The sequence below is a fragment of the Cyclobacterium sediminis genome (genome assembly GCF_054781075.1).
This window is the reverse complement of sequence record NZ_BAAGVC010000044.1, coordinates 346,029-403,699: the sequence shown is the minus strand read 5'-3', so window position 1 is coordinate 403,699 and position 57,671 is coordinate 346,029. Positions and strand designations below refer to the sequence as shown.

General features: G+C 36.9%; 48 protein-coding genes and 2 tRNA genes (1 of these 50 only partly in view). 34 read left to right on the top strand and 16 right to left on the bottom strand.

Translation table 11 applies throughout. The annotated features are described in order from the left end of the window. The first annotated feature begins 795 nt into the window (after window positions 1-795). Window positions 796-3,807 (top strand): CHAT domain-containing protein, encoded by a 3,012-nt coding sequence (locus tag ACYVHJ_RS23570; RefSeq protein WP_460520106.1) that lies wholly within the window; start codon window positions 796-798, stop codon window positions 3,805-3,807. Here the strand turns inward: ACYVHJ_RS23570 and ACYVHJ_RS23565 are convergent, their stop codons facing one another. Genes ACYVHJ_RS23565 through ACYVHJ_RS23555 form a run of 3 tightly spaced genes read right to left on the bottom strand, consistent with a single transcriptional unit; the run spans window position 3,808 to window position 5,496 of the window. Then, the gene (locus ACYVHJ_RS23565; RefSeq protein WP_460520103.1) at window positions 3,808-4,188 is read right to left on the bottom strand and encodes a hypothetical protein; all 381 of its coding nucleotides are present in this window, start codon (window positions 4,186-4,188) and stop codon (window positions 3,808-3,810) included. It abuts the gene before it with no gap. 11 nt (window positions 4,189-4,199) lie between these two features. Further along, entirely contained in the window at window positions 4,200-4,946 is a 747-nt protein-coding gene (locus ACYVHJ_RS23560) for an anti-sigma factor family protein (protein ID WP_460520100.1), read from the bottom strand. 4 nt (window positions 4,947-4,950) lie between these two features. Next, window positions 4,951-5,496: an RNA polymerase sigma factor gene (locus ACYVHJ_RS23555; protein WP_460520097.1), complete on the bottom strand. Its 546-nt coding sequence runs from the start codon at window positions 5,494-5,496 to the stop codon at window positions 4,951-4,953. Window positions 5,497-5,689: 193 nt separating this feature from the next. On the opposite strand from ACYVHJ_RS23555, the gene ACYVHJ_RS23550 reads away from it, so the two are divergent. The 8 genes from ACYVHJ_RS23550 (at window position 5,690) to ACYVHJ_RS23515 (ending at window position 13,470) form a co-directional block, all read left to right on the top strand. Continuing rightward, window positions 5,690-6,184 (top strand): hypothetical protein, encoded by a 495-nt coding sequence (locus ACYVHJ_RS23550; RefSeq protein WP_460520094.1) that lies wholly within the window; start codon window positions 5,690-5,692, stop codon window positions 6,182-6,184. 28 nt (window positions 6,185-6,212) lie between these two features. Beyond that, window positions 6,213-7,043 (top strand): hypothetical protein, encoded by an 831-nt coding sequence (locus tag ACYVHJ_RS23545; protein WP_460520091.1) that lies wholly within the window; start codon window positions 6,213-6,215, stop codon window positions 7,041-7,043. Between the two features lie 738 nt (window positions 7,044-7,781). Then, the gene (locus tag ACYVHJ_RS23540) at window positions 7,782-10,148 is read left to right on the top strand and encodes a hypothetical protein (RefSeq protein WP_460520088.1); all 2,367 of its coding nucleotides are present in this window, start codon (window positions 7,782-7,784) and stop codon (window positions 10,146-10,148) included. Between the two features lie 7 nt (window positions 10,149-10,155). Next, the gene (locus ACYVHJ_RS23535; RefSeq protein WP_460520085.1) at window positions 10,156-11,169 is read left to right on the top strand and encodes an MSCRAMM family protein; all 1,014 of its coding nucleotides are present in this window, start codon (window positions 10,156-10,158) and stop codon (window positions 11,167-11,169) included. A gap of 8 nt (window positions 11,170-11,177) precedes the next feature. Continuing rightward, window positions 11,178-11,384 carry a DUF3841 domain-containing protein gene (locus ACYVHJ_RS23530; protein WP_460520082.1) on the top strand — a complete coding sequence of 69 codons (207 nt, stop codon included), beginning with the start codon at window positions 11,178-11,180 and terminating at the stop codon, window positions 11,382-11,384. A 93-nt stretch (window positions 11,385-11,477) separates the two neighbouring features. Then, window positions 11,478-11,672, top strand: coding sequence for a hypothetical protein (locus ACYVHJ_RS23525; RefSeq protein WP_460520079.1), 195 nt, complete (start codon window positions 11,478-11,480; stop codon window positions 11,670-11,672). 339 nt (window positions 11,673-12,011) lie between these two features. Further along, the gene (locus ACYVHJ_RS23520; RefSeq protein ID WP_460520076.1) at window positions 12,012-12,731 is read left to right on the top strand and encodes a DUF4288 domain-containing protein; all 720 of its coding nucleotides are present in this window, start codon (window positions 12,012-12,014) and stop codon (window positions 12,729-12,731) included. 175 nt (window positions 12,732-12,906) lie between these two features. After that, window positions 12,907-13,470 (top strand): DUF3841 domain-containing protein, encoded by a 564-nt coding sequence (locus ACYVHJ_RS23515; RefSeq protein WP_460520386.1) that lies wholly within the window; start codon window positions 12,907-12,909, stop codon window positions 13,468-13,470. Window positions 13,471-13,719: 249 nt separating this feature from the next. Here the strand turns inward: ACYVHJ_RS23515 and ACYVHJ_RS23510 are convergent. After that, a tRNA-Ser gene (locus ACYVHJ_RS23510) sits at window positions 13,720-13,808 on the bottom strand. Window positions 13,809-14,154: 346 nt separating this feature from the next. On the opposite strand from ACYVHJ_RS23510, the gene ACYVHJ_RS23505 reads away from it, so the two are divergent. The 6 genes from ACYVHJ_RS23505 (at window position 14,155) to ACYVHJ_RS23480 (ending at window position 20,204) form a co-directional block, all read left to right on the top strand. After that, on the top strand, window positions 14,155-14,766 hold the full coding sequence (locus tag ACYVHJ_RS23505; protein WP_339903792.1) for a fumarylacetoacetate hydrolase family protein: 612 nt from the start codon (window positions 14,155-14,157) through the stop codon (window positions 14,764-14,766). Beyond that, window positions 14,753-16,621 (top strand): M23 family metallopeptidase, encoded by a 1,869-nt coding sequence (locus tag ACYVHJ_RS23500; RefSeq protein ID WP_460520071.1) that lies wholly within the window; start codon window positions 14,753-14,755, stop codon window positions 16,619-16,621. Before ACYVHJ_RS23505 ends, ACYVHJ_RS23500 begins: the two co-directional genes overlap by 14 nt. Window positions 16,622-16,675: 54 nt before the next feature. Beyond that, window positions 16,676-17,125: a peroxiredoxin gene (gene bcp / locus ACYVHJ_RS23495; RefSeq protein WP_460520068.1), complete on the top strand. Its 450-nt coding sequence runs from the start codon at window positions 16,676-16,678 to the stop codon at window positions 17,123-17,125. Window positions 17,126-17,135: 10 nt separating this feature from the next. Further along, entirely contained in the window at window positions 17,136-17,987 is an 852-nt protein-coding gene (locus ACYVHJ_RS23490; protein WP_460520065.1) for a transketolase, read from the top strand. A 33-nt stretch (window positions 17,988-18,020) separates the two neighbouring features. Then, a complete protein-coding gene (locus ACYVHJ_RS23485; RefSeq protein WP_339905384.1) occupies window positions 18,021-18,989 on the top strand; it encodes a transketolase family protein in 969 nt (322 codons plus the stop codon). Window positions 18,990-19,256: 267 nt separating this feature from the next. Next, window positions 19,257-20,204, top strand: coding sequence for a DUF6807 domain-containing protein (locus tag ACYVHJ_RS23480; protein WP_460520062.1), 948 nt, complete (start codon window positions 19,257-19,259; stop codon window positions 20,202-20,204). Between the two features lie 107 nt (window positions 20,205-20,311). Here the strand turns inward: ACYVHJ_RS23480 and ACYVHJ_RS23475 are convergent, their stop codons facing one another. From ACYVHJ_RS23475 to ACYVHJ_RS23465, 3 genes are all read right to left on the bottom strand, one after another. After that, a complete protein-coding gene (locus ACYVHJ_RS23475; protein ID WP_339905388.1) occupies window positions 20,312-20,647 on the bottom strand; it encodes a hypothetical protein in 336 nt (111 codons plus the stop codon). A 557-nt stretch (window positions 20,648-21,204) separates the two neighbouring features. Then, window positions 21,205-21,864 carry a hypothetical protein gene (locus ACYVHJ_RS23470; RefSeq protein ID WP_460520057.1) on the bottom strand — a complete coding sequence of 220 codons (660 nt, stop codon included), beginning with the start codon at window positions 21,862-21,864 and terminating at the stop codon, window positions 21,205-21,207. Next, entirely contained in the window at window positions 21,861-22,466 is a 606-nt protein-coding gene (locus ACYVHJ_RS23465; RefSeq protein ID WP_460520054.1) for an outer membrane beta-barrel protein, read from the bottom strand. The genes ACYVHJ_RS23470 and ACYVHJ_RS23465 overlap by 4 nt, the downstream gene beginning before the upstream one ends. Window positions 22,467-22,899: 433 nt before the next feature. Here ACYVHJ_RS23465 and argS point away from each other — a divergent pair, with 433 nt between their 5' ends. The 10 genes from argS (at window position 22,900) to hisB (ending at window position 34,113) form a co-directional block, all read left to right on the top strand. After that, window positions 22,900-24,690, top strand: coding sequence for an arginine--tRNA ligase (gene argS / locus ACYVHJ_RS23460; protein WP_460520051.1), 1,791 nt, complete (start codon window positions 22,900-22,902; stop codon window positions 24,688-24,690). A gap of 2 nt (window positions 24,691-24,692) precedes the next feature. Beyond that, on the top strand, window positions 24,693-25,298 hold the full coding sequence (locus ACYVHJ_RS23455) for a glutathione peroxidase (protein ID WP_460520048.1): 606 nt from the start codon (window positions 24,693-24,695) through the stop codon (window positions 25,296-25,298). 97 nt (window positions 25,299-25,395) lie between these two features. Then, window positions 25,396-26,307: a 1,4-dihydroxy-2-naphthoate polyprenyltransferase gene (locus ACYVHJ_RS23450; RefSeq protein ID WP_460520383.1), complete on the top strand. Its 912-nt coding sequence runs from the start codon at window positions 25,396-25,398 to the stop codon at window positions 26,305-26,307. A gap of 84 nt (window positions 26,308-26,391) precedes the next feature. Then, on the top strand, window positions 26,392-27,240 hold the full coding sequence (locus ACYVHJ_RS23445; RefSeq protein ID WP_460520045.1) for a universal stress protein: 849 nt from the start codon (window positions 26,392-26,394) through the stop codon (window positions 27,238-27,240). Between the two features lie 14 nt (window positions 27,241-27,254). After that, complete coding sequence (locus ACYVHJ_RS23440; protein ID WP_303612308.1) at window positions 27,255-27,611, top strand: translation initiation factor; 357 nt, start codon at window positions 27,255-27,257, stop codon at window positions 27,609-27,611. Window positions 27,612-27,837: 226 nt separating this feature from the next. After that, a complete protein-coding gene (locus ACYVHJ_RS23435; RefSeq protein WP_339905127.1) occupies window positions 27,838-29,082 on the top strand; it encodes a Rossmann-fold NAD(P)-binding domain-containing protein in 1,245 nt (414 codons plus the stop codon). Window positions 29,083-29,692: 610 nt separating this feature from the next. Beyond that, window positions 29,693-30,553, top strand: a complete 861-nt coding sequence (gene hisG / locus ACYVHJ_RS23430; protein ID WP_460520040.1) for an ATP phosphoribosyltransferase — start codon at window positions 29,693-29,695, stop codon at window positions 30,551-30,553. An 82-nt stretch (window positions 30,554-30,635) separates the two neighbouring features. Continuing rightward, a complete protein-coding gene (hisD, locus tag ACYVHJ_RS23425) occupies window positions 30,636-31,940 on the top strand; it encodes a histidinol dehydrogenase (RefSeq protein WP_460520037.1) in 1,305 nt (434 codons plus the stop codon). Beyond that, window positions 31,930-33,000 (top strand): histidinol-phosphate transaminase, encoded by a 1,071-nt coding sequence (gene hisC, locus ACYVHJ_RS23420; protein WP_460520034.1) that lies wholly within the window; start codon window positions 31,930-31,932, stop codon window positions 32,998-33,000. Before hisD ends, hisC begins: the two co-directional genes overlap by 11 nt. A 12-nt stretch (window positions 33,001-33,012) precedes the next feature. Continuing rightward, window positions 33,013-34,113, top strand: a complete 1,101-nt coding sequence (hisB, locus tag ACYVHJ_RS23415) for a bifunctional histidinol-phosphatase/imidazoleglycerol-phosphate dehydratase HisB (RefSeq protein ID WP_460520030.1) — start codon at window positions 33,013-33,015, stop codon at window positions 34,111-34,113. A 90-nt stretch (window positions 34,114-34,203) separates the two neighbouring features. Here the strand turns inward: hisB and ACYVHJ_RS23410 are convergent, their stop codons facing one another. From ACYVHJ_RS23410 to ACYVHJ_RS23400, 3 genes are all read right to left on the bottom strand, one after another. Further along, entirely contained in the window at window positions 34,204-37,641 is a 3,438-nt protein-coding gene (locus tag ACYVHJ_RS23410; RefSeq protein WP_460520027.1) for a HEAT repeat domain-containing protein, read from the bottom strand. A gap of 49 nt (window positions 37,642-37,690) precedes the next feature. Then, complete coding sequence (locus ACYVHJ_RS23405) at window positions 37,691-41,113, bottom strand: HEAT repeat domain-containing protein (protein WP_460520024.1); 3,423 nt, start codon at window positions 41,111-41,113, stop codon at window positions 37,691-37,693. A gap of 207 nt (window positions 41,114-41,320) precedes the next feature. Further along, a complete protein-coding gene (locus tag ACYVHJ_RS23400; protein ID WP_460520021.1) occupies window positions 41,321-42,703 on the bottom strand; it encodes an AGE family epimerase/isomerase in 1,383 nt (460 codons plus the stop codon). A gap of 218 nt (window positions 42,704-42,921) precedes the next feature. On the opposite strand from ACYVHJ_RS23400, the gene ACYVHJ_RS23395 reads away from it, so the two are divergent. The 6 genes from ACYVHJ_RS23395 to ACYVHJ_RS23370 all read left to right on the top strand — a co-directional run bounded on the left by ACYVHJ_RS23395 (window position 42,922) and on the right by ACYVHJ_RS23370 (window position 48,206). After that, a complete protein-coding gene (locus tag ACYVHJ_RS23395) occupies window positions 42,922-43,278 on the top strand; it encodes a BlaI/MecI/CopY family transcriptional regulator (protein WP_460520018.1) in 357 nt (118 codons plus the stop codon). Between the two features lie 39 nt (window positions 43,279-43,317). Then, window positions 43,318-44,634: a M56 family metallopeptidase gene (locus ACYVHJ_RS23390; RefSeq protein ID WP_460520015.1), complete on the top strand. Its 1,317-nt coding sequence runs from the start codon at window positions 43,318-43,320 to the stop codon at window positions 44,632-44,634. 186 nt (window positions 44,635-44,820) lie between these two features. Next, window positions 44,821-46,110: a tyrosine--tRNA ligase gene (gene tyrS, locus ACYVHJ_RS23385; RefSeq protein ID WP_460520012.1), complete on the top strand. Its 1,290-nt coding sequence runs from the start codon at window positions 44,821-44,823 to the stop codon at window positions 46,108-46,110. A 43-nt stretch (window positions 46,111-46,153) separates the two neighbouring features. Next, a complete protein-coding gene (locus ACYVHJ_RS23380; protein ID WP_339901379.1) occupies window positions 46,154-46,852 on the top strand; it encodes a TetR/AcrR family transcriptional regulator in 699 nt (232 codons plus the stop codon). Window positions 46,853-46,955: 103 nt separating this feature from the next. Beyond that, a complete protein-coding gene (locus ACYVHJ_RS23375; RefSeq protein ID WP_460520008.1) occupies window positions 46,956-47,171 on the top strand; it encodes a hypothetical protein in 216 nt (71 codons plus the stop codon). Window positions 47,172-47,438: 267 nt separating this feature from the next. Beyond that, window positions 47,439-48,206 (top strand): SDR family NAD(P)-dependent oxidoreductase, encoded by a 768-nt coding sequence (locus tag ACYVHJ_RS23370; RefSeq protein WP_339901383.1) that lies wholly within the window; start codon window positions 47,439-47,441, stop codon window positions 48,204-48,206. A gap of 221 nt (window positions 48,207-48,427) precedes the next feature. Here ACYVHJ_RS23370 and ACYVHJ_RS23365 read toward each other — a convergent pair whose 3' ends face one another. The 5 genes from ACYVHJ_RS23365 to ACYVHJ_RS23345 all read right to left on the bottom strand — a co-directional run bounded on the left by ACYVHJ_RS23365 (window position 48,428) and on the right by ACYVHJ_RS23345 (window position 52,759). After that, window positions 48,428-49,363 carry a YihY/virulence factor BrkB family protein gene (locus ACYVHJ_RS23365; RefSeq protein WP_339901384.1) on the bottom strand — a complete coding sequence of 312 codons (936 nt, stop codon included), beginning with the start codon at window positions 49,361-49,363 and terminating at the stop codon, window positions 48,428-48,430. 284 nt (window positions 49,364-49,647) lie between these two features. Next, complete coding sequence (locus ACYVHJ_RS23360) at window positions 49,648-50,205, bottom strand: 1-acyl-sn-glycerol-3-phosphate acyltransferase (protein WP_339901385.1); 558 nt, start codon at window positions 50,203-50,205, stop codon at window positions 49,648-49,650. Between the two features lie 3 nt (window positions 50,206-50,208). Then, window positions 50,209-51,006 (bottom strand): patatin-like phospholipase family protein, encoded by a 798-nt coding sequence (locus ACYVHJ_RS23355; RefSeq protein WP_460520002.1) that lies wholly within the window; start codon window positions 51,004-51,006, stop codon window positions 50,209-50,211. A 63-nt stretch (window positions 51,007-51,069) separates the two neighbouring features. Next, window positions 51,070-52,017 (bottom strand): acetyl-CoA carboxylase carboxyltransferase subunit alpha, encoded by a 948-nt coding sequence (locus ACYVHJ_RS23350; protein ID WP_339901387.1) that lies wholly within the window; start codon window positions 52,015-52,017, stop codon window positions 51,070-51,072. 88 nt (window positions 52,018-52,105) lie between these two features. Then, entirely contained in the window at window positions 52,106-52,759 is a 654-nt protein-coding gene (locus tag ACYVHJ_RS23345) for an ABC transporter ATP-binding protein (protein ID WP_460519999.1), read from the bottom strand. Window positions 52,760-53,009: 250 nt separating this feature from the next. Here ACYVHJ_RS23345 and sucC point away from each other — a divergent pair, with 250 nt between their 5' ends. Together sucC and ACYVHJ_RS23335 are read left to right on the top strand one after the other, a co-directional pair. Beyond that, entirely contained in the window at window positions 53,010-54,224 is a 1,215-nt protein-coding gene (gene sucC, locus ACYVHJ_RS23340) for an ADP-forming succinate--CoA ligase subunit beta (RefSeq protein WP_339901390.1), read from the top strand. A 36-nt stretch (window positions 54,225-54,260) separates the two neighbouring features. Next, a tRNA-Arg gene (locus ACYVHJ_RS23335) sits at window positions 54,261-54,334 on the top strand. Window positions 54,335-54,789: 455 nt separating this feature from the next. On the opposite strand, the gene ACYVHJ_RS23330 is transcribed toward ACYVHJ_RS23335, so the two are convergent. Continuing rightward, entirely contained in the window at window positions 54,790-55,209 is a 420-nt protein-coding gene (locus ACYVHJ_RS23330; protein WP_339901392.1) for a transposase, read from the bottom strand. A 635-nt stretch (window positions 55,210-55,844) separates the two neighbouring features. Here ACYVHJ_RS23330 and ACYVHJ_RS23325 point away from each other — a divergent pair. Further along, on the top strand, window positions 55,845-57,671 hold the 5' portion of the coding sequence (locus tag ACYVHJ_RS23325) for a M56 family metallopeptidase (protein ID WP_460519994.1). 516 nt of this gene lie beyond the right edge of the window; 1,827 of the gene's 2,343 nt are visible here — the first part of the coding sequence; it begins with the start codon at window positions 55,845-55,847; its stop codon lies off the right edge, out of view.

The window sequence follows — 57,671 nt, the reverse complement described above, 5'->3', positions numbered from 1 at the left end:
TGAACGGATTCACCAATGATCCGCGGCTATCAAACCTTCTAATCCAGCATAGTTTCTTGTATTTCCAACATCACTCCCATACCCAACCGATTCCTCCAGGGTACCTTTTCCTCTTTCCTTTCAACACCTTTTAGTTACCAAAACGGCACCGACAAGTGGTTTTCAACCTCCGCTTTCTCAGCAATTGCGGTAGACCTACTACCCTCTTGTATACAACATGTCTTTGATTCACATCAACGACTTCACTGCACACATACACCTAGTAAGGGAGATAAAGGAACTCAAACTCCAAAATGATTAGAAGCTCATAAGGGTCCCTAGATTATTTCGGTCGGTATATTCCTTACGGCTAGGGGTACCACCAGAGCCTGTTTCCGCTTTTACCAGTATTAGTAAACCGCTCACAAGTAGAGTTGAGATCTGGCGTACCAAAACATTAGATCGCGTTTCCGGCCCTCGCTCAGTCAAACGCACCTTGTGACTTTCTTCGTGTTTTCACCTCTTTTACCAGAAACAGATGATACGATCTGGAAGTCATTTTGCTCCTGAGTCCCTAAAACTTTCCCTCCGGTTACTTTCCAACAGTTGTAGGGTCTTTCCAATAAACAGGAACCACAAATAGTTTGGCAAGTTTCGTCTATCAACCCTAAAGGTTGGCCTTCCTTCATATTCTTAATATCATGTATTCCGAAAAGAATACTTTAAGCAACCTTAAGTAATGGAGTATTTTTAAAATACCATAGTTATCATTTTAGAATTATTGTTTATATTTATACTGATAATCAGGCAATTGCCATGAAAAAAAGAAATCGACCCACTTCCTATATTATCTGTTTTCTATTAGGCACTCTTTTATTTTTCCACCAGGGTGAAATTTTTGCTTCTGACAGTTTAAGGCAAAAGAAATTTGAGCATCCGTACTTAGAAGAGGCGGAATTATTAGCAAGTAATGGATTGGTGGCAAAAGCACTAGAAGTCTATAAAGAAGCTTACCGGCTATTTTTTATAGAAAAAAATTATGAAGGACAGGTGATATCGGCTTGTCGATCAGCAGCCATACTTACAGGTCAATGGCAGATAAAGGAAGCAGAGGAATTTATTTTAAAAGCTGAAACATCACTTCAACAATTGCCCCATAACGAGCGATTAGAAGGGCAAATTTTTTATAGGTACGGACTTTTATATGACTACAAAAATATGCCGGATTCAGCATTAATATTCTATAATAAATCTTTAGATATTATGAAAAAATCCTTTGGTATTAAATCAAATCAAGTTGGATATTGTTACAACGCCATAGGAGATGTATACAGATATGGTTATCTAAATTATTTACATGCAGAAAAGTACTACAAGATGGCTATGCATATTAGGGAAAGTGAAATACTTTTGGATCCACAGACTGATGTTGCAGAAATTTATTATAACCTAGCCACAACTTACAGACTAAAAGGAGATACTGAGAAGGCAGAAACTTATGCAACAAAGGCAAACATTGAATATAAAAAAGAAAAAAACTATCTATTTATCTCATTATGTGAAAGTCTATTAGCAAATTTATTTATCGACAAAAATGATCTCAGTAATGCTATAGCGCACTATAAAAGAGCCATTCGATTGATGAAAATGGAGCCTAAATACAGCTCCCAATATCTTCCAGATTACTATATTGGTGCTAGTTTAGCATATCAAAAAATGGGGGAATTAGATGAATCATATAAATATTTAGATTTAGCCAGAAGAATTACAGAAGATGAAACATCAAATAGTTTAAAGTTGGCAGAAGTTTTAATAAATTTTGGCGCTCTGAACCATACAAACAAACCCGATAGAGCTGATGATTATTTTAATACTGGAATACAGATTAACGAAAAAATTCTAGGAAAAGAAAACCCTATTACGGCAAATAGTTATCTGGAATATGGGCGTCATCTTGTGGGAGTTAAAGATTATAGCTTAGGTAAAGTATACATTCAGAAAGCCTTGAAAATAAAAGGTATTACGAATTTAATCAATAAAGATTCGGAAAAATCTTTTTTAGACGGAGAGGTAAAAGGCGTTCTAGAGGGGCTTTCTCTACTTGGGATTTGTGATTTCCAACTTTATACTCAAACATCTGATTTTAAATATCTAGAACAGGCTTGGGAGAGCTATTTATATTTCGATCAGATTCTTACTCTTTTTCGAAACTCTATGCTAAGAGAAAATTCACGATTGGAACTTGCAAGCGCTTATAAATCTGTTTATGAACAGGCTTTGAATTGTGCCATCGAACTGTTTGAAATTATGCCTTCCAATAAAATTTCGAATGAAATATTCAGAATTATTGAGAAAAGTAAATCTTTGGTATTAATTGACTATTTACACAAAACTGAAATCAATAATTTTCTTGGGATTCCGGATTCTTTAGTCCTGGAAGAACATAATCTGGAAACTCAAATTAAGTTTTTTACCAGACAAATCGATAATTCAACCAATATTAGGGAAATAGAGAGCTTCCAAAATAAGTTATTCTATTCAGAAAGAAGGCTTGAAAAGTTTAAAAATCACCTTGCTGATAAATACAATGAGTATTACCAATTAATGTATAACACCAAAATGACAAATTTAAGTGTGGTACAGGAATATTTGGCAGATAAAAAGGCTGTTTTAGTGGAATATTTTTATGGGGATTCTGCTATTTATGTAATGACGATAGATCCAGAAAAAAATGGAATAGCCTTTAGAAAAATCGACAATAAGGGTGATTTGGATACGCTAATCGAAAATTTCTCATTAAAAATGTCAGGAAATACAAATCTTAATGAAATTAACAAGGATTTTGAAGAATACTGTTATTCTTCCCATCAACTATATAAGACACTTATAGGTCCATCCCTTACAACATTAGACAAAGACAATTCTAGAATTATCCTCGTTCCGGATGGCAAACTATCATTTTTGCCGTTTGAAGCGTTTCTTACACAGAAAGCAAATCCACTCCATGTAGATTATAAAAATTTACACTATTTGATTAATGAACGTCAACTAAGTTATAGTTTTTCTTCCCGGGTCTTATTAAGAGATAAATCTTTGCCTACCTCCGAAAAGGTACTAATATTTGATTATGGTAATGAAGCAAATATTAAAGGTTCAAAATATAACTTGAGGGGAGGCTACGAAGAGTCTTCACACGTCGCATCAATTTTTTCTTCCACTCCCTTTTCTGGAGGGGATGCCACGAAATCCAATTTCCTCAATCATGTAGAAGATGCAGGAATCATTCATTTGGCTTTGCATGGAAAAGGAAGTAAAAACAGCGCTTCTCTTGGGGCTGTTCAATTTTGGGGAGAAGAAAGTGATTTTGAGAACACATTTATGTTTTATCATGAATTAACGGCATTATCATTAAAAGCAAGATTGGCTGTTTTAAGTGCCTGTGAAACAGGAATCGGGGAGGTAAAAAAAGGCGAAGGAGTGTTTAATATTGCAAGGGCATTCAGATATGCCGGTTGTCCTAGCTTAATTGCCTCTATGTGGCGAATCAATGATCGAAGTACTTCTTTAATTATAAAGAAATTTTATGATGATTTAAAATCAGCAAAGGAGTTAGATGTGGCGCTACAAAATGGTAAGTTAGCATTTATCAAAAATGCGGATGAGATAACAGCTCATCCGCGCTATTGGGCTGGAGTTTTATTGATTGGGGAAATAGATTCAATTCATTTTGAGGACCACAATAAGCACAATTCCTTCATTTTATTTTTAGTGATGGTATTGACATTGCCTTGCGTCTTATTTTTCTGTTTCCGTTTAGTATCAAAATAATCAAGATCTTTTGCCAATAATCACAACTTGGAACAAGCCACTTGGATCATCCAAGTCCTTATAAAGAATTTCATCTCCCTCTTTCAATAAATCGTTTCCTGCAAAAAAGTAATTTTTCTCTGTTTCGTCATCGTTTGTTATTTTCCCAGTTTGAAGTAGGCTGGGATTTACCCCAATATATTCCAAATACCATGTTACCACTTCAAATATTTTGTCTTCCCAACCAGTATCTTTCATTTCACGTTGGTTAACCTCGGGATCCAATCTTTTAATTGAATCTATTAGTGTGATTCCAATATTGATTAACGGACCTCCACTGCTGGGGGTTCGAGAATCGTCAACCCTACTAACCAGTCCTGCTAAAATTAAATTTTCTTCCATTTTCTTTTTGTTTAGAGTTGTTTAATAATTGTTTCTGCTTTTTCACTGTAAGATGTTGTTCCTTTCGCTAATTCTTTAAACTGGATTAATGCGTCTTCCTTTCTCCCCCTTGCAAGATATGCTAAGCCCAGATACCACTTGGCTTGCGTTTCTAACATCATAGGGGATTCGATTGCTCGCTCCAAAGCCAGTATAGCAGCATCATAATTTCCCATAGCCAGATAGGTGTTGCCGAGGTAAAACCTTACCAAGGGATCTTCACCTGCTTCAAGTATATTGGTAAAATACAGTGTAGCTTCCTCATATTCCTCATTGCTATATGCTGCATAAGCTTGTTCTTCTAAGGTTTTTGGTTCATCTGCTCCACGTACGGTGGCATGGACCAAAGCCGGATAAGCAGAAAAGTTTTCTGCGTAAAGGTCCTGCATATCTTCTTGTTTTGATAAAAGTTTATACATAAAAAAGGTTGCTACCAAAAGAACTGCTAAACCTGCTACCGCGTATTTCCAACTATTTAAATATACGCGCTTAAAAACAGCTTTAGAAGTTGCTTCATTTTCTAATTCGCTGATTTTATCCCAATTCTCCTTTCTTACTTGGAAGCGAATTCCTGCTACAAGTAATCGGTATGCAGCCACTTGTTCTTGTAAAGAAGCGTCTGCCTTCACCTTTGCTTCGAATGCCAATTTTTCATCCTCTCCAAGTTCATCGTCCAGGTAACGCTGAATAGTTTCTTCATTACTTTCTTGATATTCCATAGCTCTACACCTTAACTCCCTCTACAATTTTTTTTAGTCGCTGCAGGCACTTATATTTTTGGTTTTTGGCAGTGTTGGCATTTTTATACCCCATCCTTTCACTGATAAAATCCATATTCCGATTCTCATAGTACATCATTTCTAAAATTTTCTTACAAGGATTCCCTAGTTGACGAAGTCCTTCAGTAATCTTCTTGTATTGTTCTTCTTTCTGGTTTTCGATTTCGCTTTCCTCCTCCATGCTCAGAATTTCCTCATTAATATCAAAGCCATATCTGGCATTTCTCCTTTTCATTTCAAGTATTTTATTTTTGCCTATGGCAAAAATATACGTCTTAATGTTACTGGATAAATTTTCCAATTTACCGGTCTTAATGTTATCGTAAAAAATAAAGAACGACAATTGATAGATTTCTTTTCCATCTTCTTGAGAACATCTATATGCATTGTAAGCCCATTGGATAAAATCGTTGCGGTATTTCTGATAGACCATACCCAACGTTTTTTGATTACCCGATTTAATCTCTTTTAAAATAAAATCTTCTGACATTCTTTTTATTAATGAAAAATATCCAAAATGTAACCATTCAAGGTACATTATTATCTTCACTTAAAAAACTATTTTTTAGGTATAAGAGAACTTTTTTTGCTTATCAAAAAAATAAATATTGAATAAAATGGGTTACTTGAATATTTTTTATTCATAAAGATAAAATTCAAAACCTTCTAAACTTTAAAAAATCATGAAAAATTTACACTTGTTTAACTACGCTGGAAGCTTTTTCTTACTTGTTTTTCTATTAACGGTAGCCGCCTGTGATGAACCGACATTACCAGAACCGGATATCGAAGAAGAAATTGTTGGTCAAATAGGAAATCCACAATTTAATTTAAAATTTACTAATGGAGATAACGTAGATCTTGACCTTTATGTACAAACCCCAAACGGAACAATAATAAACTATTTTAATACTTCTGGACAGGGTGGGCAATTGGACGTAGATTGTCTCTGCGGAGATTGTCCCAATGGTCCCAATGAGAATATTTATTGGGAAATCGGTTCGGCTCCTTCAGGTACCTACAAATTCTGGGTAGAATACTACAGCAGTTGTGATATCACAAATAATCTATCCGAATATACCTTGCGGGTAATTAATAATGGAACAATCGTTCAGACCTATACAGGTGCGCTTTCGGAATCAAATGCAAAATCTAATGTCTATTCCATTCAATATTAATTTTCGATAAAATCTAAATTTTAATCAAATGAAATACCCTATATTAATATTAGTAGGTATATCTCTATTAACTGGAAATGTGTATTCCCAAGATACCATCATTGATAAAAAACTTGTTGAAATAAGTTCGAAAGTAATAGAGATTACTGACAATGAGATAAAATACAGAAAATGGGGAAATCTACAGGGCCCGCTATATAATATTCCCCGGAAAGAAGTCTTGATGGTCATTTATGAAAATGGACAGCGTGAAATATTTAAAGAGATAGCCAATAGCGACCTGCAGAAGGATGAAAATATCCTCCAAAATGGGGATAGTTCGGATAGGCAGGAACTTAATCTAGCTACCGAACCATTACCCGATTCATCTTTTCTCAGTGACCCGAACAGGCTAAATCAGGATGACATGGTCACTACAACTCGTGGAAATAAAGTGGAATACAAGCCTAGCCGGATTAACGTAGGACTGGAACCTTTTCAATTGGGAATGGATACCGAAATCAGGATAATTAGAAATGCCTTCAACATGGGCTTAGGTTATTTGTACTACTTCCCTAAAGATCTACCAGTTTTTAGCTCTCAACATGTCAATGTCTACGGGAGTTTTTATCTTCCGGTGAACTTACTCCTTGAAAATTACGAAAAGCAGAATAAAGGGTTATTTCCCTTTGTACATCTGGGTTATGGAGTTAATGAAGTAACAGTGGAAAATGATTATCTTGGAACTACGGAGAGGTTGTATAGCCACGGATTCATTTGGAAATTTGGATTCGATTATTTGTTCACCAACTCATTTGGAGTTACCCTAACCTCCTATGAAGCTAGAAATACTATTTTTGGAGTGGTTTATTCATTTTAGTTGCTACTAAAATTAAAGCATTGCAGGTATTGTTCCTTGTGTTTTACATGTGTAGAAAAGAAGGAGAGTCCTTAATTTGGGCTCTCCTTTTCTGGTATAGACCTCACCATTACGGAGGACTAAATAGTCAAACGAGAATCCAGCCACCACCAGGAAAGGGGAGATTCTTTTCCCGGTTGGACTAAGATGGAATGAAAAATCAAACTATTCTGACACCGATTTTCATACAGGATCTTTGCCTTTACTCTTCTTTCAATTGAATGTTCCACACAATTAGCTGGAAAATGTGAAAATGAATTATAGAGAAACCTAATACTGCCAGAAGCTAAACAAAGAGGTAGCAGCTACTGGGAATCTCGCAAATAACCCCTGTATATATTTAAAGCCGGAATAGAGAAAATTCTTTTGATTTGGAATTATCGAGTAATGAAAACAGTATTGATTTTTCCGTAGCAGATAGTGGCAAGCCCTGCATTCACTTAAATTGAATCGACTATCAATTTTTAAAAATTTATATATACCTATTTTCCTATTACTGTAGCGATGGTGTTATCAATGAAAATATAATTATCAATGAATTTTTATTAATGGAATAAACTTGAAAACGTAAAGTATTTTACTTAAATTAAAAATAATCTTTTTATAAGGGTTACTTTTTTATTCCTTTTACATAAACCTATAGAGCAACAGTAACCAACTCAAAAACATCCCTACCCCAAAAATAAAATAGTATTTCTTATGAAAAATCCGCTACTTATAACCCTCCTTTTTCTCTTTTATGTAAAATTTGGATTGGCTCAAGATATGCTAATCATTTACGGAAGTGCAGAAAACCTTCATTTGAAGGATACTAACACCGAAGAACTAGATAAAGAAAATTTGAGCCTTTTATTTTATCCTGAAAAAGGTAAAATAAAATTAAAAGAAAAGAAGAAAACAACAAAATTAAAAGTAAAAGTAACCGGTAAATTAAAGGAATCCAATTCCGGGAAAACACATATCCTTGAGTTTTCTAATAGTGGCGAATTGGTTTCCTCCCCACCCCAATTGATCAACAATGAAGATCAAATAATTTTTAAAGTGAGAGCGCCTGATGAATCGGACGTTGAAGATAGGGTCATTAACTTAGGGGACCGTTATTATGAAACCATTACTAAATTAGAAAAATACAAGGATGTTTTTGAAACGTTCTATGGTATAGGAAATAAAGAAATTGAAACACAACAAGGACATTACCTATACCAATTAGAGGACCTAATTAATAAAAACATCAGTCCTGAAGATCATTCTTATTTAAAATATTTAATAAATAAAATAAAAATTAACAAAGATTTCAAAGACATTAAACCAAAAGATCCTTCAGATGAACTACCGGATTTGAATTCACTATGTAAGCTTCACTATTCCGTGACCTATCGATTATTTAAGGATGGAAAGTTGTTATATGATAGCACGTTAGATTTAAACAGCAATGACTATAAAACCGATACTATCAGTTTAAACGAATCTGATCTTTTGGAATTTGAGCTGCGGAAATTAAATCCAATGGAAAAAATGGTGTCGGACTGGTACAGCAAAAATATCGATAACAAGATTTTCAATAAAGATTTTCTTCAAAACTTATCTGACGTATTGGTAGAGACTTCAAAAGAGATTAATAGTAAGCCATTTAAAGTCAAACTAGAAAAACTAGAAAAAATATTTCAAAATAGGCAATGTTATTCTCAGGCAGAATGTAAAAAAGGATTGGATTTGATAATATGCCTCTCTAAGCAACCATCTATATTACTTGATTTACTTAAAAGTGAAACAGCAAAAACATGGATAAAAAGTTGGCTATGGTTAACCAAAGGTGTTCCCAAAATAAATCCGTTTGCCCATCAGGCACAATCCATTTTCCCTTCCAATCTTGCAGCCGAAAAAAGAGAGCTTGCCATTTATGAAGAACTTTTGGCTAAAAACTCCATTGAATTGAACGAAAGTAAGGAAGTAATGGATCTCGTGAAGAAAATGGCACAGATAAAGGAAAAAATCGCTGGTGAAAGCCCAAAGCCACCTTTTTTAAGAGATGACCTGCTCTATCGTGGTGAATTGGGAGTATCAACCTCCGATGCCATATACATGCGGCACCATAACGTCAAGAATAATTTTCTGCCGATGAATAGGGAACCAATTTCATCCATTAAGGAAAATGAACGGCTATTGGTATTGGTGCATAACAAAAATCCAGGTGCTAATTACACCATTGAGCCAGAGATAAAATTAATAACCAACGACGCTACTCGGATTGAGGAAGATTTTAAAGCATTAGGAAATATAGCAGACATCAATTTTGGTGATGCGATAAAGGAAATTATTAAATATAAGCAGGGCTTTATTCCTGATAGCATGGCGGTGGACTCATGTGTGGTTTTTAATGATGCGTATCCTCTATTTGATACATTATTTAATAACAATCTTAAATTTATTAAATCCCTACAGCTAGGCCCCAGCTTACCTCTAAAACTCCCATCCGACAAAACAGCCAAACTGGAATCCAAAATCATCTATTTTGAACCACCTAGCCTTGATTCCATTCCTTACATAGTGAAGTACGACATTAAAGAAGGGGATAAAGTGTTGCATAAAGGAAGTTATCGGGCTACTAAATTATATCGTTTTCGGGCCAAAGTTGGTCCTATGTACAGCTTTCTGAATCGCAATAATTATACCATCGACGACAATGACATCAGCTTGAGCAAAAATCCCCACCAATTTGATGTGACAGCGGGGGTTCAGTACTATATCGAGAGATTTGATATCCGGGAGCAAAAGCCCTCCTGGAAAGTAAAGCCCCAACCCTGGCACTATGGAAGCTTTATCTATCTGGGGATGGGGCTTAAGAATAACCCCATTGAAAATTGGGTATTGGGGCTGGGATACGAACCCTATCCTGGTGCTAGTATTATAGTTGGTGGCCATTTTGGTCAAAATGAAAGACTGCATTTAAATGAAAATGGTAAACCCAACATTCAAAATCCGATAAAGGGCGCTGCATTTATTTCAGTAGGGTTTGATCTCAGTGTATTTAGTTCATTTTTTGGTATAAGTGGAATCTTTAAATAATTCAAAAATGAAAAATTTACATGTTGTATCGATTTTTAAGTTGTTCTTACTTCTTCTTTCATTGTTAACCGCTTCCTGTAAAGAGGACGCGTTCTTTGATCCAGTTGGAGGAAGTATAGGAGGCGTCGTTCTGTATAGGGATTATTTAACCAACGAACTTGACACCGCTTCCAATGCAGTTATAAAAATAACTTCAGAACATGGACCAAAAACACAAACTTATGAGTTGGAGGCAAACAATGGAAGATTTGAGGCAAATTTCCTCATAAAAGGGATTGAGTATATCATCGATATCTCATATTCCTCCAATCTATATGAATATTCCAAGAATACTACCTTTAAAGTCGAAAATAGTAATCCTGAGCTTTACATTTTAGAAGTAAACACAGAAAGTGAATTGTTCAGGGCCAGATTAAGCGGTAGGCTAATTTATACGGATATCACCATGGACCAAGATAGGGTCGCCTCAGGAGCAATGGTAGAGCTAACGGCTGGAAGCAAAATTTATACAGCTACTGCTGATTCAAATGGTGAATTCGTATTCGAAAATCTCCTACACGGTACCTATGATTTAGAGGCTACTTTAAGGCAAAACATTAATGGTTTATTTCCAATCTGGTACAAGAAAACCTGGACAAATTCAGAAATCACAGCGAATCAATTGAATTCTAATGATGGTAAACTTAGCCTTGATATTCCATCAATATTCAACCCAATGGCAATAATAAAGGTGAAAAATTCCGATGAAATACGGTTTCCAAATGCAGAGGTCTTTTTGTATGGAAGTGCGACCTCCTTAAAATCAGATAGCTTAAGAATAGCTTCGGTGGCCAATGGCACAAGTAATGAACGTGGTATTGTCCTTTTTGGAAATTTGGATCCTGCAACCTATTATATCCATGGGCGGGTAATCACTGGTGAGGATACGGTAACTTTTAAAGAAATCGGCGAAATTTCCTGGGGAGAAAATGAAAACTTAGCAGAATATACCTTTGAATTAAACCAAATAGAAGAAAAGTAATTTCAGGAATGCAAACCTATTGGACCATCCAACATATCGACGTCTGGGAGCAAGCCCAAAATAAAGGGGTATCAACCGGAGATTCAGCTTGGGTATATGAACCTATTGATGTAGCCTATCAGTGGATGATGGATCAGATGGTTAAAAGATTGGGTTGTCCGAGGTGTTATCCAATCTGGTTATGGACCAAAAGGGCAGACTTAAGACGGCGGTAGTCCTCCGATAAAGGCGCCACCTACATTCTTTTGCAAGTGAACTTAACCGAATCGAAGGTCCTTTTGTCTGAATATTACCATTGACATTGAGTATTGAATGATTTTCCGTTAAGGTTATACGATGGCGAAATCGTAGACAAAGAAAAAAGTTGGGAGGGGATATTTGAACTTGAAATTATAAAAACCTCCGAGTTTTTGTTTAATACCAATAAGGATAAAAGTCTTCATTTACAAGGGGCCACTCCTGCGATTGCTATTGATAACATCATTCCGATCAAAGCTTTTTAAATCAGATTTGGTGAATATAAAAAGGGTTAATCCTTCATTGGAAATAATATTCTGTATTCTGTTTTTTCCATATATCGTATCTCAGAAATATTAAATAAAACGAACCAGGATTATCTAATCCTAAATTAGGTAATGTAAATGAATTTTGAAAAGGTTTTATATTTTATACAAAGTGTCCATTTATACTTGTGGGGAGTTTTCTCCTTGGCACAGAATTGAAACAATTCTAAGGGAAAAAGCCTATATAATATCAATTTAGTAATTTATATACAAAAGGGTCTCATGTCTAAAATGTGGCAAAAGAGTCCCAAACTGCTGATGATGATGACAATGAAAGAAATGAAAGAACTATTAAAAGGATGGAAGATTTCGATTGATGAAGCGAAACATAGTGAAAAATTGGCAGAAATAGAAGTTAATCTGGAAGGTCCCTGTATGGATGATTCAGAATTAATCCAGATACCACCAGAAACCCGGGTAAAACTATGGGAGGCTACATTGCAGAAGGCCTATGCATCACTTAAAAACGATTTCAAGCTGATAAATCCTATAAATGTCTCAGGGACGCGAAGGCAACCGTACACAGTAATGGGCAAAATAGTTCTCCAATCAGTTTTTTATCTAAGGGATAAAAATTATGTCCGTAACTTCAATATTAAGTCAATAGAAGGGGTAGCCGCGAAAAAAGAAAAGCAGACAGCTGTAGAAGCAGCAACTACCGATTATTACTCCGTAAAGGCCCGCTTTGGAATATTGATCGAAGGTCAGACAAGTGGGTTACAGGGGTATGAAGACAGAGTCGTTTTAATCAAAGCAGTTAATGAAAATGAAGCTGAAGAAAAAGCAATTAAACTACTTCCTACACTGGAAAAACCTTACCTTAATGGTGATAAACGGTTTGTGTGGTTCAAATTCGAAAAAGTCCTTGATGTCGTTGGATATTCAAATATTGACACCATAGAACCTTTTTCGGATGGCATGGAAATTTACTATGAATGGAAAAACAGAAGAATAAAACCTGAAAATGTGTGGATTTTGAAATACCGAAAAGAGGAATGAGGGAGAGTAGCGAAATGAACCATCTCATCTCGCTGAAGACTACTAAAAGCTCAGAGGGGTTATAAACCGGCAATCGGGCTAAATTCGTTTACCTAAATTTACGTTCAGGTAGACTAATCGGATAATTAACGGATAATTTAGAAAATTTTGTTTAACCATTAGGACGGATTTGATCGTGTTAAAAAATCAAAAGAAAATTGATTTGAAAGTGAAAACCTATTGGACCATTCAACATATTGATTCCTGGGAGCAGGCCAAAAAGAAATCTATATTAACTGGGGATCCAGCCTGGGCCGCTTTTGAAGAACCTTATAAATGGATGATTGATCAAATGGTAAAAAGGCTAGGTTGTCCCAAGTGTTATCCTATCTGGTTATGGACCAAGAGGCCTGACTTAAGACGTCGATGGTCCTCCGATAAAGGTGCTATCTATATTCTTTTGAAAGTAGATATCTCTGAATCTAATGTACTATTATCTGATTTTAACTATTGGCATTGTGTATTAAATGATTTTCCAATAGAGTTGTATGATGGGGAACTGGTAGACAAAGTGGAAAGCTGGGAGAGGATATTTGATCTGCAACTTATGAAAAACTCTCCTTATTTAAATAGTGACGGGAATGACCCATATTTACAGGGGGTTACCCCTTCTATCCCTACTGCTAAAATCAAAGTCGTTAAAAGCTTTAAAATAAGATTTGGGAATAAAAACTACCAGCCCAGTAAATCCAATCATTAAAAGCTATTTTTATCTCCGCCTTCCATTTATCTCAAGCCGACTTCAAATTATTTATATTCTAATACAGAAGACCAAATTTATTTTCCCCTTGCCCTCATGCAACATTTAAAAGTAAAACACTTTGGATTGCATCCTTTTCGCACTATACCTTCAGCTAATCTCGAAATTTATCCCGACCCTCAAACAGTCCCCTTTATTAAAGAAAAAACCCTAACCTATTGAAAATCAATAAGCTAGGGTTTTGTTCAGTAGAGAGTGGGGGATTCGAACCCCCGGTACGCTATTAGGCGTACGACAGTTTAGCAAACTGCTGGTTTAAGCCACTCACCCAACTCTCTAAGTATTGGTGAAGCATTTAAACTATCAATTTTGATTTTAATAAACCTTTTATACTATCCTAAAACAGGATAAATACGGGCTTTCAAAACCATAACTAAATATCAATTCCGACCGCTTCCCGATCAGTGATGCAAATATAAACCAATATTCTTCAATTTAACAAAACCAAAACAAGAAAAAAGGGGACTTTTTTATCGCTTTAGTCGGAAAAGAGGGCTAATTGATTTTAAGCCAGCAGGATAAATTCTAAAACAATTTCTAAACTTTTTCCCGATTAAATAAAGCCTCTTTTAAAATCAACCTATAATCCCTTTCTTTGCAACCCATACTATTATTTCTTTGAAGATGAAAATAATTGCCATAGGCCGAAATTATGCGGCACATATAGAAGAGCTTAACAACGAAAGACCCGAATCACCGGTTGTATTTATGAAACCGGATACGGCCTTGTTAAAAGACAATGCCCCTTTTTATCATCCGGAATATTCTGACAATATCCACCATGAAGTGGAATTGGTCCTTAAAATAAACAAAGAAGGCAAATACATTCAACAACAGTTTGCCCACAAATATTACAATGAAATTGGAATTGGCATAGACTTTACCGCCCGTGATTTGCAGCAAAAGTGCAAGGAAAAAGGCCTTCCATGGGAAATCGCCAAAGCATTTAATGGCTCTGCTCCATTAGGGCAATTTAAACCGATCAGCGATTTTCCTGATATTTCCAATATCAACTTTCACCTTGACATCAATGGGGAAAGGCGCCAAACAGGAAACACTTCACTGTTGCTATTTCCTTTTGATGTAATAATCGCCTATGTGTCTCAATTTTTCACCTTGAAAACAGGTGACCTTATCTATACTGGAACACCTGCCGGAGTAGGCAAGGTGAACATTGGAGATAGACTGGAGGCATATGTGGAAGATGAAAAATTGTTGGATTTTGAAGTTAAATAATTCCCTATACACCTTACTATTTGTATTGCTTTCTCTTGTCTTTCTCTCACAAACTCAGAAAGGCTATTACCTCTTTCCTATCAAACCCGGTGAACAAAATTTCCTCGCCGGAAACATGAGTGAAATCAGGAGCAATCATTTCCACACAGGGCTTGACATAAAAACAGAAGGTAGGCAAGGATTGCCTGTACACGCTTCAGCCGAAGGATATGTTGCCAAAATCAAAGTCTCGTCATTTGGTTATGGCAATGTGCTTTACCTCAATCACCCCAATGGTACAAGCACTGTTTACGCCCATCTGAAGAATTTTGCCTCCCCTATTGCGGAATACATGCAGCAAAAAATCTACGAAGCCCGAGAAAATGAATTGGAATACAATCCTGAACCTGGGGAGTTGTCCATTTCTCAAGGGGATACCATCGCTTATTCCGGCAATACAGGATCTTCGGGTGGACCGCACCTACATTTTGAAATCCGAGATTCCCTCAACCGGGCAATTGATCCATTACATGCCGGTTTCAGGGAAATCGTAGACAACACCTCCCCCATCGTACGGAGGGTAGCCATTAGTCCTTTGACTCCCGAAAGCAGGGTGAATGGCATGTATCGCAGGCAAGAATTTTCTTTGATCTACAGCTCCGGTGCTTTTCAAGTGCAACCAACCATTAAAATCTCCGGCAAGGTGGGCATTGAAATCCTTGCTTATGACCAGCTGGATGAGATGTACAATAGAAACGGCTTCCCAATCTTTGAAATCTATGAGGCTGATAAAAAAATATTTAGAGCAGAAGTCAATGAAATAGATTTTAACATAGGCCGACATATTCTCCTACATACCTATCGGAATCGCTATACGCGCTTGTATAAAAAACCCAACAACAAGTTTTCATTTTATGAGCCGGACACTGTTTTAAGTGGGGCCATTTCCGCATTACCCGGTGAAGAAAAGTCCATTACGGTTAATCTATTGGATGCCTATTCTAATGCCTCCAAACTGAAAATTGAGTTTTTAGGTGAAATAGCACCTACTACGCTAAAGGGCACCAATTACACCTCAGGAAAACAACAAATAGCATACCTGGAGAATGTTTTAATTATTAACAGTAGTGAAGCTGAAGACGGAGACCTGGCTCAAGTTCATGTTCATGGCCTAAACATGGAATTGCCTTATGCCTATGCAGGTAAAAATAAACGCACTTACCTATGGGACATGGCTTTGGGAATTCCCGACTCGATTAATCTATGTTCTGAAACCATTTTCCCGGGAGTGATTGCCAAAATTCCTGCAGGAAAGGAAACGCTTATTGACAATGGAGAGGTGAAAATTCTTTTTGAGGAAGAAAGCCTTCTGGAAGACCTTTATTTAAGGGTCGATACTTTTGAAGACAAAGGAATGAAAGGCTTGAGTTTAAATGATCAGTTTGATTACCTTTGGCATTCGATTTCTGTGAAGGCAAATATGGGGGACTATATGGGGGACAAGTCAAAAACCCATATGTACCAATTGTATAGAAATGGTCATCGAAAATTTCTGGGAGGAAAATGGGAAGGGCAATTCATTAATTTCAATACCAGGGTTTTAGGAAATTTTGTATTGGCAACGGACACCATTCCACCTACCATTCGTCCCACACGGGTCAATGGAAGGGAAATAAGGTTTGTGATCAAAGACAGTTTATCTGGAATTAAGGATTTTGAAGCCTGGGTGGATGGAAAATGGACACAGATGAAGTACGAACACAAGCAAGCTGTTATTTGGTCTGCCCCACTTCCCGGAACCACTTTAAAAGGCGAAGTAGTCTTAAAAGTAAGAGATCGAGCAAATAACGAGGCCATTTATAATGGAAAGATTTAATTTATTCCGATATTTAAGCCCTTAAATCAATAATCAAACAATAAAGCCACAACTATGTCATTAGAAGTAGGCCAAACGGCACCTGAATTTGAGTCCAAGGACCAAGATGGGAACCCTATCAAGTTGTCCGATTTCAAAGGTAAAAAAGTAGTTTTATACTTTTATCCCAGAGACAACACCCCTGGATGCACAGCCCAGGCCTGTAACTTGAGAGACAATTATGAAAGTCTTCAAAAAGCTGGCTATGTAGTGCTAGGAATAAGCTCGGATGCAGAAAAATCTCATAAAAAGTTTATTGAGAAATTCGATTTACCATTTCCATTGATCGCTGATGAGGACAAAAGCGTCCATGAAAAATATGGTACCTGGGTAGAGAAAAACATGTACGGTAGAAAATACATGGGAACTGCGAGAACCACATTCATTATTGATGAAGAGGGAATAATTGAAGAAATTATTTCCAAAGTAAAAACAAAGGAACACACCAATCAAATTATTAAATAATTCCAAATCAATGGAAAAAAAATCAACTGAACAATTAGAAGCAATTGGCTCCCAGGTAAGAAGAGATATTTTACGAATGGTGCATGCCTGTCAGTCAGGTCACCCGGGAGCATCTTTGGGCTGTACTGAGTTTTTCGTCGCCCTGTATTTTGACCAAATGACGAATAATCCGGATTTTGACCTTGATGGAACCGGTGAAGATCTATTTTTCCTATCAAACGGACATATTTCCCCAGTATGGTACAGTGTTTTAGCCAGAAGCGGTTATTTCGATACAAGTGAGCTGAAAACTTTCAGAAAATTAAACAGCAGGTTGCAAGGGCACCCGGCTACAGAAGAAGGCCTACCGGGTATAAGAGTAGCTTCAGGTTCGTTGGGACAAGGTTTATCCGTTGCCATTGGTGCAGCGCTGGCCAAAAAAATCAACAAAGATGAGAAAAATGTCTACGTACTTATGGGTGATGGCGAGCAACAAGAAGGGCAGATTTGGGAAGCTGCTTTAAGTGCTCCTCACCATAAATTAGACAATTTGATTGCGACCATAGACCTTAACGGTCAGCAAATAGATGGCCCTACCAAGGACATCATGAATTTAGGAGATCTAAAAGCCAAATGGGAAGCTTTTGGTTGGGAAGTCATTGAAACCGAAAAGGGTAACGACATGGCAAGTGTGGTCGAAGGACTAGAAAAAGCAAAAAGCTTGCTAGGAAAGGGCAAACCTGTATTGAACCTATTGCACACTGATATGGGCTATGGGGTAGATTTCATGGCCGGTACCCACAAATGGCATGGGGTAGCTCCTAACGATGAGCAACTTGAAAACGCCCTTGGCCAGTTGAAAGAAACACTTGGAGATTATTGATTTCGGTGATAATAGATCTATAAATTTTGAATAATGGAAAATAAATTGGATACAAAATATACTTACACCGAAAAAAAGGACACCAGATCCGGATTTGGTGATGGTCTACTTGAGGCCGGTAAAAGGAATGAAAATGTAGTCGCACTTTGTGCAGACCTTATTGGCTCATTGAAAATGGGGGCTTTCCAAAAGGAATTCCCTGAACGTTTCTTTCAAATGGGCATTTCAGAGGCCAATATGATCGGTGCAGCAGCAGGATTGACTATTGGAGGAAAAATCCCATTTACCGGAACATTTGCGAACTTTTCTACAGGGCGTGTTTATGATCAAATCAGACAGTCTGTGGCCTATTCCGATAAAAATGTGAAGATCTGTGCATCCCATGCCGGTCTTACCCTCGGTGAAGATGGAGCAACCCACCAAATCCTGGAAGATGTGGGCATGATGAAAATGCTTCCCCATATGACAGTAATCAACCCTTGTGATTACAACCAAACCAAAGCCGCCACCATTGCCATCGCTGAACACGAAGGTCCCGTTTATCTAAGATTTGGCAGACCAAAATGGCCAATTTTCACTCCTGAAAACCAGGAATTTGAAATTGGAAAAGCCTGGAAAATGATTGAAGGTACTGATGTTACCATTTTTGCTACCGGACACCTTGTTTGGGAAGCGGTGGAAGCAGAAGCAATCCTTAGGGCTGAAGGCATCTCTGTGGAACTAATCAATATCCACACCATCAAACCTTTGGACACTGAAGCTATTTTGGCTTCCGTAGCGAAAACAGGTTGTGCAGTAAGTGCAGAAGAACACCAGTTCAATGGTGGTCTGAATGACAGCATTGCCCAAACCCTTGTAAGAAACCAACCTGCACCTTTGGAGTTTATTGGTGTAGACGATTCGTTTGGTGAGTCAGGAAAGCCTGAAGAACTATTAGAAAAATATGGCTTGAATGCCAAGAACATTGTTGAAGCAGCAAAAAGAGCTATTTCACGGAAATAAACAGCTTTTACAAATACTGAAGCGGAGAAAATTAAAAATTTTCTCCGCTTTTTTTGTTTAAACCCAATTATAGCTTACTCCAAATTGTAGATTGCCTATTAGATAATCTACTTTATCTTCCCATCACAAATATGCCTGGCCTTTGGCATCTAAGCTAACACCTTTTACCCAAACTATATTATTTTCTTTTTCCTCTAATGAAATAGACACTTGGTTAGCTCAGGCTTATCATTTACATTTATAAACAACTAACCATTTTATTTTCAGATGAAATCCCTATTTATTGCATCAAGTACCTTTTTCCTAATTACAGCTATATTCCTATTTGCCGAAGTACCTTCAGCTGCTGCACAAATTCTTACTTTTGAAGAAAAGGAAGATGGGGTATTGTTACTTTCAGACGGAAAGCCAAGGTTTTTTTACCAAAAGGAAATGATTAGCCTTAATGGAGAATACCCAAGGGCCAACTACCTTCACCCGGTTTTCGACACCAAAGGCGAGATCGTTACGGAAGACTTCCCTGATGACCATTTACATCACAGAGGAATTTTTTGGACCTGGCACCAACTATGGATAGATGATTTGAGAATTGCAGATCCATGGATTAGCGATGGTGTTGAATGGGATGTAAAAAAAATCAAAACAGAAATCCATCCAAACAATTCTGCAACCATAGCTGTCAAAGTAATATGGAAAGCCAATAAAATTTCAAATAAGAAGATTATTGAAGAAAATACCACCATCACCTACCAACCTACTGGAAATCAAGTCTACAAAATAACTTTTGACATTACCCTAAAACCGCTTGTTTCCGGTGTGCGTATAGGTGGATCAGAGGATGCAAAAGGTTATGGAGGGTTCTCTCCGAGGCTAAAATTATCAGAAACTGTAGGCTTTTATGATGAAAACGGCACAGTAACTCCAGACAATTTACCCGTCTCTGCAGGTGATTGGATCAATATCACAAAAAAGGAGCCTAATGATCCGGGGGTAGTGATCATGGGTGAACCTGATCAACTCCCCTCCTATCAAGGATGGATCCTTAGAAAGAGAAACAGCATGCAAAACATGGCTTTCCCCGGTAAGGAACCCATCTTGCTAAGTAAAAAAGAACCTTTACATTTCAGAAACCAATTGCTCATTCATCAAGGGTTGTCAATAAGGGAGATTAACAATCAATACAGAATATTTAGAAACCAAAACCCCAATAATTAATAAACCATTGTTTGATTTCTTTGGGTGAAATAAAAAAAGCAGTGGCCATAGACCACTGCTTTTTTTGCAATTAGGTTAGATATAATAGATTATTAAATCTGAAATATTTACTTATTTACCGGTTCCAATGGGGCTTTCATTTTCAAAATTTCTTTACCCATGGCATCAAATTTCTTTTTGATTTCTTCACCGGGTGTATTGGATTCAAACTTCACCAGATAATTTACCATACTTTCTTCGGTCACTCGATGTGCTTCTGAAATCTTCAGGTCTTTCAATTCCAAATCATTTTGAATCGCTTCTTTTACCTTCTCAGGAAGGTTTTCCGGATCAATTTTGGTTGTTTCCTGGTACCATTCTTGAGAAAGTGGTGTTACAGTAGTTCCTGCATTTGCAAAAGCAAATACACACATTGCGGCGGCACTTAAAATTAACTTTTTCATAATTTGGATATTTATGGTTAAAATAATAGTTAAATAAACAATACTATTCACGTATTATTTACAACTATTCTTAGCCAATACTGATGCCAAATAATAATTAAAAGATGAAATTTTACTTAAATAGGGCTTTAAAGCAATTTTAAGCAGTGTTTTAAAAAAGTATTTGAAAACTTGTTAGCACCAATGAATTCAAAATATGTGGAGCCAAAACCACACACTGTAAATAACATTAACATTTTATACACAAATACATAAAAGGCATATTTATTATTTAAAAAGCATATTTTTAATTTGAAAAGTTAAATTGATTGAACTTTAGAAATAGAGATATAGTGGAAAAATTAAAAACGCCATCGCTATTTTACCGTATTTTTAAGGTTTAAAATTAAATTAGTCCTAATCCCTGAACTGAAATTAATGGTTAATCAGATTCACTTAACCGGATAACTAACTTTGGATCATTTGAGACAGCAAAATTAATAGTAGACTTTAAGCCCCTCCTATCTAAAAAGGGGCATCACTTATTTGATCCAACTGATCACTACTATTTATATTATTCAAAAGTAATACCTTACTGCCAGGCTTGGTTGGTCCAGAAATCCATCTAATTCCAGCCCCCATCCATTGTCTTGGTAATTATTATTTTGACCATCCCATATGCGTTTATTACCAATCCTATAGAATTGGCCTTCAATAAATATTAATTCAAAGCTAAATTTTTCATTGGGAAAATAAGCCAGTCCCAAATTCCCAAACAGGCCAAATTGATTTACTTTCTGCCGGGAAAAATTAACTCCCTCTCCATCCTCAATTACTGATTCTGTAAAATTATCAGTCCAAGAATACCTGAGTCCATAGGTGCCTATCATAAACAACTTGGGGCGAATTTCAATGTGTTTTCTCAATCCCACAAAAACATCCCATTCTTTTCTTTCCCACCCAGAAGAATTGGGATTTTGGTTGAACCTTTTATTTCTCCTTTTATAAAAACTACCACCACCTATGATACTGAGCCGATCTTTAATAAAATAAGAATAGCTAGGTGTTAAACTGAAGGAATCATTCTGTTGGTTTTCTTGATCAGGTAAATCTACAGATCTATCACTCCATCCGAATTCCAAGCCCACAGAATGATTTCCTTGCGAAATCTGGGCATTTGCCTCTTGACCCATGGAATAAAACCCCAAGCAAACAAAAAAGATTAAGAACTTTTTCATTGGTCTTTTTGATTAATAAAATAAATGATTCCTATGCTGTTGGCGGTAATTAAATCTAAAGCAAACCGTGTATCATCATATTCCTGATTTGCTCCTGAAGAATTATATGACTTATGATAAACCAGACCACCCAAAGTAGCTTCTACCATCCATTTGGGGCTAATTTTATAGGATGCTCCAGGGGATAAAGATAATCCAAATGATCTGGGCTTATTTTCCTCTTCAAAGGATGAATTATAGGTGGCTTTGGGTTCTAAAAAAAAGTAAAAATTATCGACCACCGGAAAATATCTTCTAAAAAAAAGGCCTATACCGCCTGAAACTGTATTGGAACTGATTTTCTCGTTATTTGATGTAATGTTTTTATTCCAATAAAGATTAACCTGAGGATTGATGCCGATGACAGACAAGTCACTAATAAAGTAACCAAAATTTGGACTAAGGTTTATAGCGAGATAGGTGGAACGGTTTGTAGTTGAACTCTCTGCCTTATTTAGGGAAAGCCCAAAATTCCCCCCAACATACCGATCTCCTTTTTCAAATTGCGCAAAAGCAGTAGAGATCCCGGAAATAAAAATGAGCAATAAGAGACAGTGTTTCATATTATAGACCTGGTTAAACTTTATGAATTTTATTACTTATTTAGTTAGGTAAAGCTAATCGCATTTTATTACGAAATACTTAGTCTTATAGTTGTGGATTGTTACTGATTTTTTCTTTCTTAACGTTATAATTCTGTAATAGCTCTTTGCCCCAAAACATTCCAAGGTTTGGGATCAAGGGAAAATCAGTTGACATCCTCTTTTTAGCCTATTAATGCTATTTAATAAATCTATCCATTAAGTCCCTAGTTTTCAAATGCTTTGGCTTCAAGTATAAGAAGTGAAAATTCTCCCTCCCACTCTCCAGTTTCATATCAAGCATAGCAAGTGGTTATCGTCTAAAACCCTCTCCATATAATTTAAGCCCAGCCCTCTCCTCTTTGAAAGGAAAACCTTATATTTGCGCCTCGATAATTAGGAAGTAATTGATACCATGGAAATACAAGAAAGCATATTAAAGACAATAGCCGAGGCCTTTGAGCAACTATTTAATCATAAGGTAGAAAGTGAAGACCTAAGCCTTCAAGCTACCAGAAAAGAATTTGAAGGTAGTTATACTTTTGTGCTTTTCCCTTTCCTGAGGGTTACCAAAAGCTCTCCGGAACAATCCGGAGAAAAAATCGGTAATTTTTTAAAAGAAAATCACCCTTCTGTTGCTGATTTTAATGTAGTGAAAGGCTTTCTTAACATCAGTCTCTCCTCTGCTTTTTGGATTGAGCTTTTGTCAAAAATGAGGGAAGAAAAAGCCCCGGGTCATTTTGAACCTAGAAATCAGAAGGTGATGGTAGAATATAGTTCTCCAAACACCAACAAACCCCTTCACTTGGGACACTTACGAAATAATTTTCTTGGCTTTTCTGTTTCCAATATTCTCAGCGCCTATGGTTATGAGGTAATTAAAACCAACCTTGTAAATGACCGAGGAATACATATTTGCAAGTCCATGGTGGCTTACCAGAAATTGGGAAATGAGGAGACTCCGGAAATGGCCGGGATGAAAGGAGATCATTTGGTAGGCAAGTATTATGTTTTATTTGACCAAGCCTACAAAAAACAAATAACGGAACTTGTGGCCACAGGGAAGACAGAAGAAGAGGCCAAAAAGGAAGCCCCTTGGATGAAAGAAGCGCAGGACTTATTGGTCAAATGGGAACAAGGAGATGAAGAGACAGTTACCCTTTGGAAAAAATTAAACAATTGGGTTTACGATGGCTTCAATGAAACCTATAATAAAATGCGGGTGTCATTTGACCAGTATTATTATGAATCCGACACCTACTTGCTAGGAAAAGACATTGTAACGGAAGGCTTAGAGAAAAAAGTTTTCTTTAAAAAAGAAAATGGTTCTGTGTGGGCTGATCTGAGCGATCAGGGCCTGGACGAAAAGCTGGTATTAAGAGCAGATGGAACCTCTGTATACATGACCCAAGATATGGGTACTGCAGACCTTAAGTTTAAAGACCATGGCATAGACAAATCTGTTTATGTAGTAGGCAATGAGCAAGATTATCATTTTGAGGTTTTGTTCAAGATCATGCAGTTATTGGAGCGTCCGTATGCCAACAATTTGCATCACCTTTCTTATGGAATGGTTGACTTACCTTCAGGCAAGATGAAGTCCCGAGAGGGAACAGTAGTGGATGCCGATGATTTGATCCAAGAAATGGTGGACACTGCTCGTACGCACACTCAAGAATTGGGTAAAATAGAAGGTTTTTCTCAGGATGAGGCAGAAAACCTCTATGAAATGCTTGGCTTAGGTGCCATCAAATACTTTTTACTGAAAGTAGATCCCAAAAAGAGAATGCTATTCAACCCTAAAGAATCTATTGAATTTCAAGGAAATACCGGACCATTTATTCAGTACACACATGCCAGAATAGCAGCCATTCTAAGAAAAGCAGACCAGATCGGTCTGGATTACCGCAGCAATAATTTTGAAGGTCTAGCATCCTTGGAGACAGTAGAAAAACAATTGGTATATATGCTTTCAGACTATTCAAAGAAAATTGCTTTGGCAGCAGAGGAGTTGTCTCCGGCTGTAATTGCACAATATTTATTTGATTTAGCCAAGGAGTACAACAGATTTTATGCAGATCTACCTATATTTAGTGAAGCAAAAAATGAAGTACAAGCCTTTAGGGTATCTTTGTCTGATCAAGTTGCAAAAACAATCAATGCAGGTATGAAGTTATTAGGTATAGATGTCCCACAAAAAATGTAACCATGAAATCAATATTCTTAGCCTTCGCAATTTCAGTGGTAGCTTTACAGTTTCCGCTGTGGAATAGCCAATCGAACATCCCTCTTAATGATCACAATATGGCAAACAACAGTATAGGGGCATTGCTCGAAAACAATAGTATTTATGATTTTACCTTAAATAATATTGATGGCAAACCTGTCAAACTTTCTGAATACAAGGGTAAAAAATTATTGCTTGTAAATGTAGCCTCCAAATGTGGGTATACTCCGCAGTATGAGGAGTTGCAAAAACTGTATGAAACATATAAGGGGAAACTAACAATTTTGGCTTTCCCCGCCAATAATTTTGGAGGCCAAGAACCGGGAACCAGTGAAGATATCAAATCTTTCTGTTCAGAGAATTATGGGGTTACTTTCCCGATTTTTGAAAAAATTTCAGTGAAAGGTGTAGACAAACACCCATTATACAGATGGCTTTCAGACAAAAAATTAAATGGCTGGAACAATGAAGAGCCTTCATGGAATTTTTGCAAATACTTTATCAATGAAAAAGGGGAATTGGTAAAGTTCTTTCCTTCAAAAGTTAAGCCAATGGATAAGGAGATTATTGAATTAATTGAAGCCTAAGTGTACTTGAATACGCCATTTCAAAAATACCCTTGACAAAATTTAGGTGAATCCCCTTTAAAAAACGCACCTACATCCTTTTACTAGCCTAAAGACAATAAAATTGACCATTTCCACCAAAAAGCAAGCTTGGATCCACGCTCTTCGATTGAGGACACTTCCCTTGGCCTTATCAAGTATATTCATGGGAAGTTTTATTGCGTATCAAAAATCCGGTTTTAGATGGTCGGTTTTGATTATGGCAGCAATTACTACCACCCTATTACAGATCTTGTCTAATCTGGCGAATGACTATGGAGACAGTGTCAATGGAGCAGACCATGAAGGTAGACAAGGGCCTATTAGAGCTGTGCAAAGCGGGCTTATCAAACCCGCAGAAATGAAGGTAGCCGTTATCATTTTTTCTATTCTTTCTTTGTTAAGTGGTTTGTGTCTCTTGTACATTGCCTTGGCGGATATTTATTTATTTTTACTATTTTTAGGCATAGGTATTTTGGCCATTGTTGCTGCAATAGCTTACACTTCCGGGAAAAGACCTTATGGATATGCCGGCTTAGGAGACATTTCAGTATTCTTGTTTTTTGGCTGTGTGGGTGTCATGGGCACCTATTATTTACACACCCTTAGCTTTGAACCAACATTGTGGTTACCCGCAGCGGCAATAGGCTTATTGAGTACAGCAGTATTAAATATAAACAATATTAGAGATATACAGTCTGATAAAGCAGCAGGTAAGCTTTCCATCCCAGTGAGAATCGGAAAAAAGGCTGCAGAAAACTACCATTGGGGATTAATCATTAGTGCCTTGGTATTACTACTGATTTTTGTGTTCATTGAACACGCCTATGGAGCTTTGGCATATCTATTGATGGCACCTTCAATATTAAAAACCGGCTGGGCTGTAGCTAAATTTGAAACTCCGGAAAAATTAGATCCCTATTTAAAAGTAATGGCAATGTCTACTTTATTTTGTGTCTTATTTTTTGGTATAGGTTGGCTGATTTTTTAATTCATCGATCTTTTTTGTGCTCATAATTGTTTACTTTTATATAGTTTAATTGATTCTTAATTTAAACAGCATCCGATCATGTCTATGAAAAGTATCTTAGTACCTTATGATTTTTCAGAAGAGGCTAATAATGCCTTTGAATTAGCACAAGAAATAGCTACCAAAGCCGCTTGCAGTCTCAAGTTGATACATATTCTAGAGATTCCAACTTCTCAAAACTTCAATACAATGGGAGAAGTAACCATGGGAGAAAACTTTTTGGATAAAACTTATATGGTTGATTTGACCGATAAAAGGAAGGAGCAATTTAAGAAGTTGGAAGAAGAACATGCAGGTAAACCCTATCAATTTAGCACAAACTTGACTTTCGGTAATCCCTATGTGGGCATAGCCGGAGAAATAGCTGAGGTTAAAGCAGATTTGGTAATTATGGGTTCTAAGGGATCCAGCGGCTTGGAAGAATTATTGATTGGTTCAAATACTGAAAAGGTGGTCAGGCATTCAGATTGCCCTGTTATTACTGTCAAAGAGAAAATTAGTGCAGATGCGATTAAGAAAATCGTCTTTGCAAGTGATTTCAGTGATAATAGCAAAAAGGTGATCAAGAAACTGAAATATTTACAAGAATTATTGGGTGCACAAATTAGACTTGTGAAAATTAACACACCTAATTCTTTTGAAAAAACCATTGTGTCGATGAAAAACATCAAAGATTTTATCAAAGAAAACAAGCTGGAAAATGCTGAAATAGATATATTCAATGGAGATAGCGAAGAAGAAGGAATCAATGAATTTGCGGAATTTGTGAATGCAGATATGATTGCGATGGCTACACATGGCAGAACAGGCTTTTTGCATTTACTGGGAGGAAGTATAGCAGAAGATGTGGTCAACAGCTCCAAAAAGCCTGTGTGGACGATGAAGTTTAAATAATAAATTGATAATAAATGGGTAGAAAAAAAAGCAATGATTGGAAAAAAAGAGATGGAGTAGTTTATTCTACCGCAGATAACTTTGATTTCGATCTGGAAAACGAGGGGAATGAAACTACGCTTCCACCCAAGCAGCAAAATTTGAAAGTAATGTTGGATAAAAAGTCCAGAGGTGGCAAACAAGTCACCCTTGTAGCTGGATTTATAGGGCAGGAAGATGATTTAAAATCCCTTGGTAAAGAATTAAAAGCGAAGTGTGGGGTAGGAGGAAATACCAAAGATGGCGAAATTCTTATTCAAGGAGACCAAAGAGAAAAAGTAATTGATTATTTGATTGGTATGGGGTATAAAGCCAAAAAGTCCGGAGGATAATTCCGGACTTTTATTTTTTGTATAGTATTCCCAAAAAGCATTTCCTCAAAAATATTTCACCGACAGAATAGACAATTTAACCGATGCCTTTTCGAGGTTAATCGACTATTTATTAGTTGCTTCTATATTATTTTTACATTTGATTACAAACTTTTAATAATCGGTAGATCCGGTAAATCTTAGAATACGTAAGTTTTTTAGCATTAAACGATAAATATAGAAAGGCATGATGGGACAGTTTAGATTATTGAGCTTTAGTACAAATTTATACAATTTGAAGAGTGATGCATTTTATTTGGACTTTGAGGAAACAAAACAGTTGATGTTAGAGCTGAAGTCATGGCCGGAGATTCAAGAATCTTTTATTCTATCCCTGCCCGAAAGGATAGAAATTTTATACTACAGTAATTTTGATTTAGAGTACAAAATTTTTGAGGCGATAACGGCCTGTAAATCCGGTACTGTTTTACCAATTAAAAGTGAATTCAACCAAACTTCTGATGAAGAAAAGTTGTTTATTCACCTTTCAGAATTGTGTTTTGGAGTGCAAGCCTCCAATTATGGGACCACTCCCTTATTTCCCCAATTTTCCCAAGCCTACGAATTTGCTGTTGATAATGGAACCATCGGAGAATATTTGGAACATTGGTGGGAAAATATAGTCAGCACCGATAAGATGCTTAAAAATCAGGTGGATTATCAATTGCCTAATTTTTCAATCTCATATATAGTATCTGATTTACTTACGGAACTGATAAACAAAGTCAAAAGACCTAAAATTGCGATCATTGGCTTCAACGCATTGAGCAAAAGAATTTACAAAAACCTTTCCAATAATGGCTACGGAAAAATAACTATTGTGGACAAAACCATAACTTCATGCCTCAATTTTAAAGGAGAAGAATTGCACAATTTCACTTTTGAACCGATGGAAAGCGTGGAAAATGTCATTGTTGATAATGACATCCTAATTTCTACTTTAGAAGATGCAGATCGATTGCTACAACTTCAATATTTTGAGCATGATTTTCTTGACACAAAGATTTTTATCGACTTATCCATTAAGAGCACTTTAACATCCGTATTAAGTGATTATGATCAGGTCATTCCTTTTAACCTGACTGATATTTATAAAATAATAGAGCAAAAGATGGAGATCAATAAAAAATGGTTAAGGAAAGCCAAGCCTATTGTTACAAAAAAGAATCAAAAATTCTTTGACTGGATGGATAACAAAAAAGCAAAAAATATGCTGGAACTGATAAAATCTTACTTGCAAGAAAATGTAAACCAAAACTTATATTCTAGGGTATTGACCTCTGACGAGCCCATGTCCAGTTTTGATTTAACCCTTTATAAAATCAACAAGATGGTCTTGAAAAAATCAATCGAAAAAATAAAGCGAAACACCCAATACAAAGACATTATCAATTATGATAAAATTGTCAATGAGTTTTACCAATACAATTAATTTATTTTAAACTATTTTTTTACTTTTAATTTTAGTCTACGGCAATAATTCAAAATTAATTTTCAACTTTTCTTTAGCTAAGCCACAGCAAAAACTTACTTTTTTACCACGGGTTTATCCCGTGGTTTTTTTGTGAATCAAACCACAATCGAGCTGGCTCAATATTTTTTTAAATGAAATGCTTATCCTGCTATCTCAGAATAGACCAATGTATTATCACCTGTATTACCTTGTAATTTAAAACTAAACTTAAGCATCATAAGTTTGATAGGGTCAAAAGACAGACTTGAATTTACTGTAATAGATCAAATTGCAAGTCCAAAGTAAGCCTTTACTTTTTCCCACACTAAACTTCTCAAAAAGAGGCTTTTTTTATCACAGTAATCAGCATTTTATTTTGCAAGTTTGCAATAGCTGACTAAATTTGCAATACTATGATGACATCAGGAAGTTTCCGCTACACCACAATATTTTTATCCCCGGCAAATGCGAATATGCATCATGCAGGTCATCATTGCTCCTAATAGCAAATCCCCCTCCCATTCATCCCTTACTCAGGGGGAAATAATCAAACGAAAACTATTCTAGTATTTATTGTATACATAATTCCATGGAAAACATTATCAGGATTGCCGTTCAAAAAAGTGGTCGTTTAAGTGACGATTCTCTTAAACTCATAAAAGAATGTGGCATTAAATTTCATAACGGCACAGGTAAATTAAAGTCTTCATCCACCAACTTTCCTATAGAATTTTTGTTTCTAAGAGATGATGATATCCCTGGATACGTAGCAGACGGAATAGCTGATTTAGGTATAGTAGGCGAAAATGAGCTGGTAGAAAAAGACAAGAATGTAAGTGTCTTAAAAAAGTTGGGTTTTTCAAAATGTCGACTTTCATTGGCAATACCTAAAGGAGAAGATTACTCCGGAATAAATTATTTTGAGGGGAAAAACATTGCTACCTCCTATCCTAAAATCCTAGGAAATTTCTTAAAAAAGGTAAACATTAATGCGGACATCCATGAAATCAGTGGTTCTGTTGAAATTGCCCCAAGTATAGGACTTGCAGAAGGCATCTGTGATATAGTCAGCTCCGGCTCCACATTAATGATGAATGGGCTTAAGGAGGTAGAAGAAATTTTTCAATCCCAAGCTGTACTAATTAGTAATAAAGACATCAATTCCGAAAAACAAGCTACTGTAGAGAAATTGCTTTTTAGAATGGGAGCTGTGCAAGAAGGCAAAAAGAACAAGTATGTTTTGCTAAACGCCCCCAACGATTCCTTGGAAAGGATCTTATCTCTAATCCCGGGAATGAGAAGTCCAACTATATTGCCTTTGGCTGAAGAAGGTTGGTCTTCAGTTCATTCAGTCATTAGTGAGGATCAATTCTGGGAGAACATTGAAGAATTAAGAAAAGCAGGAGCACAGGGTATTTTGGTTGTTCCCATCGAGAAAATGCTAATTTAGGAATCGATTGTAAACTGATGGACAATTAGCTCCCCATTCATTTTTGGGAAAGGTATTGTTCCCATTACAAAATTCAAAGCGTATGAAAATCCTGGTCAATCCAAGCAAAAAAAGTTGGAAAAAAGAACTGGCAAGGCCTGTTCAAAAAACGAAGGACATAGAAAAGATCGTGAAACCGATCATGAAAAAAGTAAAGCGTCAGGGAGACAAAGCCTTACGAAAATTTGCTTTTGAATATGATCATGTGGAAATAGATTCCATCGTGGTGGATCCTTCAGAAATAGAAAACTCAGGTAAGCATGTTGACAAATCGCTAAAGAGCGCCATAAAGACAGCCAAATCCAATATTGAAAAGTTTCACCAACTACAGGAAACACCGGACTTGAGTACTGAAATTATGGATGGGGTGACATGTATGCGAAGAAGCGTAGCTATCCAAAAGGTAGGTTTATATGTACCTGGTGGCACTGCCCCCTTGTTCTCTACGGTATTGATGCTTGGCATACCTGCAAAACTGGCCGGATGCCAAGAGATCGTGCTTTGTACTCCCCCTAATCAAAAAGGACAAGTCCACCCGGCCATATTATATGCTGCCAAACTGGTGGGCATCACCAAGGTGATTAAAGCCGGAGGAGCTCAAGCCATTGCTGCCTTAGCCTATGGTACCGAGACTGTTCCAAATGTTGATAAAATTTTTGGTCCAGGAAATCAGTATGTCACCGCCGCAAAGCAACTGGCCGCAAAAAAAGGTGTAGCCATTGATATGCCTGCAGGCCCCTCTGAGGTCCTTGTTTATGCGGATGAAACCGCCATTCCTGCATTTGTTGCTGCTGATTTACTTTCACAAGCAGAGCATGGTGCAGACAGTCAGGTGGTCTTGGTTTGCCCCACAGAAGCCATTGTAAACAAAGTGATAGAGGAGGTAGACATACAACTGAAAGAACTTCCCCGACAAAAAACGGCAGAAAAGGCTTTGAAAAATAGTTTGGCAGTGGTGATTAATGAGAGAAATACCGCCTTGGAGTTAATCAATGAATATGCTCCTGAACATCTTATCCTTAATATTGAAGATGAAGACAATGTAGTGAAAGGAATTATTAATGCCGGTTCTGTATTTATCGGCAATTACACCCCTGAGTCTGCTGGAGATTATGCCTCAGGCACCAATCACACCTTACCTACCAATGGTTATGCAAGAAGCTTTTCCGGTGTTTCTTTAGACAGTTTTGTAAAGAAGATCACATATCAGAAAATCACTGAAAAGGGATTGAAAGGATTGGGCCCTGTGATAGAGGTTATGGCTGAAAACGAACAGCTTATGGCGCACAAACAAGCAGTAAGCATACGTTTGAATTACCTAAAAAAAATAAATAATAATGGCATTTGATCTTCAGAAATTACTAAGGCCACACATTGCCTCTCTAAGGCCTTATTCCTCTGCCAGAGATGAATATACAGGGAAAGATGGCGTCTTCCTTGATGCCAATGAAAATGCTTTGGGCTCAGTTTCTAAGCAAGCCTTTAATCGCTACCCTGATCCTTACCAATCAAAACTAAAAGAAAAGTTAGGTGAAATAAAACAAGTCCTCCCTGTAAATATCTTTCTTGGTAACGGAAGTGATGAAGCCATAGATTTACTGTTCAGGGCCTTTTGTAGGCCGGGCGTAGATAATGTCATTATCATGCCACCCACTTATGGGATGTATGAAGTAAGTGCTGGTATCAATGATGTAGCAACCAAAAAAGTACCCCTTTCCGCTTCTTTTGAGATTGAGGTAGAAAAGGTATTGGAGGCTGCGGACAAATTCACGAAGATTATTTTTATTTGCTCTCCAAATAACCCTAGTGGAAATAAAGTTTTACGCCAATCCATCTATCAAATTCTTACCAATTTTGATGGTTTGGTGGTGATAGACGAGGCCTATATTGATTTCAGTGATGAACCTAGCTTCAGTTTAGAGCTAAACCATTATCCCAATATGTTCGTCATGCAGACACTTTCAAAGGCATGGGGCTTGGCCGCATTGCGTTTGGGAATGGCTTATGCGTCCAAAGAGATCATTGGTATACTTAATAAAATCAAGCCACCTTATAATATCAGTGGTTTGACCCAAGAAACCGTGTTGAAGGCCTTGGAAAACACCAAGTTATTGGAAGACATGGTAAAGGAAATATTGGTACAAAAAGAGAAGTTACAATTTGCCTTGGAACAAGTTCCTGAAGTGGAAAAGGTTTATCCTTCAGCTGCTAATTTTCTTTTGGCAAAAGTTCCGAATGCCAATCAAGTTTACCAAAAACTAATCGAAGAAAAGATTATTGTAAGAGACCGGTCAAAGGTTCAACGCTGTGAGGATTGTTTGCGTATAACAGTAGGTAATGAAGAGGAAAACAAGCAATTCATTCAGGCGTTGAAAGAGGTCCTACAAGTCCATACTAAAACCACTTGAACAAATTTAAGCATGAAAAAAAAGCTATTATTTATAGATAGAGATGGTACCATTATTAAAGAACCGCCTACTGATTATCAGGTAGATAGCCTGGAAAAACTTGAATTCATCCCCAGAGCAATCAGCAACTTGGTAAAGATTGCAGAAGATGGAGAGTTTGAATTGGTTTTGGTGACCAACCAAGACGGTTTGGGAACAGATTCCTTTCCTGAGGAGACTTTTTGGCCGGCTCAATTTAAAATGCTTAAAACATTGGAACAAGAGGGTGTTATTTTCAAGGACATCCATATTGACAAGACTTTTGAGCATGAAAATGCCCCTACGAGAAAACCGGGAACAGCTTTGCTTACTGCTTACCTCAATGGAGACTTTGATTTAGAAAACTCCTATGTAATTGGAGATCGAGAGACCGATGTAACCCTAGCGAAAAACCTTGGCGCAAAATCTGTTTTTTTAGGAAAAGAAGAGGTAAAAGAGGCAGATATTTCTGTAGACAATTGGGATAAAATATATGAATTTTTGCAACTTCCTCCCCGAAAAGCAGAAGTGGTAAGAAAGACAGCGGAAACCAATATAGACATTAAATTAAACCTTGACGGAACAGGAAATAGCAGTATCAGTACCGGTCTTCCATTTTTTGACCATATGCTGGATCAACTTGCAAAGCATGGCGGTTGTGATCTCGAAATAAAGGTAGAGGGAGACTTACATATAGATGAGCACCACACCATCGAAGATACAGGCTTAGCGCTTGGGGAAGCATATTTGAAAGCAATGGGAGACAAAAAAGGTATCTATAGGTACGGCTTTTTACTTCCTATGGACGATTGTTTGGCCCAAGTTGCAGTAGATTTTGGAGGACGTCCTTGGATCGTTTGGGAAGCAGAATTTAAGCGTGAAAAAATTGGTGACATGCCTACCGAAATGTTCTACCATTTCTTTAAGTCTTTCAGTGACACCTCCAAGTGTAATTTGAATATAAAAGCTGAAGGTGACAATGAACACCATAAAATAGAAGCCATTTTTAAAGGGCTTGCAAGAGCAATCAAAATGGCGGTTAAGAAGGATCTTGATGCTTTGGATCAACTTCCAAGTACCAAAGGGACTTTATAAATCCCCCTTTATTCCTCAGTTATAATAAAAGCAGCAGGCCTCACGAAAAATGAGGCCTGCTGCTTTTTATTTTCATAAATAATTTCCCAATCAATTAAAGTCCTCTTCCAGGGTTACCAAGAAACTGACCAAATCCCTGATCTCTCTTCTGCTCAAAAACTGTTTCATATCAGGCATACTCGAAGGTACATCTTTTCTTTCCAGAATCTGATTCTTCATGATTAGGGTGTCGGGTTGATTACCCATTTTCAAAGTAATGTTTTCTTCAGTTTCATCCATTTTCACTCCTGCAACCTTCTTGTCATTGTCTAAGGTAAGGGTAACCACTCCAAAACCGGGAGCAAGCCTCTTACTTGGATCAATCAGTGCTTCAAGTAATTGTTCTCTCGTAAGTCTGGCTCCTACACCGTTTAATTTAGGTCCGGCATTTCCTCCAAAATCATCATATGCATGACATTTTATACACTGGGCTGTGGCATGTTGAAAGAAGATTTTTCGTCCTTTCACCAAGTCCCCGCCATATAAACTTCCGCTGTAAGAGGCCAGTAAATCGTCCTGTGTCATGTTCTCATGCACTTGATTGTACCTCTCTTTTAACTGCGCATCTTTTCTGGTTTCCATGGCTTCAAAAAACTCCAATTCAATGGCTTGAGGCAATTCATTCTCCTCAAATTGCGCCAATAATTTTTCAAAAACGTTCTTAGCACTTTCTTGATCAAGTCGTGCTAAAGTATTAACTGCAGCTTGTTGCTCTTCCACCGTCCTCTTCTGAATTACTTCATCCAAAAGAGCGGCTTTTCTTTCAGCTGGAATGGTCAATTCTTCCAATAAATCCAAACCTGCAACCCTGACACTTCTCTGGCTATCTGAAAGAGCTGTTTCCACTGCTTTGTCCATGGGAGAACCCGGAATTTTAGCCAAAGCCTTTAAACTTTCTGCCCTTACTGCCGGATCTTTATCATTTGATAAAACGGTCAATAGTTGTTGCGCGGCTGCTTCTATTTTCAGTTCCCCTAAAGCAATGACTGCTCCTTCTCTAATTTCTCGGCTTTTATTTTTGCTCAAGCCCATCAATATTTCAGCTGCTGAGGCCTGGAAAGCCTGAATGTCTCTTTCCACTTCTCCTCTATACCAGCCATCAACTCTATCTAGAACAGATGGTGAGGTCCAAGTACTTAAGGCAGCGATGGCTTCCACACGCATGGCTTCGGGAGCCTGAGCCGCATTGGCATAGGTCAATAAGTTATTGAATCCTTCTTCTGTACCCCATCTCAAATTGGCATTAATAGCTCGTCTTAACAATGGTTCAGAGGTATAGTTTGTGGTATTTAATATTTTGCCTAATTCCGGTATGGCTGCTTCAATAGAGAAATCATCATTAATTGCTCTGGCTGCTTCCGCTACTATGTATTCATTTTCGTCTTTTAAAAATGCTGTAATTCCCGAATCGCTCAATCTTCTAAGCGCAAGGACAGCTCCGAGTCGAACTGCTTCAGAAGGGTGCTTGGACAAATCCGCTATGGCAGAAGCCTCAGCCAATCTGGAAATCGCCAGACTTGCAGCATGCCTGATATACAAATCTTCGTTGTCATTTTCTTGTAGCAAATTCACCAATGGTTCAAAAGAAGCTTTATGATTCATTTTCCCTAAAGCCTCAGCAGCAAAAAATTGGACCCTTGGGGCTTTGGAACCAAGTAAGGGTAGAATTTTTTCAGCAGCTGCCGAATATTTCAAATCACCAAGCCACTTGCTTGCCTGTGCTACTATTTCAGCATCACTGTCTTTTAAATAAGGAATCAGTGCCTCTGCATGGTCGGCCTTTTTTCGTGCCAACTGGGAAATCCCCCAAATAGAATGCACCCTTGCCAATTGATTGCTCTTTTGCGCCAAAGAAGTTTTAAATACTTCCATTCCTTCCCCTCCCCTTTTGGCCAATTCAAACTGTGCTTTTTGTCTTACCCGCTGGTCTTCAAAACTCAATAGTGTACTCAGTTCCTCTATTGACAATTCAGAATAATTCTTTGCCAAATGGGTTTCAGTTTGTTTTCTAATGGCTGAATTGGCAGTTGCATCGGTAAATTTCCAAATTCGCCCATAGCCTTTATTCACCCAACCATCAATCCAATCTGAAAAATACAAGGCCCCGTCAGGAGCAAAGTCCATACCTGTGGCCAATATACCTGTTAATATTTGTTGGGTCTCTCCCATCTCAAATCCTGCACCTTTTGGTTTCAGCTCAAAAGCATGGATTCCAGATCTGGCAGCATTCCCCCCAAACTCAGCGACAAAAAACTTATTTTTCCATTGTTCTCCTAAGCCGGTACCCGGATTGTATTGAAAACCGGTAGGTCCATTGATATAATTGGCAATGGTTGGAATAAAGTAAGCTGCCTGAGCTTCGTTTCTTGGCAGATGCATTTTTTCATCCATCCATACTTTATACCCATTATTTTTGGGATCACGGTATTTGCCAAACTGCCAATTGATTCGCCAGCCTGTATCTGAGCCCTCTACTAAATAAACAATCCTTTCACTTTCCCCCTTATGGTCTCCATCATTGTCTACACTAATAAGATTTCCATATTCATCAAAATCAAACTCATGGGTATTTCTCACCCCATAAGCGAAAATTTCAAAATCTGATCCGTCAGGATTTGCCCGTGCGATCACCCCGCAATTGGGGAAATCCAAAAGGTTTCCTTTATCGTCATTACCACTAAAACCAATGTCACCAATTCCCCAATAAATTTTACCTTCAGGCCCCACTTTCAGACCTGACATATTGTGTCCACCAAAACCAATGTGAACACCAAAACCATGTGCCAATGATTCTTTTTTATCCATCAGACCATCACCGTTGGTATCAGTCATTCTCCAAAGATCAGGTGCAACACCAACAAATAATGCATCATCATATTTTAATACTGCCCCGGCAACATCAGAAGTCTCTTCATTAAAATCACTGGCAATTAAAAGAGACTGATCCGCTTTACCATCCTTATCCGTATCTTTGACCTCAAACACATTTTCTTTTTCTATGGTAAGGTCTCTCCAGTCATGGGACCCATCCTTATTGAGATCAGGAAGCCATTCGTTTTTTTCGCTATTCTCCGGTGAAAGCTCTTTATGGATAAATGCTTTTCGATCCGCTACATTCTTGAAACTAATGGAGGCTATTTCCCAGTCCTGATGGCTTCGGATGTCAAACTCCGAAATTTTCCTTCTGTTTGTCTTTGAATAAATGGCGTTACCGGAATCATCGATTTGCAAAGAAATTGGGTCTGCCACCAAAGAATCTACTGCCCATAATTCCAAATTTAGGTCTTGGTGAAACTCAGGATTTACCAAAGCTTCAATAGCTGAGGCTTGCTGTTTTACTCCTTCCTTTGTCATGGATTTAATCTGAAGGGGAACTGCCTGCTCATCTGATTTACACGCGGTAAGGCATAAACCTAGAATAAAATATAAAGGAAAAAAATTAAAAATTTTATATGGCTTTTTGAATTTAATATTTTTCAACATGGACATACTATATAAATTATGACAGGTGTTGTTTTACTTGTGTGAATGAAATAGGTTAGTGTTCTTCTTTATCCAAAGTAACCAAGAAGCTAATTAAATCACGAATTTCACGTTTGGTCAAAAGGGCCTTCATATCCGGCATGGACGACAAGGCATTGGTACGCTCACTAATGCTTTCTTTAGATATAATCTTTTCAGGTTCATTGCCTATTTTTAAAGCAATGTCTTTTTCGCTTTCTTTCACTACTATTCCTGAAACGCTTGTACCATCATTTAGTTTTAAGCTTACCGCTCCATAGCCATCGGCTATTTTGTTACTTGGGGCCACAAGCGCTTCCAATAATTCTTTTCTATTCAACCTCTTAGCGACACCATTTAATCGAGGCCCGGCATTTCCGCCAAAATCGTCATAAGAATGGCAACGCATGCATTGAGCACTCTGGTTTTGAAAGAAAACCCTTCTGCCCTTAACCTTATCTCCTCCAAATAAAGTACTACTATAACTTGCCACTACATCGCCTTTATACAATTCGGATGTAATGGAATCATAATGTGTCAACAAGGCATCATTCCCTAATGTTTCAAGAGCTTCACTTAATTCCAATTCAACGGCAGAAGGGAGATTTTTATTTTTCATGGCCTCAAGTAATCGGTCAAAAACAGGAACCGCATAAGTAGCATCAACTTTCCCTAAAGCTGTTATCGCTGCTTGCCGTTCTTCCAAAGTCTGATTCAATGTAACCATTTCCAATAAGTTCGCTACGGTTTCACCGGGTAGGTCCATCTCCCCCAAAATAGCCAATCCGGCTACTCTAACCCCCTTGTCTTGGTCTGTGGTTGCTAATTCCAAAGCATTTCCCATTTTATCTGATCCAAGATTGGCCAAAGCTTTGATGGTTGCTTCTCGCACCATGGGTACTTTATCCGTTTTTAATAGGCTTAACAATTTATCAGAAGCATCTGTAACTTTTAGACTACCGATAGCAGACGCTGTAGATTGTCGTATTTTTGGACTAGAATGGGCTGTTAATTTTAGTAATGGACCGGCGGCCTTTGCCCGAATTCCTTGGACATCTCGTTTTATTTCTCCTCTATACCTTCCCGTAACACGGTCAAGTAAAGATGGGTTGTCCCAGGTAGACAATGCTTCAATGGCTTCTATTCTCATTGCTTCAGGTGCTGACTCCAAAGCAATAAAATCCAATACTAAACCTAAAGCTTCTTCATTGCCAACTCTTAAATTGGCATTGATTGCTCTTCTGAGTAAAGGTTCTGAATTTAATCCTTTTCTAGTTAACACTTTACCCAAAGCAGGCAAAGCTTCTTCAATAGAAAAATCATCATTGATTGCTCGGGCTGCTTCTGCCACAATATACTCCTCCTTATCTGCTAAAAACAAAGCCACCTCAGGAGCTTGTATCCGTCTCAAAGCCACAACTGCAGCCACCCTCACAGCCCTTGATGGGTGATTGTGCAAGGCTCCAATGGCAGAAACATCTCCAATCCTTGCCAAGGCAAGACTTCCGGCATGGCGGATATAGACATCTTCGTCATTATTATCCGCTAATAGAGCTATGATTGGTTGTACTGAAGATTGAGCTTTAATTCTGCCCAATGCTTCTGCTGCAAAAAATTGTACCCGTTTAATATTGTCTTTGAGCAAGGGAATTAATGCTTCTTCGGCGAGAGAATACTTTATATCACCTAGCCATCTTGCTGCCTGTGCTCTGATTTCAGAATCAGGGTCCTCTAATAATGGCAATAATAAATTTCCGGCATCTTCTTCACCCGATCGGTCAAGCTGAGCAATACCCCAGATGGAATGAATTCTAGCTAGTTGCTCATTGTCTGCAGCTAGTTTTTGCTTGAAAACCTCTAACCCCTTACCGGCTCTATTGGCCAATTCAAATTGAGCTTTTTGCCGTACCCGCCTGTCAGGGTAGGCCAGCAAATTCCCAAGCTCCTCATTTTCTTTATTTTTAAAATCAGCTCTGATTAAGGTTTCTGTGTCTTTCCGAAGTTGGCTATTTTCTCCTGCTGCATCTTCAAGTTTCCAAACCCTGCCATTGTCTTTTGTTCCCCAACCATCAATCCAATCAGAAAAATAAAGGGCTCCATTCGGACCGAAATCCATTCCTGTAGGCAGTAAGCCTCCCAGTATTTTTTTGGTTTCTTTCATTTCAAACCCTGCTCCTTTAGGACTTAATTTAAAAGCATATATACCCGATCTCGCAGGATTTCCTGAAAACCCTGCAACAAAAAAGGTATCCTTCCACCTTTCACCTAAAGCTGTACCGGGATTGTATAACATTCCGGTAGGCCCATTGATATAGTTTTTAATAGGTGGAAGAAAATAGGCTGCCTGCCCCTCTTGTCTCGGTTTGGCCATATTTTCATCCATCCATACCTTATATGTATTGTTTTTTGGATCCCTGTACTTACCAAATTGCCAATTGATCCGCCAGCCGGTATCAGATCCTTCAACCAAATAAACAAGCCGCTCACTTTCACCCCTATGGTCCCCATCATTGTCTACACTAATCAGGTTACCATAGTCATCAAATACAAACTCATGGGTGTTCCTTACACCCATTGCGAAAATTTCAAAATCGCTTCCATCAGGATTAGAACGAGCGATCACTCCCCTATTCGGGTACTTATGCTCAACCCCATCTTGGTCCACTCCATTAAAACCAATATCTCCTATGCCCCAATAGACCCTACCGTCAGGCCCCATTTCTAAGCCTGACATCCCATGTCCTCCAAAACCGATGTGTAGCCCATAACCATGAGAAATAGAAACTTTGTTGGAAGCCAATCCTGTCTCAGGATCTTCACTTACCCGCCACATGTCAGGAGCAGCACCTACAAATAAGTCATCACCTTGTTTCATTACAGCACCTGCAACATCTGTCACCTCCTCATATAACTCATCAAATACCAGCTGGTATTCGTCTGCCAAACCATCTCCGTCTGTATCTTCAACTCGGTATATATGGTCTCTTTCCACAGCCATATCTTTCCAGTCATGGTAGCCATCCTCATTGACATCTTTTAGCCATTCATTTTTATCACTGTTCTCTTGAGACAGTTCCTTGCGCAGAAACGCACGCTTTTCCTCTATGGTTTGTAAACCTATGGATCTTATTTCCCAATCCTGATGCCTTCTAATATCATGTTCAGAATTTTTCTGCCTGTTGGTACGGGTGTAATACAATCTTCCTTGATCATCAAAATCTATTGATATGGGATCAAAAATCATGGAGTCTGAGGCCCAAACCTTTACAAAAAGACCTGAATCAATTTCAGGCTTCAGTTGCTCTTCCAAATCAGCAGCCCATTTCTGGGTATCAGCAGGATTAAATTTAGTTTTTCTTAAATCTTGCTCTTTATTTGTTCCGCAGCCAAAAAGAATAAATAAGCATCCTATGGAAAAAAAACACAAAAAAAGAAGGGATTTTACTGTCAATTGCTTCATGGGTTACAATAAATTATTTTCGGAATTCTGCTTTTATAAAAACAGAACAGAAAGGACAACTTTGTTCTATTATCATTAGAAAAAGTCTCCGATGTTTAGGTATATACCCAATAGTTTTTTATAAAATACCTATATATACCAGTCCGGAAATATAAGGAAAAGATTAGTAGTGAAAAATTTAATTTTTACAAAGGTTAGCATCACCTTTTAATGTCCATTCTCACCCTTATTAATGGTCAAAGCAAGGTGTGAAGGGTCTCTCAGTTTTTGTTCGCAATTATTCATTGCCCTAAAGTTGTGATAAGCGGTTTTCCAAATTTGCCCTTTCCTTGCATTTTTTAATTCAGGTTGCTTGTCCAGGCCACCCGGATACCATTCTCCGTTCTCATGGTCAATCAGATACCGCTGTATATATTCCCATTGGACTTGGAATTTTTTAAAGTAGTTCAAAGGATCATTCGGATATAGGTCAGTCATAATCAAAAGACTGTTAAGCCCCTCAGCTTGTGCCCACCAATTCTTTGTATCTTTAATTAATTCAGGCTTAGATTCTCCGGCAAAATAATATCCCCCATCGTAAAAACCGCCAACCTTATTATCCCAGCCATACCTGAGAGAATGATCTACCATTTTCTTTCCTATCTTCCAGGTTTTGTAGTCCTCTTGTAATCCCAAGACATGGGACGCCTCCATCATCAAATAAGCCGTCTCTATATCATGACCATAGGAAACATGATCTATGGAATGGTGTTTGTCTATTGCAACCCTGCCTTTGTCTCTAAAGCTCACCGGCTTCCAATCAGGATATAAAAACAATTGTAAATACCCCTCCTTTTGAACAATTTTATCCCTTATGATTGTCAATAATTCTTTAGTTCTTTGTTTCAACAATGGATCTTTCCAAACTCCATATAATTCTGTAAAAGCTTCCAATAAATGAATGCTGCTGTTTTGATCTTTATAGCCAATGGTAGCGGTAGAAGCTGTATTACTTTCTCGCTTCAAGACTGTGCCATCTAAAGCCAAGGATTGGAAATAACCTCCGTATTGTGGATCATAACTGTGCTCCTCCAACCAATAAAAAGCCTTCTTAGCCAAATCAAGTACTTCTGGGTTTGATGATACCTTATAATATGCCGCCAATCCATATATTCCAAAGGCATTGCCATAGGCTGTTTTGGCGCCAATGCCACTGGATTTCACCTTTCCTTCACGACTAAGTAAAGTATGAAACCCTCCATTTTCCTTGTCCCAAAATTTATCTTTCAAAAATGTAAACCCAAGTTTTGCTCCTTCATAATAATGTTTGGTATCAGGACTTCTCTCAATCATCTTAGACAAAGTCCACAAATGCCTGGCTTGTGAAACAATCATTTTGTCTTGATTTTCAGTAGGATTAAATGCCGCATCAAAAGAACTGATATACCCCCCGTATGTTGTATCGTAGGCCTTTGGATACCAATGATTGATCAGCTCATGGTTAATGGAATAGGCAATTTCATCCGCAATTTTTTCTCTTACAGAATTTTGAGCAAAAATAGGCTGCAAAAGAGAGGATACTAAAAAAACAACTAAAGGTAGGGACTTCATAAATTTTGGGTTTTAATAATCACCTAAATTTAATTTCATTCTTTCAGATTTCCAACTAAGCAAGTTTGTCGTTTTATAGGAATATACCTCAGCACTTTATCTCCAAGGGTAAACTCAAAACAGCGAACCATATAATTAATTAGTTGTTTAACTGGAAAAACAATTGCTAAACTGGAAAACCCGTTGTATATTTATACTTGTATAAAAATTAAGACTACATGGATAAATTAACTAAAAAGGAAGAAGAACTAATGCAAATACTTTGGCAACTTAAAAAGGCTTTTGTTAAAGACATTGTAGCCAAATATCCTGACCCAAAGCCTCATTATAATACCGTTTCTTCTCTCATCAGGGTTTTGCAGGAAAAAGGAATGGTAGGCTTCAATGCTTATGGAAATACTTATGAGTATTTCCCTTTGTTGATGAAAGAAGCCTATCGCAAAATTTACATGAAGGAGATTATAAGCAATTATTTTGACAATTCCGTCTCCAGTGTTGTTGCAGCTTTTGTAAAAGAGGAGCAATTGGATGATGAAGAAGTTGAAGAATTGATCAAAATAATACAATCAAAATAAATTATGGAAGCTCTTTTTCTATATCTATTGAAGGTATCAATGATAAGTTTGGTATTATACCTCTCTTACTATTTTATACTTAGAGGACACAAGCAATTTGTTTTTAACCGGATCTTCTTGTTGCTTGTTCTTCCGTTGGCACATATCATCCCATTGATACAAATACCTATACAAGATGACCTTTCACGAGTTTTAGTGTATGTCAATGAAACATCTCCAATTTCTCCCGAAGCTAGCACATTCATCCATGCTAGTACCAATCCTGAAACTATGGATTGGTTAGCCATAGTGGTCACCATATATATCATTGGAATAGTTTTTTGTCTGATTAGGTTCGCGCTAAACTATTTCCAAGCTTACAAAATATACAATACGGCTCAAAAAGATATGATGGGAAGCCAAACCGTTTACCTATCAAATAAAAACATTCGAGCTTTTACCTTTATCAATAAAATCATCATTGGAAGCAATATTATCCATCATCCTGATTTAGAAATGGTGGTTGATCATGAAAAGGTACACCTAAATGAAAAGCACTATATTGATTTATTCCTAATAGAATTTCTTTCAGCCTTTCAATGGTTCAACCCAGTGGTTTATGTTCTAAACAGAGCCATAAGGTTAAACCTCGAATACAGAGTAGATGACATGGTGATACAAAAATCCAATATGAGACAATACCAAATGGCATTGGTCTCGATGGTTAGCGATCGGATAGTACTTCCTCAATTTACAGAACTGAATTCCAATAATCTCAAAAACCGTATACTTATGATGAAATCAACTAGTAATTCGAAATTTACAAGGATTAGAAAATTAGCTATTTTGCCTATTTTCCTGATCTTATTGGCAGGCCTATCTGAAAAAACAACAACATTCAAGGCACCTGAGAGTCAAGAAATGGGCCTCAAAGCATCAGAAACCTCAAAAACCAAAAATACCCCATCAAATAACGATATTAATACAATAGATGATTTGAGCAGGTATTTTTCCAAATCGCTAAAGTACCCCAAAGAAGCGAGAAAATTTGGACAGGTTGGATCGGTAACTTTATATTTCAAAATAAATAACAACGGTAAATTGACAGGTGTTTATGAGACACAACCTTCTGGTGAAGTATATTATTACCCCGATGGTAGCTTAAAACGTGACCCATTTAAATACAAAGATATTGTAGTCGTCGGCTACGGGAACAATCCTTTAACAAACCCCATATTAATTAATGAATCAAACCAACACTCAAGACTGTATGAAGAATGCAAAAGAGTAATCAATGATCTTCCTAGACTGAACATTGAAGAATTGAAAGGCAAAACGGTTGAAATTGAATTTCGATTTAAATTAAAATTGAAATAAAAAAAAGAATTAAATTTCTATGGGGAAATTTATGAGGGCTATTTTGAATAAAACAAAAACACTTTTCCTAATTCTTTAAACTTTCTGTTTAAATATGACCTTCAATTAAATTAATAAATCCTTTTCATTCCTTCCTTTTATCAGGATGCCTTATATTTGCGGACGCATAATAAAAAGCAGAGTTGAATGAATGATTTTATAGCTGAATTAAAGTGGCGTGGCATGATCCAAGACATGACCGCAGGATTAGAAGAACATATACAAAAAGGGCAAGCAGCAGCCTATCTTGGTTTTGATCCAACGGCAGATTCACTTCATATAGGCCACTTGGTAGGTGTAATGACCTTACTCCATTTTCAGCGCTCAGGACACCAACCCCTTGCGCTTATTGGTGGGGCTACAGGAATGATTGGAGATCCATCTTTTAAGTCGGCAGAGAGAAACCTTTTAGACAAGGCTACTTTGGATCAAAATATTGCCGGTATCCGAAAGCAGTTGGAGAAATTCTTAGATTTTGATGCAGAAGCTTCTAATAAAGCTGTATTGGTAAACAATTACGATTGGATGTCTGAATTCTCATTTCTAGAATTTATTAGGGATGTGGGTAAATACATTACGGTCAATTATATGATGGGCAAAGACTCCGTAAAAAGAAGGCTTGAGGAAGGAAATGGCCTGTCTTTTACAGAGTTCACCTACCAATTGATCCAAGGGTATGATTTTTATTACCTATGGAAAAATAAAGGATGCAGCATACAATTGGGTGGCTCAGATCAGTGGGGTAACATTGTAACCGGAACTGAGTTAATCAGGAAAAAAGAAGGTGGCGAGGCATTTGCATTGACTGTTCCACTAATTACCAAAGCTGATGGTACCAAATTTGGTAAAACTGAAGGAGGAAGCGTATGGTTGGATCCGGAAAAAACTTCACCTTATGCCTTTTACCAATTTTGGCTGAATGTATCAGATGAAGATGCGTCCAAATACATTAGAATTTTCACTACCCTGGATAGGGAAACGATAGAAAATTTAGAAAAGGAACACCTTGAAGCGCCACATCTTCGTGCCTTGCAAAAAGCCTTGGCAAAAGACATTACGATTCTGGTTCATAGTGAAAAGGATTATGAGATAGCAGTCAAAGCTTCAAATATATTATTTGGAAAGTCCTCCTTAGAAGATTTATCTACATTGGATGAGCGTACTTTCCTCCAAGTGTTTGATGGAGTTGATGTGATAGAAATGGATCAGACTACCTATGAAAATTCAGAAAATGCCCTAGATTTATTGACCTTAGATCAAACAATTTTTAAGTCAAAAGGTGAAGCCAGGAAAATGATTCAGGGAGGTGGGGTATCTATAAATAAGCAAAAGATAGAAAACCCAAATAATAAAGTGGAAACCGCCTTACTCCAAGATCAATACCTTTTGGTACAAAAAGGAAAGAAAAAATATTTTATTATCAAGGTACTTTCATAAGAATTAAAATCAGGTCTGGCAATTAACAGGCACAGTATAGCATATGGGCGTTTACGAAAGACAGCAAAAAGAGAAAAAAATCCTTGAATCCGCCATCGTTTTGTTTGGTGAAAAAGGTCTCCATGCCACAAAAGTCGAAGACGTAGCTAAAAAGGCTAAAATAAGTAAAGGCCTTGTTTATTTTTACTATAAAAGTAAAGAAGACCTTTACATGGCCATTACAAAAAAAGGGATCGAAGAATTAAAAGAGGTCTTTAATAAATCTTTTGGCAAGGGAAAAGACAAAACTGGTATTGAAGTAATGACTGATTTGGTCAATGGGTATTTTCTATTTGTGCAGGAAAAGAAAGTTTTCCATGATGCCATTCTCTATTTTTTATCTGTATTGGAATTGTATCACCAAGATTCAGAAAAAGTAAACCCTTTGCTTTTAGAAAGTCAATATTTCAACAAGCTACTTCAAAACCATAATGATATTGCAAAAATTGGTATTAAAGCGATATCTCTAGGTATAAAAGACGGAAGCATGCGCCCCGATTTACAAGCAGACAGCACCTTTTATACCATTTGGAGCATGTTAATTGGATACTGCAGGTTATCCGGATCAGTTAACCTTGAGCCAAATGACATCAAAATCAATGCAGAAAGTTGGAAAAATGGTTTCAACAAAATACTTTTTGAGATTTTAAAAGGTACTAATAACCCTGTGAAATCTCAACCTGTTCAAGGTAATCTTTTCTAAAAAGAAAATAAATTTTTTAAGGTTATAGTATCCAATATCTGACGCATGTATACTTTAGGCACTGTTATTGTACTATTATGTGCTATAAACTAAAGAAAATACTATGGATTTATTAATTGGAGCTTTAACAATCGTAGCAATCGTAATTGCAATCTTTTTACTCTACAATAAAATATTCAAAACCAAAAAACTCAATGGAGACTCAGAACAAGAAATTTCAGCCAAAGAGGTATTAGGTAAAGAGGTTAAGAATATGGAAAAAGATCAAAAAGACCAATCTGAGAAAAAGGGTTTTAAAACACGAGAAAACCACTCCTAAATTAGTCCAAAGACAATTCTTCGGAATATATTAGACCAGCTTTACCTATAATTATTATTTTCCAAAAAATCATTATAGGCTTCCCTTACCTACTTTCTTAGGAAGGTACTTAAACTAAAACGTCCTAATTTAGAACTTTTGGTTTTTTAAAAAACCACCCCAATTCTTAATTGCATGAAACTAAGGAAATAAAATTCTGTTGGATAATTCGGGTTTAAATTTTAAATTTGAATAGACAGAATTTTGACTTCTTAAAACAAAATTTATATGGATTTAAGCTCACTATTTTCACTGCATGGAAAAGTCGCTATTATTACGGGCGCAAGTAGTGGTATTGGTTTTTCAATCGCTCATTTTTTTGCTGCGGCAGGAGCTAAGGTGGTGATCAATAGTAGAAATCAGGAAAGGCTTGATGAAGCTATAGGCAAGCTCAAAGAAAAGGGGTACATCGCCATGGGGGTTGCCAATAATATTGGTTACCCTGATGATCGTAAAAATCTGATTGAGCAAACTGTCAATAAATATGGTCAGATCGATATATTGGTCAATAATGCAGCTACTAACCCTGTTTATGGAGCCATTGAAGATACCGATATAGGTGTTTTTGACAAAATTTTAGATGTCAACCTTAAAGCACCTTATGAATTATCAAAGTTGAGCTTACCCTTTTTAAGACAATCCTCTGCGGCTTCTATCATCAACATAAGCTCGATTAGTGCCTTGTCTCCTGAAAAAGGCCTGGGTCTTTACAGTGTAAGTAAGACTGCGCTTGTCTCTTTGACCAAGGCTTTTGCTAAAGAGTGGGGAGCTTATAATATCCGTGTAAATGCCATATGCCCAGGCTTGATTAAAACCAAGTTTTCAGAAGTTCTCTGGTCAAATCAAAAACTTAGAGAGAAATTTTTAAAAGAACTTCCTTTGAGAAGAATTGGTGAAGAAGACGAAATAGGTGCTATGGCTTTATTTTTGGCCTCTCAAGCCTCAAGCTATACCACTGGAAGCGTCTTTACTGTGGATGGAGGATTCCAAGCTTGAAGTCAAGTAAAGCTACTGCAATAAAGTACTAGGACCAATCCAAAATCTCAAGAAACTCAACAATTTGCAAAGGTTTCAAAATTATAAAAGCCATAAAAATTCAATATTTTTATGGCTTTTTTTATTATAGGTCAGTATTAATACCTTCCTAAGGGTACAATTAAGATGCTATCCTTCATTCATTTTTTGATTCAAGAACTTGAAAGTTACTGCGCACACTATCATTCCTTATGGTTATCATCTTCTAATTCTATAATCTTGACCTTTACTGCCTCTTTGATGGGCGTAACATGACCTCCTATATTTTCAGCAATATAATAGGTCAGTTGAGCTCCAAAGAGAAAAATGAGGACAGAATAGTATACCCAAATCAATACCACTACCAACGACCCGGCTGTCCCATAGTAACTACCTACATCAGCATTTCCTAAATATAGGCCTATTAAGAATTTCCCTAAGCCAAAAAGGAGCATGGTTACAAAAGCACCAAGCCAAACATCTTTCCATTTTACTTTCGCATCGGGAAGAATCTTATACATTAAACCAAAAACAAGAACAACTATGGATTGTGTTACCAAAAAATTGATAACTGAAGCCCATTGTAAAGTGCTATTTTCAAATATACCTGAAAAATAGTTCAGCAGAATAACAATAAAAGCATCTGCTAGAAGTGAAACCAATAATAGAAAACCGATTGAGGCAACCATTGAAAAACTTAAAAAACGATTCATTAAAAATTTCAAAATACCCTTTTCAGGTTTGGACCTGATATGCCAAATATGATTGATACTATTTTGTAAGCTGACAAAGACTGTAGTAGCAGAGAATATTAGGACCCCAATACCTATAATCCGGGCATACAAAGTTTGACCGGTAACTGATACATTTGACATAACGTCCTCTAAGGTAGCCGCGCTTTCAGTACCCATCATTTTTGAAACCTGTGTTAATAATTCCTCTTTTACTGTATCCTCATTTAGGATTACTGAGGCAATATTAAGAATAATGATTAACAATGCTGGAAGGGAAAAAATGGTGTAAAAAGCGGTAGAAGCAGCAAAAGTTAAAGAGTCATTTTTACCAAAATCTTTAACCCCATCTATCAATATTTCAAATACGGAATATTTTTTTAGCCTTTTTATTTTACTTTTAATCATAGAATCTTTCCCTACGTTTTTCTAAGGTATGTACCAAAAATCATTCCCTTTTTAATGCCAAAATTCAAATCAATCTTTTATCTTAAGGCCATTAGCAAATCAGGACAAATTTTGTTCAGCAAAAAGAGGCTGATTATAAAAAGCATACCCTACCGCTTGCAGGTTTATGAATTGCTAAAAATTAAATGGTAATTTGTTAGGACGACCTAAATTCATAGGTAAAGGTAAATCAGAAACTTACATTTTACAGAAAGCCAAAAAAAATAAAATGTGGTAAGTCCCTACTACCTGATGCCTTGATCAGGATATTTCCCGGTAATGGTCCTTCCAAAGGCTTTCATTTCCTCCATTTGTTCTTGAAAATTTCCATTGGGTTGAATTACAGGACCAATACCTGCTAATTTTCTTTTATAATCCAAAAAACCAACCACTACAGGAACTTCCGCACCAAGAGCAATGTGATAAAACCCTGATTTCCACCTTGGAGCATAACTTCTAGTTCCTTCGGGAGTTACCATCATCACTAATTCTTCTGATTCATTGAGCATTTGAATCATGGCTTCGGTATAGGTTTGTTTCCGCTTTCCACTCACCTTTTTTCTATCTATTGGAATTCCTCCCAAAGCTTTAATCAACCAACCTAAAGGGCCCACCATGATTTCCTTTTTAATAGTGAACTTAACGGGTACTTCCATCAGGTAGAAAGCTGAAAGAGCATAGATTAAATCCCAATTACTTGTATGGGGAATGGCTATCAACACAGCTTTTTTCAAGCCTTCAGGCCATTTTCCTGAGATTTCCCAACCTGAAATCCAAAATATTAAACGAGCAAGTAATTTCATGATTTAGTGACTGTTACTAGCTTGACTTTTTAAATCAAGTAAAGGTGGATTTTCTTTAATATATTTTTTACAAAATAGGTAACCTGTTTCAAAAATTTCAGCAGCTTTCTTAACCTCTAGCACTCCAAACTGAGCCAAACCGGGAGGATCCATAAAAAAATCACATTGATTTTTTCTGCTGTAAACATTATAATTCAAGGACATGATTACTGATCGCTCTATGAGACCTTTAATATTGGGTTGCCCATCTAATATTGCTAAATTATTACAATTGACACCTATAAGCGTATCACATAGGCCAATTAATGGCTCTACCGGTAAGTTATTTAAAACTCCCCCATCTACATAAAGTGTATCGTTGAGTAAAATTGGCTCAAACATACCTGGTATACAAGATGAAGCCATCAATCGCTTTATCAAGGGTCCTTCGGAGAAGTACTCGGTCCGACCGTTTTGAAAGTTGGTAGCGGTAACAAAAATGGGAATATTTAAGGCAGAGAAGTCATCTTCAGGTAGATATTTGGCAAATAAATCCGCCAATAAATCCATTTTTAATAAGGCTTTAAAACTAATTGAAGGCTTAAAGAACTTAAAATAATTGGTTTGGGTGATGATGTTAAAGATTGTTTCCGGAGAGTATCCATGAGCATACAAAGCTGCAATAATGGCCCCTGCGCTACTTCCGGAAATATAATCAGGAGAAATCCCTTCCTCACCGAGCCCTTGCAAAATACCAAGGTGAGCAATTCCTCTGACACCCCCACCGGACAATGCAATGCCTATTTTATTCTTTTTTTTCAAAATAATAATTAAATAGGAAATCAGTTTAAAATTTAATCCTCAATTATCCCTATAACTGCCACCCTACTCTTGGACGATGCCCATTGCACAGAATTTCTCTATCCTTTTTTCAATTCTCTTGTCAACTTTCATTTTGTCAAGCTCAATCAGCGCTTCTTTGATCTTACCTTTAATCCTACCCGCCATATCGGACATGTTTCTATGGGCTCCGCCAAGTGGCTCTTCTATGATGGCATCAACCAAGCCATTGTCTTTCATGTCCGGTCCGGTAAGCTTAAGGGCTTCAGCTGCCTGCTCTTTGTGGTCCCAACTTCTCCAGAGTATTGTAGAACAATTTTCTGGTGAAATAACTGAATACCAGGAATTTTCAAGCATCATTACCTTGTCTCCAATGGCGATGCCCAAGGCACCCCCAGACGCTCCCTCACCTATAATAATACAAATTACAGGAACCTTTAACTTGAACATTTCTCGAAGGTTTTTGGCAATGGCTTCTCCCTGTCCGCGCTCTTCTGCCTCAATGCCGGGATAAGCACCAGGAGTATCAATTAAAGTAATGATCGGTTTATTAAATTTTTCAGCCATTTTCATCAACCTCAAAGCCTTTCTATAGCCTTCCGGGTTGGCCATACCAAAATTCCTTTCTTGGCGGAGTTTGGTATTTCTTCCTTTTTGCTGCCCAATAAACATGACGGATCTACCATCAATATCACCAAGGCCACCAATCATAGCTTTGTCATCCTTAACCGTTCTATCGCCATGAAGCTCAATAAAATCATTGGTCATTTCATAGATATAGTCCAAGGCATAAGGTCTATCAGCATGTCTGGAAAGCTGTACCCTTTGCCAGCGGGTAAGGTTCTGAAAAGTTTCTTTTTTTAATACCTGAAGCTTTTCTTCCAAAGATTGAATATCTGAAGACAAGTCTATGTTTTTTTCATTTGCCAACTGAATCATTTCCTGAAGTTTAAGTTCAAGGTCAGCTATAGGCTTTTCAAATTCTAATACCATAAAATGAAGTTTTGAAGCATCAAAGATAAAAATTAATTTTTGATTACCTGACCAACTTATATTAAAGATGGCGTTTAATCAATTTATGTTAGGTTAAAATTTTCCCATCTCTCATGGTCAACATCCGGTCTGACATTTCTGCCAAGGATTGATTGTGGGTGACAATTACAAAGGACTGCCCCAATTCATCTCTAAGTTTGAAAAACAACTCATGCAAAGATTGGGCATTTTCCGTATCCAGGTTTCCACTGGGTTCATCTGCAAAAATAATATCAGGGTTATTTACCAATGCCCTTGCTACGGCCACTCTTTGTTGCTCTCCACCGGACAATTGAGCGGGTTTATGTCCTAGTCGTGAGGAGATGCCCAAAAGTGCTGCCAGTTCATTGGTTCTTTTTTTAAGCTTCTCTTCCGATCTCTTACCAATCAGACCAGGAATCCAAATATTTTCTTCAGCTGTAAACTCGGGAAGCAGGTTATGAAATTGGAAAATGAAACTAATTTTATCATTCCTGAAACTGGCCAGTTTGTCTCCACTCAATTTCAAAACATCAACCCCATCTACTTCCAAGGAACCTTCATCGGGTTTGTCCAAGGTTCCTAATATATGTAACAAAGTGCTTTTACCGGCGCCTGAAGCTCCGACTATGGAAACTATCTCTCCCTTTTGAATGATAACATCTACCCCTTTCAGGACGTGGAGTTCTCCATAATATTTTTGAATTGACTGCGCAACGAACATATAATTAAAGATAATTTATGTGATGGTTGAACAAACATAGGTGTATTTTAAAACTAATCAAAAATAATATTGATCAGTAGAAATAAACTTACAGTACTTGCATTCTACGCTATCGGCTTGATTTTTAATCGCATGAAAAGCAAATATTGACAGAAGAAAAGACAATCCTAAAAAGAATCAACAAAAAGCCTTTGCTAAATCTTGAATAATCGGACATTTGACATTAACTTCGGGCAAAAATTTGACCATAATGAATATACACGAATATCAAGCTAAAGAAGTATTAAAATCTTACGGAGTCAAAATACAAGAAGGCATTGTCGCTGATAGCCCTGAAGCTGCACTTGAGGCAGCCAAGAAGCTTACAGCAGATACCGGAACTTCTTGGTATGTACTAAAGGCACAAATTCATGCCGGAGGTAGAGGTAAAGGAGAAATTAAAGAAACCGGATCCAGAGGTGTGGTTTTGGCCAAATCGTTAGATGATGTTCCTGAAAAAGCCAAAGATATATTGAATGGTACACTTGTTACCATCCAAACAGGTGAGGAAGGCAAATTGGTCAAAAAAATCTTGGTTGCACAAGATGTTTACTATCCAGGAAAATCCGATCCAAAAGAATATTATTTATCTATCTTATTGGATAGAGCCACAGGAAGCAATATTATCATGGCTTCCACAGAAGGTGGTGTTAATATTGAAGAGATCGCCGAAAGCACTCCTGAAAAAATTATTAAAGAATGGGTAGATCCCATGTTAGGCATTCAACCTTACCAAGCTAGAAACGTAGCCTTTAAACTAGGTTTAGAAGGCAATGCCTTCAAAGAAATGGTAAAATTTATCATGGCGCTATATGCAGCTTATGATGCAAGTGATGCTTCCCAATTTGAAATCAATCCGGTTTTAAAGACATCTGATGATCAAATACTGGCAGTTGATGCCAAAGTGAATCTAGATGACAATGCACTTTATAGAAACAAGGCGCTTGCAGAGATGAGAGATCTTGATGAAGAAGATCCATTTGAAGTAGAAGCAGCAGAATCCGGTCTTAATTATGTGAAGCTTGACGGAAATGTAGGCTGTATGGTAAATGGAGCTGGATTGGCAATGGCCACTATGGACATGATCAAACTGTCCGGTGGAGAACCTGCCAACTTCCTAGATGTTGGAGGTGGGGCCAATGCACAAACCGTTGAAGCCGGGTTTAGAATTATCCTTAAAGACCCTAAAGTAAAAGCCATCCTTATTAATGTCTTTGGAGGTATTGTAAGGTGTGACAGAATTGCATCCGGAGTAGTAGAAGCCTATAAGTCTATTGGTGACATTAGTGTACCAATTATCGTAAGGTTACAAGGTACCAACGCTGAAGAAGGGGCTAAGATCATTGATGAGTCCGGACTTAAAGTTACTTCTGCCATTACTTTAAAAGAAGCTGCAGAAAAAGTACAGAATGTACTAAGTGCTTAATATTAAAAATACAATTGCGGCCTACATGGCCCGCATGCACCCGTAGTTCAACTGGATAGAATATCGGATTTCGGCTCCGAGGGTTGAGGGTTCGAATCCTTCCGGGTGTACAAAAAGCCTTCTTATTGGAAAATAAGTAGGCTTTTTTTATGGATAGACTTTTTTAGGCAGCTACAAAAAAACAGACAATCCCTTCCAAGCAAAATTAATACCAATCCCTTCTCTCAAAACGATATCACACACTAATTAAAACCTATTGAATAAAGGTATAATCTTATTTTTAGACTGGCGTAACAAGAAATTAGCAAACCATATTTTATTTTAAACATGAATTTTAAATTATTATTAATGTTACCACATAAATAGCTCAGATAATATATTAATTAAACTTGGTTGAATTATAAAACAAAAAAAATAGCACTTGGTGACTACCAAGTGCTACTGCCTTTTATCTAAACAAACAAATAAGTTTGTACAGAACTAAAAAGATTATATTGATACTAATTTATAAGGAATTAGAAAATTATCTTTAGGCCTAACCTCTAGGCATCAAACGCTAATTTTCTTAAGACTCTTTAATCCATTTAAATAAAGTTTGGTAGGTTACTCCTGTTTCTTTACTAAAATCAGCTTTGGTTTTGCCTTCAGCTTCAGCCTTCTTCCATTCAGCTAAGATTCCCGCCTTTTCTTCAGCAGAATAAGTCCTCCTGCCTCTTGTAGTCGGTTTATCAGCTTTGGCATCTACGCCGTAGATAAACTGTAAGATACCCATTAATTTAGAAGCCTCCCCTTTTGAGCTTAAACCTAAACTATCTAAATCAGTAATGGCTGAATCTTTTAGATTTTTTGTTACAAAAGGATGTTTTCCTTTTTTGTGCGCATCGTCAATTGAATGGAAAATATTTCCATCCGCATCTTCCATATAAACCACAGCATTGGTTTTAGAAAGATCTGAGTACTTGTTTAAAAATTCTTGAATAGACATAAAATAATTATTTAGATGATAAATTAAGCGAAGTTACGTTTTATTTCTATTTGTTTTACAATATCTGTACCGTAAATTCTATTTAATTTTTATATACCTAATTAAAACGCATTATAAATATAAATTGTTGTGAGAAATGTCATATAAAAGTTAAAAATTCAATTCTTTAAGTTCCCTGAAATTGGATTTTAGAGAAATATCGTCTACGTTAACGCAATAAGTTTAGATTTTGAAAAGATTTATAATAATAAATAGCCTGACATCAAATTGTTTGAAATAGATGATTTAATCTTTTAGGTATTTTTTCAAGTTTATTAGGAATTCTAAAACTAAATCGATAAGTTTAATTGACTTATTTGAGATATTCCAAATTATCACCCTAATAATGAATTAAATAAGAAGTATGGTTCTATTACAATTCAACCACTAATTGATGAAATTTTGTGGGGAACTTTAAGCAGAACAACTAGAGAGCATATAGTGCTTGTAAAAAACAAACAGAATTAATAATCTAATCTGCAAATTATTAAAAACTGAATATGGCTTCAATAATTAACTTCATATGGCAGAGTATTATTTGCCTGTCTTTTTTCTACATTTTTTATTGGGTTTTCCTTAAAGATGAAAAAACCTTCGTGTTTAATAGAATATATCTGTTGATCACTCCATTTCTTGCTGTGGCATTCTCTTTAATTGAAATCCCAGTTTCTTTTGAAACACCAAGTATTTCCTTGGAAAATACAGCATTTTTAAAGGCTTTAGAATTTGACAGCCAAAGGGAAATCGCCGGGGCATATGGTTTACCTGAAGTAACCGTAACAGGGAGCAGACTTCCCACGCTATGGGGATTTAAAGATTATCTGGTATTTGGTTACTTGGTGGTGGTCTTGTTACTATTTGCTAGATTTTACTGGCAGTATCTACAATTAAAAGAAATTTTAAGAAAAGGATGGTATCAAACATCTTATATGCTTAAGGAAAAATACTTCAAGGTCCCCAATTTTGGCCTCACCCCTGTATTCTCTTATTTTGATAAAGTTTTTTGGGATGATTCTCTTCAATTAAGTACTAAAGAAAAGAAGCAAATACTCAATCATGAAATTGAACATGTTAAACAAAAGCATTCTTATGATATAATCATCTATCAAATACTCAGTAATGTATTTTGGTTTAATCCAATCATTCACTTGATGAATCGTGCATTGGTTGACCTACATGAATTCCAAGCTGATGCTCGTGTCATTAAAGATAAAGAATTAAAAGATTCCTATCCAAAACTTGTGGCAAGAATGGCTTTTGCAGGATTGGATCTACCCCTAGGAAGCAATTTTGTAAGTTCAACAACCCTGAGAAGGATTAGGATGATGAAAGCCAATAAAAAAACCAATTGGTTTAAAGTAGCAATGCTTATTCCATTAACTGTTTTGGTATTTGGTTTGATTTCTATGAAAAGTAACAATAGCATTATTTCTTTTAACAATTATTCAACACTCCCAATTTCATTTCTTAAAAATCAAATAGAAGCCTTTCAAGATTCAATAGCAGTAGGTATAAAATTAAAGAGTATAAAAAACCCTACTCATTATGAGAGTATTGGAAAGCTTCATCATGAGTCTTTAAATGTACAAGTGGGCGAATTGTCCTATGAGTTTACCGGAATAAAAAACCAACAGGAATACATAAAAGTGCTAAATTTAGTGGAAACACTCAGACCCAATTCCAAATTAAATAAAAAATATGAAAATGCATTTTCTTATCAACTTGCAGATCAAAAACCTGAGCCTAAGGAGGGATGGAATGCCTGGGAGGAATATTTAAGGTCACAAATTCCTGCTCGCCTAATAGATGGGATTCAAATGGATGGTGACTTGGTTGCCTTGGAATTTGTTGTAGATAAAGAAGCCAATATAGTATACGCTTCCATAAAGAAGAGTTTGGGAGAAGAAGTAGATCAATTGCTTCTTACCGCCCTTACCAAAGGTAACAGTCCTACTTGGATACCCGGTAAAAAAGACGGTGAGACCGTAGCAGTAGTGGTAAATACCAATATCAAATTAAAGAAATCAAACAATTATAAAACTACCCAAAACACAGAATTTCGAAGTCCGGGTCCAAACAACAATGCAAAAGCTTTCCCTGAAAACAGAGGTTTATCTTTTAATGATGACTTAAAATCCGGAGCCATCGCCTTAGGTTCTACATTCAAATCACACTTGATTGAAAACTTGGATTTTCCTAAAGGTAATATAGCTAAAGGTTTATCCGGAACAACAATTGTCAATCTCAAAACAGATTCTTATGGAAATATAGAGGGGGTTTCCTTCTCTCAAAGGATTGATGCGAGTTTCGAAAAAGAAATTCTTCAAGTCCTTTCTAATGCGCCTAACTTAAAACCGATTTTACAAAAAAATGAATACCAATTGCTGTTGCCCATTTCCTTTAAAATAAACGGTGCTGATAGC

Bases quoted from the DNA above. Each gene is read 5' to 3' on its own strand.
- ACYVHJ_RS23505 (WP_339903792.1), top strand. From the start codon at position 14,155: ATGAAAATAATTGCCATAGGCCGAAATTATGCGGCACATATAGAAGAG.
- ACYVHJ_RS23570 (WP_460520106.1), top strand. From the start codon at position 796: ATGAAAAAAAGAAATCGACCCACTTCCTATATTATCTGTTTTCTATTA.
- ACYVHJ_RS23365 (WP_339901384.1), bottom strand. From the start codon at position 49,363: ATGATTAAAAGTAAAATAAAAAGGCTAAAAAAATATTCCGTATTTGAA.
- ACYVHJ_RS23445 (WP_460520045.1), top strand. From the start codon at position 26,392: ATGAAAAGTATCTTAGTACCTTATGATTTTTCAGAAGAGGCTAATAAT.
- ACYVHJ_RS23535 (WP_460520085.1), top strand. From the start codon at position 10,156: ATGAAAAATTTACATGTTGTATCGATTTTTAAGTTGTTCTTACTTCTT.
- ACYVHJ_RS23520 (WP_460520076.1), top strand. From the start codon at position 12,012: ATGAAAGAACTATTAAAAGGATGGAAGATTTCGATTGATGAAGCGAAA.
- ACYVHJ_RS23390 (WP_460520015.1), top strand. From the start codon at position 43,318: ATGATAAGTTTGGTATTATACCTCTCTTACTATTTTATACTTAGAGGA.
- ACYVHJ_RS23555 (WP_460520097.1), bottom strand. From the start codon at position 5,496: ATGTCAGAAGATTTTATTTTAAAAGAGATTAAATCGGGTAATCAAAAA.
- ACYVHJ_RS23490 (WP_460520065.1), top strand. From the start codon at position 17,136: ATGGAAAAAAAATCAACTGAACAATTAGAAGCAATTGGCTCCCAGGTA.
- ACYVHJ_RS23350 (WP_339901387.1), bottom strand. From the start codon at position 52,017: ATGGTATTAGAATTTGAAAAGCCTATAGCTGACCTTGAACTTAAACTT.
- ACYVHJ_RS23410 (WP_460520027.1), bottom strand. From the start codon at position 37,641: ATGTCCATGTTGAAAAATATTAAATTCAAAAAGCCATATAAAATTTTT.
- ACYVHJ_RS23395 (WP_460520018.1), top strand. From the start codon at position 42,922: ATGGATAAATTAACTAAAAAGGAAGAAGAACTAATGCAAATACTTTGG.
- ACYVHJ_RS23560 (WP_460520100.1), bottom strand. From the start codon at position 4,946: ATGGAATATCAAGAAAGTAATGAAGAAACTATTCAGCGTTACCTGGAC.
- bcp (WP_460520068.1), top strand. From the start codon at position 16,676: ATGTCATTAGAAGTAGGCCAAACGGCACCTGAATTTGAGTCCAAGGAC.
- ACYVHJ_RS23405 (WP_460520024.1), bottom strand. From the start codon at position 41,113: ATGAAGCAATTGACAGTAAAATCCCTTCTTTTTTTGTGTTTTTTTTCC.
- hisD (WP_460520037.1), top strand. From the start codon at position 30,636: ATGAAAATCCTGGTCAATCCAAGCAAAAAAAGTTGGAAAAAAGAACTG.
- sucC (WP_339901390.1), top strand. From the start codon at position 53,010: ATGAATATACACGAATATCAAGCTAAAGAAGTATTAAAATCTTACGGA.
- tyrS (WP_460520012.1), top strand. From the start codon at position 44,821: ATGAATGATTTTATAGCTGAATTAAAGTGGCGTGGCATGATCCAAGAC.
- ACYVHJ_RS23530 (WP_460520082.1), top strand. From the start codon at position 11,178: ATGCAAACCTATTGGACCATCCAACATATCGACGTCTGGGAGCAAGCC.
- ACYVHJ_RS23470 (WP_460520057.1), bottom strand. From the start codon at position 21,864: ATGAAAAAGTTCTTAATCTTTTTTGTTTGCTTGGGGTTTTATTCCATG.
- ACYVHJ_RS23330 (WP_339901392.1), bottom strand. From the start codon at position 55,209: ATGTCTATTCAAGAATTTTTAAACAAGTACTCAGATCTTTCTAAAACC.
- ACYVHJ_RS23370 (WP_339901383.1), top strand. From the start codon at position 47,439: ATGGATTTAAGCTCACTATTTTCACTGCATGGAAAAGTCGCTATTATT.
- ACYVHJ_RS23455 (WP_460520048.1), top strand. From the start codon at position 24,693: ATGAAATCAATATTCTTAGCCTTCGCAATTTCAGTGGTAGCTTTACAG.
- hisB (WP_460520030.1), top strand. From the start codon at position 33,013: ATGAAAAAAAAGCTATTATTTATAGATAGAGATGGTACCATTATTAAA.
- ACYVHJ_RS23400 (WP_460520021.1), bottom strand. From the start codon at position 42,703: ATGAAGTCCCTACCTTTAGTTGTTTTTTTAGTATCCTCTCTTTTGCAG.
- ACYVHJ_RS23475 (WP_339905388.1), bottom strand. From the start codon at position 20,647: ATGAAAAAGTTAATTTTAAGTGCCGCCGCAATGTGTGTATTTGCTTTT.
- ACYVHJ_RS23485 (WP_339905384.1), top strand. From the start codon at position 18,021: ATGGAAAATAAATTGGATACAAAATATACTTACACCGAAAAAAAGGAC.
- ACYVHJ_RS23435 (WP_339905127.1), top strand. From the start codon at position 27,838: ATGATGGGACAGTTTAGATTATTGAGCTTTAGTACAAATTTATACAAT.
- ACYVHJ_RS23465 (WP_460520054.1), bottom strand. From the start codon at position 22,466: ATGAAACACTGTCTCTTATTGCTCATTTTTATTTCCGGGATCTCTACT.
- ACYVHJ_RS23380 (WP_339901379.1), top strand. From the start codon at position 46,154: ATGGGCGTTTACGAAAGACAGCAAAAAGAGAAAAAAATCCTTGAATCC.
- ACYVHJ_RS23360 (WP_339901385.1), bottom strand. From the start codon at position 50,205: ATGAAATTACTTGCTCGTTTAATATTTTGGATTTCAGGTTGGGAAATC.
- ACYVHJ_RS23550 (WP_460520094.1), top strand. From the start codon at position 5,690: ATGAAAAATTTACACTTGTTTAACTACGCTGGAAGCTTTTTCTTACTT.
- ACYVHJ_RS23540 (WP_460520088.1), top strand. From the start codon at position 7,782: ATGAAAAATCCGCTACTTATAACCCTCCTTTTTCTCTTTTATGTAAAA.
- ACYVHJ_RS23480 (WP_460520062.1), top strand. From the start codon at position 19,257: ATGAAATCCCTATTTATTGCATCAAGTACCTTTTTCCTAATTACAGCT.
- hisG (WP_460520040.1), top strand. From the start codon at position 29,693: ATGGAAAACATTATCAGGATTGCCGTTCAAAAAAGTGGTCGTTTAAGT.
- ACYVHJ_RS23440 (WP_303612308.1), top strand. From the start codon at position 27,255: ATGGGTAGAAAAAAAAGCAATGATTGGAAAAAAAGAGATGGAGTAGTT.
- hisC (WP_460520034.1), top strand. From the start codon at position 31,930: ATGGCATTTGATCTTCAGAAATTACTAAGGCCACACATTGCCTCTCTA.
- argS (WP_460520051.1), top strand. From the start codon at position 22,900: ATGGAAATACAAGAAAGCATATTAAAGACAATAGCCGAGGCCTTTGAG.
- ACYVHJ_RS23375 (WP_460520008.1), top strand. From the start codon at position 46,956: ATGGATTTATTAATTGGAGCTTTAACAATCGTAGCAATCGTAATTGCA.
- ACYVHJ_RS23345 (WP_460519999.1), bottom strand. From the start codon at position 52,759: ATGTTCGTTGCGCAGTCAATTCAAAAATATTATGGAGAACTCCACGTC.
- ACYVHJ_RS23545 (WP_460520091.1), top strand. From the start codon at position 6,213: ATGAAATACCCTATATTAATATTAGTAGGTATATCTCTATTAACTGGA.
- ACYVHJ_RS23565 (WP_460520103.1), bottom strand. From the start codon at position 4,188: ATGGAAGAAAATTTAATTTTAGCAGGACTGGTTAGTAGGGTTGACGAT.